The organism is Desulfotomaculum copahuensis (assembly GCF_001655685.1).
GTDB classification, from domain to species: domain Bacteria; phylum Bacillota; class Desulfotomaculia; order Desulfotomaculales; family Desulfovirgulaceae; genus Desulfotomaculum_G; species Desulfotomaculum_G copahuensis.
In genome coordinates, this window is the sequence record NZ_LYVF01000047.1 from 1 (window position 1) to 57,671 (window position 57,671).

The following is a 57,671-nucleotide window of genomic DNA, read 5'->3' on the forward strand; positions in this document are numbered from 1 at the left end:
TCGCCGCTGCAATATTTTTTCAAAGCCTCCGGAGTACTCCGGAGGCTTTTTATGTTCGCCCGGCCCGTTGGAGCCGGAAAAAACGGGAAGGGGCGGTCCTTTGGGGAGTAAAAAACCGGTTGCGGCGGGAAATTGCCTGAAGCGGGTAAAATGTGTTAAAATATAAACGATTGAGATGATGTTCTTGTTATGGGAGGAATCAGGGTTGCATGTGCTGGCGCAAAAATTAACTGACTGGCTACGGGAGCAATTGAAAGAAAGGGATGCCCGTGGTTTTGTGGTGGGTTTGAGTGGCGGTATTGATTCGGCGGTTACGGCGGCGCTGTGCAAGCGTGCCTGCCCCGGCCATGTGCTCGGAGTGATTATGCCCTGTTTCAGCAATCCACGGGATGCGGAGGACGCCATGCTGGTGGCCGGCGCTTTTGATATACCGGTGAAAACGGTGGCGCTGGACAAGCCTTTCCTGCAGATGGTGCAACTATTGACAGGTCAGGATTATGACCCGTCCGATGATGATCTGACCATCGCCAATATTAAACCGCGCTTGCGCATGACCACGCTTTATTTTTTTGCCGCCCGCAACCGTTATCTGGTGGCCGGCACCAATAACCGCACCGAATTAACGGTGGGATACTTTACCAAATACGGTGACGGGGGGGTTGATCTGCTGCCAATCGGCAACTTGACCAAGTGCCGGGTTTGGGAGCTGGCCGGATACCTGGGGGTACCGCGTCCGATTATTGAAAAAGCCCCCTGCGCCGGACTTTATGCCGGACAGGATGACGAGGTGGAACTGGGTGTTACCTACCGGGAAATGGATGAGTATATTCTTACCGGCAAGGCGGATGAGCGTGTACGCAAGGTGGTGGAGAGACTGGCCGCCAATAACGCGCATAAAAACCAGATGCCGGCCCTGCCCCCCTTTTAATTACCAGCATTGTAGTTCCGGCGTAAAATACCCCATACCAATGGCGGCGCTTTGCGCTTTTTTTGTCTTGTGTTACAATATTCATTGTTACGGAAAGGGGATGTAGAAATGTCCGGTCATTCCAAGTGGTCGACCATTAAAAGGAAAAAGGCGAAGGTGGACGCCCAGCGGGGCAAGATATTCACCCGCCTGGCCAGGGAAATAATTATCGCCGCCCGTCAGGGGGGCGGTGATCCGGAGGCCAATGCCAGATTGAAGGCGGCTATTCAGCGGGCCAGAGAGGCCAATATACCCAATGAAAACATTCAGCGGGCCATTATGCGCGGTACCGGTGAATTGGGCGGCGCCAATTATGAGGAAATCATCTATGAGGGTTATGGTCCGGGCGGTGTGGCAGTGATGCTGGAAATCGGCACGGACAACCGGAATCGCACTGCCGGTGAGATCCGGCACTTGTTTTCCAAAAACGGCGGTAACCTGGGCGAGTCTGGTTGTGTTTCCTGGATGTTCGATAAAAAGGGCCTGATTGTTATTGACCGCAATGATACTGAGCTGGACGAGGATGAAGTCATGCTTCTGGCCCTGGAGGCAGGTGCCGAAGATATGAAGAGTGAAGAGGATGTTTTTGAGATTACCACGCTGCCGGAAGAAATAGAGCATGTACGGGATGTCCTGGCGGGCAAGGGGATCCCCCTTGCTATGGCCGACGTAACCATGGTTCCGCAGACCACCATCAGACTGCAGGGCAGGGAGGCGGAGCAAATGACCCGCCTGGTTGACGCCCTGGAAGAACTTGATGACGTGCAGGAAGTATATACAAACTGTGAATTGGAAGATTAAACGTCCTCCGGGGTGCCCCCGGAGGTTTAATTTTTTAAAGGCCGCAGGTGCTTTGATGCAAGGCGTGTTGTCTCCGGGCAACCATTCTGTTCGCTGTTTGGACGAAAAGCGAGTGCCGGAATATGTATAAAAGAAAAAAACGCTGGCAATAATAGGGATGATTATTGCCGGAGCAGGTGTGCACAGTGATTAAAAAAATTTACCTGGCCCTGGGCGGTCTGGCATTGGCGCTGACCGTGGCGGCGGCGGTATATCTGGTGTTGGGAGTGCTGGCGCCGCCTGCCGTCAAGCCGGGCCTGGCCATAAACAAACCGGATGTTACCAACGTCTTTCCCGTTCATGCCGGGGAGGCCGTGCAGGAAGAACGCGAATATTTATGTGGTGATGTTCAAGTTGTCTTTTTGGGACGCGCTCCGGCAGATATGGTCGGATTGGACCGGGAGGCGCTGGAGCGCCGTTATCCTTCCGCTCAGGGGTGGAGCATAGCAGCTCAGGGCAGCCTGCTTGTGCTCAAGCAGCATATAAACGACTTTTGCCCGGAGCATCAGGACTACAGGCATCTGGGCATCTCCCAGGGGATGCTGGCTGTTTATCAAGGTCCCCTGGGATGCAACCAGAAACTGTTGCGGGTGGAGAATAAATTGCCTCTGTCCGGTTTATCCCCGGACCTGCAGGTAAAATTGGAGCAGGCGATGGACTTTGACCGGCAGGATGTACAGACCCAGGGCGCATTGCGTGCCGAACTGGAATTCGTCGGCGATCAGGCGCTGAATGCGATGCTGGATAATCTGGATGAAGCCTCCAGTATGACACAATCAAATTCTTTTTAAAAACCCGGCTGCTTTTCCCGGCCGGGTTTTTTATTTTTGTCCGGATGGAAGGACCCGGCCCCTGTGCTGTGGAATTGAAAGGTGAGAGTAAATGGCGGGGGCGAGGAAGATGCGTGTGCTCGGGGTGGATCCCGGTACGGCCATAACCGGTTACGGTGTCATCGACGTGGTGGGAAACCGGTTAACGGCGGTGGCTTACGACTGTATCAGAACATCCGCCGGGTGGGCCATGCCGCAGCGTTTGCTATACTTGTACAGGGGCCTGCAGGATGTGCTGGAACGTTACCGGCCGCAACATTTTGCCATTGAAGAGCTGTTTTTTAATAAAAATACCCGCACCGCCCTGGCCGTTGGACAGGCACGCGGCGTGGCCCTGCTGGCTGCGGCCCGGTCCGGCCTGCTGGTGGGGGAATACACCCCGCTGCAGGTTAAACAGGCGGTGACCGGTTACGGCCGGGCCGGCAAACAACAGGTGCAATTCATGGTGCGGTCGTTGTTATGCCTGCCCGCAGTACCCCGTCCGGACGATGTGGCCGATGCCCTGGCTGTGGCCATTTGTCACGCCCATTGTGCCCCGGGCGGGAGCCGGAAATGTCTATGATTGCTTTTTTACACGGCGTTCTGGCGGCGGTGCGGGATGATGCCGTAATAATCAATGTCAACGGAGTCGGTTACCTGGTCTATGTGCCGGCTTCCACCTTGCAGGTCCTGCCGGCACATAAAGGGGAAGTGCATTTGCACACTCACCTGCTCTGGCGGGAAGACGGTCCGCACCTGTTTGGTTTTGTCAGCACGGTGGAGTTGGAAACATTCCGCTATCTTCTCAATGTGGCCGGAATTGGCCCCAAAGGCGCGCTGACCGTGCTTTCAGCCATTACCCCGGCGGCCCTTGCCCGGGCTGTGGCGGAGGGTGACATAAATGTGCTGACCCGGGTGCCGGGAGTGGGTAAGAAAACAGCACAGCGCATTATCCTGGAACTTAAAGACAAATTGCCCCGGCAACCGGGTAATGTACCGGACGGCGGTTTGCCGGCCGGAGGGGAAGATGACGCGCTGGCTGCCCTGCTCGCCCTTGGCTACGGTGAAACCGAGGCGCGGCGGGCTATACACCGGGTCAGTCCGGACGGCGGGACAAGTCCGCCCGGCGAACTGGTGCGGGCGGCCCTGCAATGGCTGGGCCGTCAGAAATGAGAAAGTTTGCTCCGGCACGCGTCCGGCGGGCCGGGGATGTCAATATGAATCGCGTGCGATATGGAGCGCTGCCAGGTTTGCTCCGAAGCCGGATGGCAACGGCATTGATTATCATGGAAAATCCAGGGCAATTTTACATGCCGCTGCGGAGAGCAGCTTAGTTATAGTAGATAACTTTTTTCGTCGGACCGGAGCATTGGAGCGACGGGGTGCGGCCACCAGCCACCAGCCTTTTTCATTTGTGGGTTGTGTTCAAAAAATCATGGTCGTTAGTTGGTTTGTTTCGGGTATGGGGGGGATCCGTTTGGAGGAGCGCTTGCTTTCCGCCGCCTTCCGGGAGGAGGACGGGGAACTGGACAACAACTTGCGGCCGCGGCGGCTGACCGAATTTATCGGTCAAGAAAAGCTCAGGGAAAGCCTGGACATTTTTATCCGTGCCGCGCTGGAGCGCAGGGAGGCCCTGGACCATGTGCTTTTGTTCGGCCCGCCGGGGTTGGGCAAAACCACCCTGGCCGGCATTATCGCCAATGAACTGGGGGTGAATATCCGCATTACCTCCGGCCCGGCCATCGAAAGGCCGGGGGATCTGGCCGCTGTTTTGACCAATCTTTCCGCCGGGGACGTCCTGTTTATTGATGAAGTGCACCGTCTGAGCCGGCCGGTGGAGGAAGTGCTTTATCCGGCCATGGAGGACTTTGCCCTGGATATTGTAATCGGCAAGGGACCGGGCGCCCGTTCCATCCGCCTGGATCTGCCGCGGTTTACCCTGATCGGGGCCACCACCCGGGCCGGCCTGCTTACTTCACCGCTTAGGGACCGCTTCGGGGTGATCAGCCGGTTGGATTATTACCGGCAGGAGGACTTGGTGCTCATCGTCAGCCGGGCGGCCGGCATTTTCAAGGTGAGTCTGGAAGAGGACGGAGCGGCCGAAATCGCCCGCCGGGCGCGGGGCACGCCCCGGGTGGCCAACCGCTTGTTGAAACGGGTGCGTGATTACGCCCAGGTGCGCGCCGGCGGAGTGATTACCGGTAATGTGGCGGTCGAGGCGCTGGAGTTTCTGGAGGTGGATCCGCTGGGCCTTGATCAGACCGACCGGCGGCTTTTGTACACAATTATAGAAAAGTTCAACGGCGGGCCGGTCGGTCTGGATACTTTGGCTGCCGCAACCGGCGAAGAGCCCGGCACACTGGAGGATGTTTTTGAGCCCTATCTGTTGCAGACGGGATTGCTGGCCCGCACGCCCCGGGGACGGGTGGCCACCGTGAGGGCCTATCGTCACCTGGGGTTGCCGGTGAACGGGCAGGCGGAACAACAGGCATTATGGAAGTAAAAAATCCTGGAAACGGAGTCTTTCAGATGAAACTGCTCTTGCACACCTGTTGCGGACCGTGCACTATATATCCGCTCGATTACCTGCGGGAACAGGGGCATACGGTTTACGGTTATTTTTTCAATCCGAACATTCATCCCTACACTGAATGGCAGCGGCGGCGCGAGACGCTGGAAAAGTACGCCGCCGCCATGGACTTCAAAGTGATTTTTAATGAAGAATACCGGCTGGAAGAATTTTTACAGATGGTGGTATACCGGGAGTCCCGGCGCTGCCGGTTCTGCTATGCCATGCGCTTGAAGCAGGCGGCCCGGGTGGCTAAAAAGGGCGGGTTTGACGCTTTCAGCACCACCCTTTTGGTCAGCCCCTATCAAAAGCATGATTTAATCAGAGAGATCGGCGAAACAGCCGGGGATGAATGCGGAGTGCCATTTTATTATGTCGATTTCCGGCCGGGATACCGGGAAGCAACCGCCCGTTCCCGGGAGTTGGGCATGTACCGGCAGCAGTACTGCGGGTGCATCTACAGCGAGAAGGAACGTTATTACCGGCCGCGCCAAAAGGGGACGGCGGGACAATGCCCGGTACAGCAAAGTTGACCGGTTACGTCTTGACCATGTCACCGCCTCTGTTCAATGCAGCCGTTGACGCCCGGTGTCTCCGGTGCGGGCCGGGCGGGAAGCGGAACGTCGTTGACAAACCAGCCGGTAAGAAATTCACCTCCCTTCCGGGACGGGTTGAAAGGGATCGCGCCCGGGTGGTGCCGAAAGTGACAAGACAAGGGGGCGAATGGTTTGTACGGTATGGGCAAAATGCTTGCCTTGACGGGCGTATTTCTGCTGCTCATTGGCGGTCTGTTGATGGCTTCGGACAAGCTGTTACATCTGGGACGCCTGCCCGGCGACGTTTATTTTCACCGGGGAAATTTTACCTTTTACTTTCCCGTGGTCACATCAATTATATTGAGCCTGCTGCTGACTCTTGTTTTAAATTTGATTTTCAGGCGCTAATCCAGCCGGTTGCCGGCCGGGGCAGTTGTCTGCAGTCCGGGGAGATCAGCCGTCCGGAAGAAGATCTCCGGAAGCGGCGGTAACTTTTTCATAAGCGGCAGGAGATTGGAACAACTTGTCGAATGTTCCTCAGTATGCCGGTTTTTACAATGGGGGGAATAAGCATGCGGAGGAAAATAAGAATCTCCTGTCTGGCCGGGGTGCTGGCCGGTTTATGTATGTTGTTTCTATTCACCGGCCCGGCGCGGCCGGCACGGGGTGATGTTTTGCCGGTGCCCGGATCCATCCGGGTGGGTCTTGCGCTTCATGTCCCCGAAATAGCATTTTCTGTGAGCGGCAGTTATCAACTGGTTGATCAATCGGACAATAAATCAGCCGGTACCGTTAATGCCGGCGATCAATATACAATCAGCGCCGCTCCCGGTGGTTTGACGGTGACCAAAAACGGCGCGCCGGCCGGTACATTCACCGGTCCCCTGCTGCTGCAGCAAGGCGGATTACAGGTGACCATACTCGGTGACAGCGGCGTGCCTGTCAACCGTAGCGCCGGTGACGGTCTGAACGCCATGGGTGCGGACGGCCGCCCGGTGGCTTTGAACAACCCGGCCGGACTTCTTGTTCTGGGTGCCGGCGGTCAAAAACAACTGCAGCCGGCGGCAGCCGGCGGCGGCCTGGATCTGGTCACTCTTTTCACCGGCGGCGCTTCCCGGCGTTACCGGGGCGCGATGGAATTCCGCCCGGACGGTGCGGGCGTGACGGCTATTAACATTTTACCCGTCGAGCAATATCTTTACGGGGTGGTCCCTTCGGAAATGCCATCCTCCTGGCCCGCCGGGGCGTTGAAGGCGCAGGCGGTGGCCTGCCGCAGTTACGCTCTGGCCCATATGGGCAGCTATGCCAAAGAAGGTTTTGACGTGCTGGCCACTCAAAGCAGTCAGGTTTACCGTGGGTTCGACGGCGAAAGTCCGGCCGCCATCCGGGCGGTGGATGAAACCGGGGGGATGATCATGACTTACCAGGGCCGGCCGGTGGATGCCGTATTCCATAGCAGCGACGGCGGCTGCACTGAAAACAGCGAGGACGTCTGGAACGGCTATGTGCCTTATTTACGTGGCAAACCGGATCCGTATGATCAAAACGATAAGTACTACAACTGGACGGTGACTTATACCGCCGCCCAGCTGCAACAACAGCTGGCCAAAGCGGGATACAAGTTCAGTGCAGTTGATGATTTGAACATTGTTGCATATACCGCCAGCGGCAAGCGGGTCAAGTGCCTGGCTGTTAGCGGACCGGGGCCGGACGGGCAGCCGCTGACTGTCAATATCGGCGGGCCGCCCGACAAAAGCAGGGCCGATGCCGTACGTTTCGCCCTGGGCTTGAAAAGCGCCCTGTTCACCATGCAAAAAATTATGTCCAGTCAAACCGGTACCGGCAGTCCGCCTTCCGGCAACACCGGCGGCAGCCCGCCAGGCAATCCGGCCGGCAATACCGGAACCGCGCCGGGAGCGTCCGGCGGTCAGACACCGGCTGTACCCGGACAACCGGCCGTTGGACAGCCTTCCGGCGGCAGCCAGCCGCCGCCCGCCGGCGGAGCAAAATTGGTCAGCGTCACCTTCACCGGCAGCGGCTGGGGGCACGGGTTGGGCATGTCCCAGTACGGTGCCCGGGGGATGGCCGAACAGGGTTATAACTACCAGCAAATCCTGGAATACTATTATACAGGCATTAATCTGACGCCCAATTACGGGGGAGCAACGAATTGAACCTCAGTGACTTCGACTATCACCTGCCGCCGGAACTGATTGCCCAGGATCCGGCGCCGCAGCGTGACCAGTCCCGTTTAATGGTGCTGCACCGGGAAAACGGGGTGGTTGAGCACCGTTTGTTCCGGGATCTGGTTGAGTACCTGCAACCCGGTGATGTGCTGGTGCTCAACGAAACACGGGTCATTCCGGCCCGCCTGATTGGACATAAGACGGATACCGGCGCACAAATCGAAGTGCTTTTATTGCGCCGTCTGGATCAAGGCCGCTGGGAAACCCTGGTCCGGCCGGGACGCCGGGCCGGCCCGGGGACGCGGCTGGTTTTTGGCGCCGGGGAACTCACCGGTTTGGTGATGGACAGGACAGATGCCGGCGGCCGGGTGGTGGCATTCAACTCCGCCCGGCCGTTTGATGAAGTGCTGACGGCACTGGGCCGGATGCCGCTGCCGCCCTATATTAAAAAATATCCGGACGACCCGCAGCGTTACCAGACAATTTATGCCCGGCAGGAGGGGTCCGCCGCGGCCCCCACCGCCGGGCTGCATTTTACGGCGGAGCTGTTGCGGCGGATTGAAGCCAAAGGCGTGTGCATAGTGCGGGTGCTGCTGCATGTGGGCCTGGGCACTTTCCGGCCGGTACAGGTGGCGGATATTACCAAACATCACATGCACGCCGAGTATTATGAAATTACCCCCGCGGCGGCACAAGCAGTCAATGCCGCCCGGAAACAGGGTGGCCGGGTCTTTGCCGTAGGCACCACCACCACCCGCTGCCTGGAAACGGCGGCGAAAGAAACGGGGGAAATCGTCCCCGGCGCCGGCTGGACGGAAATTTTCATTTATCCCGGTTATTGCTTCCAGGCGATTGACGGTCTGGTAACCAACTTTCACCTGCCCCGCTCCACACTGCTAATGATGATCAGTGCTTTCGCCGGACGGGAAAAGGTGCTGGCGGCCTACCGCACGGCGGTGGAAGCGGGCTACCGCTTTTTCAGCTTCGGCGACGCCATGCTCATTTTATAAGGGAGACAGCCATGGGCTTCAAATTTTCCGTACTGCAAACGGACAACCAAACCCGTGCCCGGTTGGGACTGCTCGAAACTACGCACGGGCCGGTGCAGACCCCTGTTTTCATGCCCGTCGGCACGCAGGCGACGGTCAAGACCATGACCCCGGAAGAAGTGCGGTCCGTGGGCGGGCGCTTGATTTTGAGCAATACCTACCATCTTTACCTGCGCCCGGGCCACGAACTGATCCGCGGGGCCGGCGGACTGCACCGCTTTATGGGTTGGGACGGCCCTATTCTCACCGACAGCGGCGGCTTCCAGGTATTCAGCCTGGGGCCGCTGCGCCGGGTGGAGGAAGACGGGGTCCGGTTCCGTTCTCATATTGACGGCTCGGAGCATTATTTCAGCCCCGAAAAGGCGGTGGCGGTACAGGAGGCGCTGGGCTCGGACATCGCCATGGCCTTTGACGAGTGCGCCCCCTACCCGTGCACCTACGAACAGGCACGGGCGGCCGTGGAACGTACCACCCGCTGGGCCGGGCGCTGCCTTGACGCCCACCGGAGTCCGGAGCAGGCGCTGTTCGGCATCGTGCAGGGAGGCGTGCACCGGGATTTGCGGGAAAAGAGCGCCTGTGAACTGCTGGAGTTGAATTTTCCCGGCTATGGTATCGGCGGCTTAAGCGTGGGGGAACCTAAGGAGATGATGTATGCGGTGCTGGATTTTACCGTGCCGTTGCTGCCCGTGGATAAACCGCGCTACCTGATGGGGGTGGGTTCGCCCGACTGCCTGCTGGAGGGGGTGGCCCGGGGGGTGGACATGTTCGACTGCGTCCTGCCCACCCGCATTGCGCGCAACGGCACAGTTTTTACCCGCCGGGGCAAACTGGTGGTGCGTAATGCCGAATATGCCCGGGATTTCCGTCCCCTGGACGGAGATTGCGGCTGCTATACCTGCCGCCACTTCACCCGCGCCTATGTGCGCCATTTGATTAAAGCCGGCGAGATCCTGGGTATCCGGTTGACCACGATACATAACCTGTATTTTGTATTACGGTTGATGGAAAATATCCGGCAGGCCATCCGGGAAGGAAACTTTGAGCAATTCCGGAAAAAATTCCTGGCCGGCTGGCAGGCATAAATACATTTTTTTCAGCGCCGGGAAAAGGGAATTCACTTTACACCACGAATTAATTATTTTTGGAGAAAGGAGGTTATCCATTGGGTCTCAATCAAACCACCGGTACGTTACTATATGTGGTCGCCCTGTTTGCCCTGCTTTATTTCTTAATGATCAGACCACAGCAACAGCGGCAAAAGAAACATCAACAGATGCTCCGCGACGTCAAGGTTAATGACTCCATCGTTACGGCCGGCGGCATTTATGCCACCGTCGTGAAGATAAAAGAAGACTCCCTGATCGTACGGGTAGCGGACGGCGTGCGCATCGAAATATTAAAAAATGCCATCGCCCAGGTGCGGGAGCGGGAGCCGGAAGAAACCGGCGAAAAAGAATAGTTGTCCGGGGAGTAGGCTTAAGTCTACTCTCTTTCTCCGTACGCGGGCAGTTTCCAATAATGCCGCCGGCAGGGTTAATCTGGTAAGGAGGACCATATTTGGTTACACTGGAGGAGATTAAAAAAAACCCGGTGGTGGACAGTTTCATCCGTAAAGGGAACGAATATCTCGGTGTGCAGGGTTTTACCGAGCACAGTTACCGGCACCTGAACCTGGTCAGCACGATTGCCCGCAACATTCTGGAACGCCTGGGCCATCCCGCGCGGCAGGCGGAGTTGGCGGCCATTGCCGGTTACATGCACGATATCGGTAATGTGCTCAGCCGCAACGATCACGGTATTTCAGGCGCCTCGCTGGCTTTTAATATTTTAAACGGCATGGGCATGCCTCCCGATGAAACAGCCACGGTCATCTCGGCCATCGCCAACCACGAGGAGCAGTACGGTCAACCGGTGAACAATGTGGCGGCCGCCCTGATTGTGGCCGACAAGTCCGATGTGCACCGGTCGCGGGTGCGTAATATGGATTTTGCCACCTTTGACATTCACGACCGGGTGAACTATGCCGTGGAGCATTCTTTTATCTGGGTCAAAAAGGAAAAACGCACTATTACCATGGATCTCTCTATCGACATCAAAATATGCCCAGTCATGGAATACTTTGAAATTTTTCTCACCCGGATGATGCTTTGCCGGCGGGCGGCCAACTTTTTAAACTGTAACTTTGAACTGATGGTTAACGGCTCCAAGCTGCTCTAACGAAGGGAACAAGGGGGAACAAGCTGCAAATGAAGTGGAACAAAATTTTGATTCTGATCGGCATCGTTATTGTGGTTGCGGTGGTCGGTTTTGCCGCCGTAGCGCCGGAAGCCGGTCAAATCTCCGGCGCCGGCAAGTACCTGCCGGTGGTCAAAAATGTGATTTTGGGCCTGGACCTGCAGGGCGGTGTGCATGTGGTGCTGCAGGCGCATGATACGCCGCAGGCCAAGGTAAACCAGGAGACCATGAACCAGCTGAAGGCGGTGATTATGCGCCGGGTCAACGGCCTGGGCGTGGCGGAACCGACCATCCAGCAACAGGGCGCCAACCGGCTGATTGTGGATATCGCCGGGATCAGCAATCCCAGCGAGGCGGTGCGCACCATGATCAAAACTGCCTTCCTGGAGTTCAAAACCCAGGATGGGAAAACCGTGCTTACCGGGGCCGACTTGAAGGATGCCCAGGAGGCGCAGGAGCCGAACTCGAATCAGGTGGTGGTCAACCTGACCTTTAACTCGGACGGGGCACGCAAATTCGCCCAGGTGACCGCGGCCAATGTGGGCAAGCCGATCGGCATTTATCTGGATGGTAAACTGCTGCAAAATCCCACCGTGCAGGAACCGATTCCCAACGGCCGGGCACAGATCACCGGTTACCAGTCCCTGCAGGAAGCGCATAACATCGCTGTGTTGCTGCGTTCCGGCGCGCTGCCGGTGAAGGTGACGGTGGAGGAAATGCGCGCCGTCGGCCCGTCGCTGGGCGCCGATTCCATGGCCGCTTCCAAGCACGCCGGCCTGGTTGGTGTGATTGCCATTTTGATCTTCATGCTCATGTACTACCGGCTGCCCGGACTGGTGGCCGATTTCGCGCTGGTCATCTACAGCCTGGTGGTGCTGCTCATTTACGTCGGCCTGCACGTGACCATGACCCTGCCGGGTATCGCCGCCTTCCTGCTTTCCATGGGTATTGCGGTGGATGCCAATGTGATTATCTTTGAACGTTTGAAGGAGGAACTGGCCACCGGCAAAACGCTGCGCTCGGCCATTGACACAGGTTTTAAGCGTGCTTTTGTGGCCATTTTCGACTCCAACGCCACCACCATGATTTCCGCCATCGTGCTGTATTTCTTTGGCACCGGCCCGATCCGCGGCTTTGCCGTCACACTGGGCATCGGGATCATCGCCAGCATGTTTACCGCGATCACCATGACCCGCTGGCTGCTGCACCTGGTGGCGGCCTGCGGCCTGGGTAAGAACCTGAAACTTTATGGAGCCTAAGGGGGGAAAACAGTGTCTTTACATTTTATCAAAGTACGTAAAATCTGGTACGCCATATCCATTGCCGTTATCCTGCCCGGACTGATTTCCCTCTTTCTGCACGGTTTGAACCTGGGCATTGATTTTAAAGGCGGCAACATTCTGGAAGTGCGTTTCGATCAGCCGGTCACCGCGGATCAGGTGCGCAAAACAGTGGACGGGCTGCATCTGGGGGATAACACCATTCAGCAGAGCGGCGCAAACGATTACATCGTCCGCACCAGGCATTTGACCCAGGATGAAAGTGATGCGTTGCTGGCCGCTTTAAACAAGATCCATAAGGCGACAATGATGCAAAACCAGTCCATCGGGCCGTCCTTCGGGCGTGAGTTGGCTATGAAGGCGGTTTGGGCGCTGCTCATCGCCATTGTACTCAAGTTGATTTACATCGCTTTCCGGTTTGAATTCAAGCAGGGCATCGCGGCCATCATTGCCCTGTTGCACGACACACTGGTGGTGCTCGGTATTTTCTCCCTTTTCCACCTGCAGGTGGACAGTTCGTTCGTGGCCGCCATTTTGACCACCATCGGCTATTCGATCAACGACACGATTGTCATCTTCGACCGGATCAGGGAAAACATGCGGGCGCGGAAAAAGGGCGAGGCTTTGGAAGACGTGGTCAATGTCAGCCTGTGGCAGACGCTGGCCAGATCCATCAACACCGTACTGATGGTCATCTTCGTCCTGGCGGCCCTGTATTTCCTGGGCGGCAGCACCATTCACGATTTCGTACTGGCCCTGCTGGTGGGCGTGATCAGCGGCGCCTATTCCTCCATCTGCAATGCCAGCCCGCTGTGGGTGGACTTCAAGCTGCTGGAGAAAAGGGGCAAAACCGGGACGGCCCGAGCCTGAGCCGTTCCCGGGAAGTAACACGTGCCGGGCTTCCATGCCTTACCGCCTCCGGCCGGGTGGAACGGTGCCAACGGGCGGTAAAAAGTAAATTGAAGACCGGTCCGGAAGGACCGGTCTTTCGGAAAAGGCAGCGCCGGGCGCTGTCTTTTTTTTGCGCTTGTTATTGAGTGCCGGACGTTTTTCCGGGGCAAATTAACTGTAACGCTTTGCTGGAGGCCGGCGAAAGTGGACGAAAGGGAAAGGCACATCCTGGAGGCGCTGCGGGATAAGATTGATGAACTGGCCCTGAACATGGAAAAAATGAAGCTGGCCGAATATGTGGACCTGCTCAACAAGCCCCGGCGGCTGCTCTATATCAACTTTATTTCCGGTTTGGCCCGGGGACTGGGTATGGCTGTGGGTTTCGCCATTTTGGGGGCGATTATGATTCTGGTCCTGCAGCACCTGGTGCGTCTAAACCTGCCGCTGATCGGCGGTTTCATCGCCGAAATCGTGGCCATCGTGCAGAACCGGCTGACACCCTGAAATGAATAAACTAATGAGGTGAGCGCATATGCAAACGGCACAACTGGAGGACTTCCGCCGGCGGCTCAAGGAAGAGAAACAGCAGCAACTGGAGCGGGTGAAGGCAATTAACAGGGACGGTTTAAATACGTCCATGAGCGACTCGCTCGGCGAACTGTCGTTGTACGACAATGAGCCGGCGGACACCGGCTCGGAACTCTTTGAACGAAGCAAGGACTTTTCCCTGCGGGAAGCCGCCAAGATCAAAATCCGGGCCATAGATGAGGCGCTGGACCGGATCGAGCGGGGAACTTACGGCAATTGCGAGATCTGCGGCCGGCCGATCGCTGTGGAAAGGCTGCAGGCTGTCCCGTACACCACCGTTTGCATTCATTGCCGCCGGGACGATGAGCATGAGCCGGTCAGTTCGGTGCGCCCGATTGAGGAGGAGGTGGTGGATGAGCTTTACATGACCGCCTTCGATGAAAGCATGGACGGCGTGGAATACGACTTTGAGGATTCCTGGCAGGATGTGGCCCGCTACTCGGAGCATGCCGGGCACTCGGAGGCGGGCGCTTATTACGGCAATAACGAACTGGATGAAGAGGATCGCGGTTACGTGGAGGAGGTGGAAAACATTCCGTACGAAATCGGTGACGACGGGGTGATCTACCGGAACTACCGCGGCTTAGACGATGAAAGCGCGCCCCGGGAAAGAATCGACACAGGCATTGAACACAGCAAGCGGGAAGCGGACAGCTCGTCTTACTGACCGCCATATTTTTAAACACGATCCACGAATGAAAAGTGGTATGCCGTGGTCGTCAGGATGCCGGTCCGGCGGTGCGAATTTCGCCGGACATAAACTGTTGCCCCGGACAGGCCGGCCATGCTATACTGGCATTATAGTCAGGCCGTGCATGCGGCCGGGCCTTGCCAGGCAGCGGAATGCCCGCGGGACTTCATTCTGGCCGCAGGATGATGGGCCCGCGGGCTTCTTTATACCGCTCAGACGCTGCGACAATACGGCAAACAACGATCTCCCGGCACGTTGCGGTTGAAAACAAGCCGTCAACATGTTCCGGCTGTCCATGGCCGTGCCCTTTAAAGCGAGGTATCACCCGATGGATGAAAAAGTAAAGGTAGCCCGGCTTTCCATTGCTTCGAATACATTGCTCACCGCCGGCAAACTGACCGCCGGAGTGGCCATGAATTCGGTGGGTGTGATTTCCGAGGCCATTCACTCCGGACTGGACCTGGTGGCGGCGCTGATCGCCTATTTTTCCGTGCTTCAGTCCAGTCGCCCGGCCGATGACCGGCATCTTTACGGCCACGGCAAGTTTGAGAATGTGGCGGCGATTGTGGAAGCGCTTCTGATTATCGGGGCCGGAATAATGATCATCGTTGAAGCGCTGCCCCGGCTGACCGACCCGCATCAAGTACATGCCCTGGGGTGGGGGGCACTGGTTATGGGCGTGTCGGCCGCGCTGAACCTGGTGGTTTCCACCGTACTCATGCGTACCGGCCGGCGCACCGGTTCGCCGGCGCTGGAAGCGGATGCCTGGCATTTGCGCACCGATGTTTACACTTCGGCCGGGGTGCTGACCGGCATTGTGATCATTCATTTTACCGGCCTTTATATTCTGGACCCGCTGATTGCCATCGCCGTATCCCTGCTCATTTTCAAGGCGGCCATCGATTTGCTGCGCGGTTCCCTGGGCAGTATCGTGGATGTGCGTCTGTCCGACGATGAAGAGGCTGCCATTCAACGCATCTTGTCATCTTACAGCAGCAACTTCGTTCAGTTTCACGACCTGCGCACGCGGCGGGCCGGGCCGGACCGCTATGTCGACCTGCACCTGGTGGTGCCCCGCTGCCAGTCCATTGCCGCCGTGCACGAATTGTGCGACCGTATCGAAGCGGATTTGCAGGAAAACATGTCCGGCACCAGTGTACTTATTCATACCGAACCCTGCCGGCCGGTCGGGGGGGATTGCCTGGTTTGCACGGTAAACATTGCCGTTTACCGCCGGGAAGAGCCTTCCTGTCACGAATGCGACGGTCACGCCCACGCCGCCGGACAAAAATCGGAAACGGACGGTTGATTGACAAAATTCGTTTTTTTCGACAGGATATATGCGTTTGGTGGCGAAGTATTCTTAATGCGCCGTATACAACCCGGTGCGGGCGCCTGAATTTTTAAAGGTGCTTGCCGGCCGTTGTTCGCAGCGTTTTGAGAGACCGGAAAATTACCCTGTCCGCCACGGGGTGATCGGGTTTTGTCACCGGCCTGAGAAGGGTGAAGAAATTTCTCCACCCTTTTTGCTTTATTTATCACCCTTAAATTCATCACCGGGGACGTAATATAAAACAGCAATCCGATCACAAAAGGGGTGGCGTGCAGGAAAAGGGATGGTGCAGCCGGTGGAGGAAGTGGAAAAAAACCTCGCCCGGGCAAAAAACGGGGATCGACAGGCGCGGGAAGAACTACTGGCCGCCTGCCGCCCCTTTGTTGCCCGGGTGGCTGCGGGCATATGCCACCGGCACGTGGAGTGGGGACATGATGACGAATTGAGCGTGGGTTTGATTGCTCTGGATGAAGCCATCGACCGGTACGAAAAAAGCCGTGAAGTGCCCTTTCTGGCGTTTGCCCGGTTGATCATCCGCAGCCGGATTACCGATTACCTGCGGCGGGAATCCCGCCTGGCGGCACATCAGACCGCTTCCCTGGAAGTAGTACAGGAAGAGACGGGAGTCAGCCGGGCGGAAGCCGATCTGGCCTGGCAGGAATATCTGGCCCGGGAAACGGCCCGGGAACGGATGGAGGAAATTCAAGATTACGCCAGGCTGCTGGCGGACTTTGATATTAAATTTGCCGGTCTGGCCGCCTGTGCGCCCAAGCATCGTGACGCCAGGGCCGTGCTGTTGCATGTGGCCCGGACACTGGCCGGTGACGGGGAGCTTTTCAACCGTTTGATGGCCGGTAAAAAGCTGCCCATTCAAGAGCTGTCCGCTTTGACCGGTGTACACCGCAAAACACTGGAACGGGGACGGCGGTATATCATCGCCATGGCACTGCTCTGGCGGCACTGCCGGGAATTTGTTTACCTTTGTCACTATCTCAAACCCGGAGCTTTCAAGGGGGGGGATTAACATGCCGGCGGTTACCGGAATGATCGTCGAAATCAAGCAACATACCTGTATTGTCCTCACCCCGGACGGTGATTTCCGGGAGCTTTCCCTGCCGGCCGGTGATGATTTGCAGCCGGGCCGGGTGATCACCGGCAACCCGCCGGTGCGCCGGTTTCTCTGGCAACCGTTGCTGATTGCCGCCTCGGTGCTGCTTTTGCTCGGCGGCGGCATGCTGTACCGGGGGTGGATGACCCGTGCAGTGGCTTATATTTCCCTTGATATCAACCCGAGTGTGGAAATGGCTCTGGACCGGCGGGAATTTGTACGCCAGGCCCGGGGTTTGAATAACGGCGGGGCGGTTTTGCTGAATGAGGCGCCGGTTGTGGGTGTCCCTCTGAAAGGCGCGATAAACAGCCTGCTCCAGGTGGCCGTCCGGGAGCATTATTTGCAACCGGAAGCACATAATGTGATTTTGGCCACCGTTACCACTTTGAACAACCAGCCGTCCCCTGATGTACAGGTATTGCAGCAGTACATTAATCAGCCTTTGCAAAAATGCCGGCTTAATGCCGAGATAGTGGTGGATCAGGCGATGCCCGGAGTGCTCCGGCAGGCGCAGCAGGCGGGTTTGTCGGCCGGCCGTTATTTGTTGCTGCAGCGTTTGCAGTCAAAAGGAGTTGACATAAGCAGCGGTGAAATCAACCGCGAGGGCATGGCCCGGTTGGAACAGGAAAAACATATCAATATCGGGGAGCTTATGGCCCGAAAACAGGGTGGGCGGGGAAGAGCCGCTGCTCCCGGCGAAGTGCGGATAACCCCGTCGCCGGAACCGGCGCCGCCGGCAAGAGTAAAGAAGCCGGCAGTACCCATGCAGTCCGGATATCTCCGGGGAGACGTGGATTCCCCCCGGAAGGTTGAACCCCTACGGGTGATGAAACATCCGGAGGGGTGGCTGAACCCGCCCGGGCAACATGAATTGCGGGTCAAAGACCGGGGGGACGACCGTTCCGGTGGAAACAGGGGGGAGAAATTGTTTTGGCGGCGGAACCGCAATACGGGAAAATGAGGCAGGAGTTCAACTCCCGGGTGTCGAATAATAGAGGCATTGTGTCTACGTATTTAGACAACAGCGGGAGTGAAGGCCTTGGGCAAAACTGCACTGATCGGGCAGATTGACGATAGCAGTCAATTGCTGGAAATGATCCTGGAGCTGTCCAGTGACGGTATTGTAGCCATAGATCGCAACTACCGGATTATTATGGCCAATCACAACTTTGCCGGTTTCTGGAATAAAAAGCCGGAGGATATAATCGGCAAAACTGTTTTTGAAGCCTATGGAGACAGCAAGCCTCTTTTCCCCCGGGCCATGGAAACCGGGGAAGCCGAATTCGGCTACCTGGCCAATTTAAACGGCCAGGAGATCATTGCCAACCGGGTGCCGATTATTAAAAACGGTGAAATTGTCGGTGCCCTGGGAACGGTGGTTTTCCGGGATGTGGAAGATCTTTACGCCCTGATGAAAAAAATACGCAACCTAAAAAACCAGCTTGATTATTACCGGGATGAACTGGAGCGGGTGCACCGCACCAGATTTTCTTTTGACCAGATTATCGGCCGCAATGTGCAGTTCGAAGCGGTCAAGGAAACGGCCCGCCGGGTGGCCATGAGCACTTCCACCGTCTTGATCCAGGGCGAGAGCGGCACGGGCAAGGAGCTTTTCGCCCACGCCCTGCATACGGAAAGCATGCGCGGCAAGGGTCCTTTTGTGCGGGTGAACTGTGCCGCCGTACCGGAAAACCTGTTGGAATCAGAACTGTTCGGCTACCAGGAAGGGGCCTTTACCGGCGCCCGCAAGGGCGGCCAGTTGGGCAAGTTTGAACTGGCGCATACAGGCACCATTTTTCTGGATGAAGTGGGGGACATGCCCTTGTCCATGCAGGCCAAATTGTTGCGCGTGCTGCAGGAGAAGGAGATTGAGCGCCTCGGTGACAACCGGCCGCGCCGGATAGATGTGCGGGTGGTGGCCGCCACCAACCGCAACCTGGAAGAGTTGATCAACCGTCACGAATTCCGGGAGGATCTCTACTACCGGATTAATGTGGTTACTTTGAATATCCCCCCCTTGCGTGAACGGTTGGATGATCTGGAACTGCTGCTCGAGTTCTTTGTCCGCCGCTTCAACCGGCAATTCGGCCTGCGGGTGACCGGGGTTTCCCCCGCCGTACTGGAGATCATGCGCTGTCATCAATGGCCGGGCAATGTCCGGGAACTGGAAAATGTAGTCGAACGGGCTTTTAATGTGCTGGACGGAACAGAAATTCAAAAAAGGCACCTGCCCCTCTACCTGCAGAAACTGGGCCTGGCCGGGAACCGGGAAAACAACCGGGCCGGCCTGCCCGTGCTGGTGGAAGAGGCGGAAAAAGAAGCCATTCTGGAAGCACTGGCTTCGTCCGGCGGGAATAAGCGCCAGGCCGCCCGGTTGCTGGGCATTTCCCGTGCCGGCCTGTACAAGAAGATCAAACGCTATCAGATTTCCTGACCGGTTCACCGGAGCCGTTCCGGCCGGGTAACGGGAGGGTGGGCCGTATGCTGTTGGACGAAAACCTGGTCCGGGAACTGGCGCGGCTGGAAGAATCGCTGACGGCAGGCGGGCGCCTGCCCGGCCGGAAGGCCTTGCGCCGGCGTCTGGCGGAGCGGGCGGGCCGTTTGGAGCCGCTGTCACCCATGTCCCCGCCGGAAATCACCGCCTGGTTTGCCGGCGGTTCCCTGGCCGCCGTGGACGGTTCGGTCAATTCACTGGGCGGCGCTTTTCCTTACGTGGTGGAATTTTTCCAGGCGCTCTGCCTGACCAGCCACGGCGAACGGGCCGTGACAGCGGAGGTATTTTCCCCGGCGGTTTCCGGTTCATTGGCCCGGGTGCGGGAACTGGCCGCCGCAGAGGGGCTGCCGGGGGAAATGGCCCTGCGCCTGTTGTGCAACCGCCGGCTGAGCGCCCTGGAACTGCAGGCGGCCCAAAAGGTGGTGCGGGAATACCGGCCCCGCCTGATGCTTTTTGACGGCGGATTCATGCGCTACCTGCGCCATGCGCCGGCGGAGTGGGAGAGCTACTGTGCGCTGGCAGTGGAGCGCGATGTGCTTTCAGTGGGGGTGATTGAGGAGGTGGAGTCCTTCCACCTGGCGCAGGCGGCCGGCCTGGAAGCGGACGATTCGTCTCCGGACGGGGTGCATTCCCGGTCCGGTGTGACCGCTCCCCGGTCGCGGACGGAAATTATGCCGGATGGCAACGGCCGTCCATCCGGGGCCGTTGCCATCCGGCGAAGAACCACCGCCGGTACGGCTGCCGGCCGCCCCGGTATTTACGACCGGGAGTTGCTCTTCGGGCTGCTGGAGCCGGGTGAATGCCTGTTTACCCATCCACAAGTGGAGGTTAAAAACGCCGGTTTGTATACGGTCTTTGCGCGGCTTTCCCGGCACCCGCAGGCCGTGGCGGTGGATTTTTTGTGCGCTCAGGCCGGCGTAGCCAAAGAGGTGATGCGTTATCTTTATACCATCACTCCGGCCGGCAGCCGGGGCATCCCGCTCTTCCTGGATCTGGTGGACGCCGAAGTGCGCCTCAGCCACCGGGATGTGCGGCTGTTGGCCGGTGCCGGCCTGGACCCGGCGGTGCGGGAATGTTTTTTTACCGCCCAGCGGCAGAGACGGGATTATTAAGAAGGGTGACATGTTTGTGCTTGATACACCGGCACCGGGTGCGCGGGCGCTTTTTTAACCCTAACGGGCATGATTTTTTGAACACAACCCACAAATGAAAAAGGTAATGGTCGCACCTCGCCGCTCCAATGCTCCGGTTCGACGAAACATCGGCGCAGCTTCAGGGCGAACCTGGCAGCGCTGCATATCGCGTGCGATTTTTGTTGACTATCAATGACACCCGTATTCTTAGCGCCAGCCCGGGAATTCAGTGCTACCTTCCGACACGCGATTCGCGCTGCCGGTTTCGCTTGCCTCAGCTGCGCCGTGTTTCGTTTCCGGACCTGCGCCATTCGCTCCTCTGGCATGACCATCACCTTGGGAAAATGTCTTTTTCACATTACATTATATGGAATCGGGGGATCCAGCCTTGCAGGTTGTGGGCACCACCACCCAGCAGGAAGTTTGGGTGGCCTCACGGGAGCGCAAGTTTATCATCAATGAAATACTGTTTATTGAGGACCCGGGGCGGCAGTTTCCGCGGGGCGAGGTGGTGGAGACCAACTCCTTCAACCGCTTCATTCCCCTGACCACCGAGCACAACGCCCTGGTGGACGGGCGCGTATTGGCCGGCCTGCAGGCGGTGGGTTTCGACATCCACGGCGAGGAGGTCAACCTGGCCCGGGTGCGGCTGATCGGTGAAATCGCCACTCCGGTGGCTGTGGGCGCACCCGTGCGCCTGCCCGTCTTTGACGAGGTGGCCGGCATACTGGTGCGCCAGTCGCCGGAAAGGGGGCTTACCCTGGGTACCATCCGGGGCACCGGCAACCTGCTGCCCGGACTGCCCGCAAATCTTAAGGATGTGCTTTGCCTGTACGACGGGGAGCGGGGTATCCTGCCCCAGGACGGGGTGCCGTTTGTTTTCGATTACCGGACCATGAACGAATACCCGCACATCGGCATTTTCGGCGGTTCCGGATCCGGGAAATCCTTCGGCCTGCGGGTTCTGCTGGAGGAGTTTATGGCCAGGGAAGTGCCCGGCATAGTGCTGGACCCGCATTATGAAATGGATTTCAGCACCCCCTTTCCCGCCCTGCCGGCATGTTTTCAGCGGGATTACCGCGACCGCTTCCGCATCTTTACCGTGGGCGTGGATGTGGGGGTGGAGTTCACGGATCTTTCCATCCGGGAACTGGTGGCCCTGTTGGGGGAAGGGGAACCGATATCCGAGGGCATGGCCAACGCGGTGAACACCCTGCATGAACGCGGTGATTCGCTGCAGTCCTTCTCCACCCGGCTTTACGGGTTGATCGAGGCCATGGAAAACGAGCGGCCGCTGCGCCGGGACGAGGCGTCAGATCCGCACCTGGCCGGGCGTGACCGGATGCTGCAGGATTTGCTCAAGCGCTACGGAAGCAAGGCCGGCCACGTCTCTTCCCTCAAGGGTGTGGCCTGGCGGCTGAACGCCCTGGAGCGGGAAGGGGTTTTCACCGCCAATACCCGGCCGGTGGAAGAGGCGCTGACGGCCCGGCGCCTGGCCGTGGTGCGCGGTCCGGTACGCCTGCTGCAGGTATACGGCGCCTACCTTTTCGACCGTCTTTATCAAAAGCGCCGCCGCTACCGGGACGCCATGCAAAAGGGGCAGCAGGCCGCTTATTTTCCGCCCTTTATCCTGGCCACCGACGAGGCGCACAATTTTTGTCCCCGGGGGGAACGGGATCCGGCCAGCCGGCGCATAACCCGGCTGATTGCCCAGGAGGGCCGCAAGTACGGCGTCAACCTGGTGCTGGCCAGCCAGCGCATCGCCCTGCTGGACGATACCGTCACCGCCCAGTTGAATACCAAGCTTATCTTCCGCACAGTGCGGGCGATGGATATCGCCACGGTGAAAGAGGAAACCGACCTGGGAACGGAGGAAACGGACCGCCTGCCTTATTTGACTTCCGGCCACTGCTTTATTTCCTCCGCTGTCACCGGCCGGGCGGTGGCCGTGCGCATCCGCTGCGCCGGCACGGCCAGTCCGCATACGGAAAACCCCTTTGATGAACTGGAACGCCATTCCCGTGCCGCCGGGGACAAATTCTGGCAGGTGGTCAGGGAACACCTGCCCTTCGGTGCTTTTGAACTGCATATTCACGGCCCGGCCATTGCCCGGGAGTTGGGTGAACCGTTGTCCAATCAGCAGTTGCTCGACCGGTTGCGCATCCTGGTCCGGGAGGGCAAACTGGCAGTGGAGAAAGGACCGCTGGGGGAAAGGTTCACCGGCCGGGAGTGAACAAGGGGGTGTTCTTTTGCGCTTTTTGTTTGTCACCGATACTCATTTCCGGGGTACCACGCCCCAGCACCGCCGGGACAACCTGCCGGAAACCGAAAAGGAAAAGTGGCGGGAGGTAACCGGCCTGGCGCGTGAGCTGGGCGTTACAGCGGTGCTGCACGGCGGCGACCTGTGGGATGCGCCCAATCCCTCCCTGGCCGTGGGAGCGGAGTTTGCCGCTCTTTTACAGGCGCTGCCGGCGCCGCTGTACATCATTCCCGGCAATCATGACATCTTCGGCCAGAACCCGGCCACCCTGCCCCGCACCATGCTCGGACTGCTGGCCCGGCTGGGCCTGGTGCGCCTGCTCGAGCCCGGGCAACCGGTGTGGCTGAAGGAAAGAGACCTGACTGTGCGCCTGACCGGGCAGGGCTTCCATTACGACCTGGACCGGCGGGACCCGGCACTGGATTATGTTGTGGAGAAAGATGATTGCGACGTGGCCGTACATATGGTACATGGCATGTTGCTGCAGCGCCCCGTCTTTCCCGGTGCTCCGTGCACGCTGATTGAACAGGTGGCGCCGCTCACACGGGCCGATTACACTCTTTGCGGCCACGCCCACCTGGGTTTCCCGGAAACGCAGCTGAACGGCCGCTGGTTTTTAAATCCCGGCGCGCTGATCCGGTTGTCGGCGCTGCCTCAGGAAATGGAACGCACGCCGCAGGTTATTTTGCTTGATTTTGAAGGCGGCCGCCTCCGGCACCGGGCCATTCCCCTGCAGTGCGCCCGGCCGGGGGACGAGGTGCTGGACCGCACGCAGTTGGAGCGGGCCGTCTTCCGGGAAGAGAAACTGGCCCTGTTCGTGCAGGGCATCCGTGCCGGCGGCGAATATCAGGGAACCGGGCTGGAGGAAATCATCGACAGCATCGCCCGGCAGAAAGGCCTGGCGGCGGAAGTGCGGGCGGAAGCCCTGCGCCGTATGGGACAGGTACAGGACATGCTGGCGGGGGGTGGCGGTGCATGCGAATAACCGGGCTGTTACTGGAAAACTTTCAGTCCCATGCCCGCAGCGAGTTGCATTTAAGCCCCGGCCTGACGGTGATTGCGGGCGAATCGGACCGGGGCAAGAGCGCCATTATCCGGGCGCTGCGCTGGCTGTTTTTCAACGAACCGCGGGGTACGGAATTCGTCCGCGCCGGCGAAAGCGAATGCCGGGTGACGGCGGTGTTTGACGACGGTACCCGGTTGATCCGGGAGCGGTCGGTGACCAGAAACCGCAACCGCTATATCATCAGCCGGCCGGGGGAAGAAGAGCGGATTTTTGAGGGGTTCGGCCATGAGATTCCGGCCGAGGTAATTGCTTTGCATGGTGTCCGGCCGGTGGAGTTGGACGCGGATCTGAAGCTGGTGCTGAACCTGGCCGGACAACTGGACCCGCCTTTTTTGCTCGCCGACCCGGGCGGCGTGAAGGCGCGGGCCATCGGCCGTTTACACGGGGTGCATTTGGTGGATGCCGCCTTGCGGGATACGGTGCAGGACATTGCCCGGCAGCAAAAGGAAGCGCAGCGGCTGGAGGAAGAAATCGCCGGTTTGGGCGAACAGCTCAAGGAATATGACGACCTGCCTGTGCTGGCGGAACGGCTGCACCGGGCCAACCGGTTGATGAGCGAAGCAACCGCCGCCGGGGACAGGCAGGCTGCCCTTTCCAGCCTGGCACAGAAACTGACCCGGGTAACGGCCGGCATTAAGCAGGCGGCGGGGGAACTGGACCGGCTGGCCGGTGTGCCGGACAGGCTGGTCCGCTGGTCGCAGCTGGCTTCCCTGGCCCTGCGCTTGAACAGGCTGGCTGAAGCCGCTGCCCGCCGGCGCGACACCCGCCGGCAGCAGGAGGACGTCCTGGCCCGGTGGCGGGCCACCGCCGGCGCGGAGGGGGGAGGCGCATTACTGGCCGCACTGGTGCAACTGGCCCGTCGCCATGGCCGGTTGCGCCAGTTGCAGGAACGTCTGACGGCTGTGCGGACGGAAAAGGTGCGGCATGAGCACGTTTACCGGCATACCGGCCGGACGGCGGAAGGCCGCCGGCAACTGGCGGCACTGGCGCTGCAGGCGTGCCGGCGGCGCGACTTGATGGTATTGTCGGTCCGGTGGCGGCGGTTGCAGGAAGAAAAATCGGTTTACATAAATATGGTGGAGCAGACCGGCCGGTTAATGGAAGGGACGGCCGGGTTGGACCAGCTCACCCGGTTGGCCTCATTGAGTGCAAAGGAAAAGGAACTGGGCGTCCGCCTGGCGGCGGTGCGGTTGGAAAAGGCGCGGCAGCTGGCGGTGGTGGAAAAAACAGCCGGGGTGGAACCGGGGCGGGCGCGGGCTTTTGTGGCCGCCCGGCTGGCCGGGAAATTGGCGGAACTGAAAGCATATGCCGGCCGCCTGTCCCCCCTGCGGGTCGAGCAGTACCGTCAGGAAATGGCTTATACCGCCACCGGGATGCTGGACCGGGTAAATGCCGCCTTGAGCCGCCTTGCGGATTGCCGGCGGCGGGCTGCGGCGCTGGCCGGCCTGGCCGGGCGGCTGGCCCCCCTTGCCCGCGAGCAGGCACTGCTGTCCGGGGAGTTGGCGCGGACCGGCGCCGTGCCGGCGGGGCGGCGCAAACTGAATGAGCTGGCCGCCCTGCCGGCACGGTTGGAGTTGCTGCGCGGCCTGGCCCGGCGCCTGGCGGACGCCCGGGAGCGGCAGGAACGGGGCCTGGTGTTTCTGGCTGGGCGGGAAGAGGAAGTGGCGGTCAAAACCAGCCGCTATATCCACTGCCTGAAGGAAATGGGGCGCTGTCCCACCTGCCTGGCACCGGTGGATGCGGCCACCATTGAGCGAATTGCATCCGGTTTTCGCAAATCCCGCGTAAAGGAGAGTATGTGATGGCACGGGTTAATTCCGGGGGATCTGAGGACTATGAAGCAAAAATAAACGAATTGAAAGCGGGCCTGGACAAGGCTAACGATTTGCGCATCCAGGCCAAGACCCGCCTGGAGGAACTGGCCAAACAGGAGCAGGAAATAATTTCCCAACTGGCCGAACTGGGGGTCAAGCCGGAGGAACTGGACCGCGAGATTGCTTCCCTGGACGAGCAGATCAAAAACCTGGTGGCGGAAATAGAATCCCTGATTCCCTGGGATCTGATCGGTACCGCGCCGGAAAAACGGGAGAAATAGCCCGGGGAAACCGGCATCCGGCCGGAAACTCACAGTGACGGTACTGGCAAGGGGAAATATTCTCCTGGCCCTGTCTTTGGGCCGGGCAAAAAGTTGATCAGCGCAGTCCGGCGGGCGGGGATGGCCCGGTAGCGGGGACCGGCGATCAATGCCCGTTTTCTATGCCGGGTTAATGAAATCAAATGTGTAACCGGCCGGGCGGTCAAAAGCGGGCCGGCTGTTGGGGGTGTGGGTTGGATGGAACATTTGAGCACCGGTTTACAGGAGTTTGCGCGCTATTATCACAGCCGCCTGGGCCAGGCGCAGATTCTGCGCCAAAGGCGTGCGCAGGCGGTCCAAAAACAACGTGCATTGATCAGCGCCTCCGATCTGCTGGAAAAAGTACGCCTGCTCCTGCAGGAGGCCTCGGACTATGCCCGGGAGCAGGCGCGCCAGCAGGTGGAGTACATGGTCACTCAAGCGCTGCAACTGGTCTTCGGGCCGGAGTTGGAATTCAAGGTGGAACTGTTGCAGCGCCGCGGCCATCCGGAGGCGGAATTTTACGTGGTCAGCCGGTACGGCGGGGTGGAGGTGAAGACAAGGCCGCAGGACGCCCGGGGCGGCGGGGTGGTAGACGTGATTTCCCTCGCCCTGCGGGTGGCCCTGCTGGAAACGGCCCGCCCGGCCCTGGCCGGGCCACTGCTCCTGGATGAGCCCGGCAAGCACGTTTCCGATGAATTTGCTCCCAATGTGGCCGTTTTTTTGAAAACACTGTCCGAATCATTCCACCGCCAGGTGATCATGGTCACCCATAACCAGCACCTGGCCGAATCGGCCGACCTGGCCTATACGGTGGAATTGCGCGAGGGGTGCAGCGTTTTGCGCCGGGTGTAGGCAATGGAGCAGGCCCGCCGGTTTGGGGTCCGCAAAAGTTTTCCCCGTCCGGGCGGGTTATGTTATAATATGCTTAATGCATTTAATTGTAAGGGGGACGCGGCATTCCAGGACCGCCGCGGCAAATGGGATGACTGATCAAGAAACCAAACAAAAATTGCTCTATGACTTGCAGGAAAATCCGCCGGCCGCCCGCACGCTGGTTTACGCCCTGCAATGGCTTGTTTTCACTCTGGCCAACCTGGCCGTGGTGCCTCTGGTATTGGGCCGGGCACTGCAGCTTGATGCGGCGGGTATCGCCTCACTGGCCCAGCGCACTTTGTTTTTCACCGGTCTGGCCTCCCTTTTGCAAATTCTTTTCGGACACCGCCTGCCGATTATGGAAAGCCCTTCCGGCATGTGGTGGGGCGTCTTTATCACTCTGGCCGCGCTGGCCCCCGGTTTGGGCCAGTCAATGGCCCTTTTGCGCACCGATCTGGAGATGGGCCTGATCCTGGCCGGCGTGGTGCTGGTGCTGATCGGCTCCAGCCGTTTAATCGGGAGTGCGCTCAAACTTTTTACACCGCCGGTCACCGGCTCGGTGCTCATTTTGTTAAGCCTGCAATTAAGCGGTACGCTGGTCAAGGGAATGCTCGGGGCGGGTCCCGGTTCGCCGGACGTAGACTTGCGGGCCATGTTCCTCTCCGCTGTCGTGGTGGCGGTGGTCTTTTGGGCCAGCCTGAAAGGCCGCCCCTTTGTGCGCAGTGTGGCGGTGCTGGTGGGCATTGCCGCAGGCTGGCTGCTGGCCCTGCCTTTGCAGATGGCCCCCCCGGCGCCCTGGGCCGGTATGGGGCTGATCCAGTGGCCAAGTCTGTTTGCCTGGGGCCGGCCCACCTTTGACGCCGGCATAGTGGTAACCTGCGTGCTCACCGGCCTGCTGGTGTTGAGCAACCTGGTGGCCAGTGTGCTGGCCATGGAAAGGACGATCGGCCGGGAGGCCTCCCGCCGGGTCTATGACCGGGGCGTTGCCTTCAACGGTTTGGCCGATATCCTGGCCGGGGCCGGGGCCACCGTGGGGGTTGTTCCCGTTTCCGCCGGGGCGGCCATGGTCGGTATGACCCGGGTGGCTTCCCGGCTGCCCTTTATGGTGTTTACCGTGCTGATGATGATACTCGGCCTGCTGCCTCCGGTCGGCGCCTTCCTGTCGTCCATTCCCGTCCCGGTGGGTTATTCGGTGCTGCTGGTTTCTTTCTGCCAGATGGTGGGCTTCGGTTTGCGGGATTACCTGCGGCTCAAGCTGGACAACCGGGATTTCTACGTGGTTGGATTTACCCTGCTTTTCGGCACCGGCGCCATGTTTATGCCGCCGGCCGCCCTGGCCGGCCTGCCGGCGCTCTTCCGTTATATTCTGGGCAACGGTTTTATTGCCGGGATGTTAATCTGCATATTACTCGAGCACGTTTTCCTGCCCGCCAGGCGTTTTGCTGCCCGTCCGGCGGAAAGCAGCGCTGAAAAGAAGGCTGCTTCCGGAAATTAAAGCCTGCCGTCAAAAAGTATTTTTTACGGGCAGGATAATCTGTTGACAGGTCGAATAATAAGAGATAGAATCTTCTTTAAAGGAAAACGGGCCGCTTTTTTAACCATGGACGTCAGGAAGGCGTCCCGGGCGGCCGGTTGACCCGGACATTAGAAAATAAGTGAAACCAAACGACCACGAAGGTCTGGCCTGCAGGACGCGGGTGGACTGGCGTGGTCTTTTTTCTACACTTTCCGGGAGTGCGGAAATGATCGACCACACGGCTTTTCAGTTAATCCGCAGTGCAACCCGCGGCCGGGTACGGCGGCAAAAGTGCGGGTGTCCGGTGGAGCGGAGTTGATATCTGTTGAAACAAAGGAGGCATTCATAATGCATATACCCGACGGTTACCTCAGCCCCCAGACCTGTGCCGTGATGGGGGCGGCCATGCTGCCCGTCTGGGCCACGGCGGTCAAGAAAGTCAAGCAGACCCTGAAAACCCGCTATGTGCCCTTGATGGCCATCGGCGCGGCCTTTTCCTTCGTTATCATGATGTATAACGTGCCCATTCCCGACGGAACAACCGCGCACGCCGTAGGCGGGGCGCTGCTGGCCGTGATTCTGGGGCCCTGGGCGGCCAGCATCAGCATCACCGTGGCTCTGGCCATCCAGGCGCTGCTTTTCGGCGACGGCGGCATCCTGGCCTTCGGGGCCAATGCTTTCAATATGGTTTTTGTGCTGCCCTTTTCGGCATACTATATTTACCGGCTGATTGCCGGCCGCTCGGAAGTATCTTCAGCCCGGCGCTGGATTGGCGGTCTGGCGGGCGGTTACATCGGCATCGTGCTGGCCGCTGTCTGTGCGGGCACGGAGTTCGGCCTGCAGCCCTTGCTTTTCCACGCCGCGAACGGATCAGCGTTATACTGCCCCTACCCTTTGAGCATGGCCTTGCCGGCCATGGCACTGGCCCACCTGGCCGTCGCCGGACCGATTGAAGGGGTAATCACCGCCCTGGTCATCCGTTATCTGCAGGTCAACAACCCCGCCCTGCTTTCTATTGAAAGCGTGCAGGCGCCGGTGGAATCCCGCGGCTACAAAAAGCTGTGGTGGGGGTTGGCTATTTTGGTCCTTTTTACGCCGCTGGGCCTGCTGGCCCTGGGGACGGCCTGGGGTGAGTGGGGAGTCGGCGAGTTGAAGGATAAACTGGGCTACATTCCGGCCGGCATGCAGCAAATGGCCGACCGCTGGCACGCTTTGATGCCGGACTATGGTTTGCCCGGATTTGATCATAGTTTTCTGCAGTCGGCCACAGGATACATTCTGGCCGCTGTAGTGGGTGTGGCCGTCATCGCCGGGATCACTTACCTTTTCAGCCGGGCGCAAAAGAATGCCGGCCGGGATGTTTTCCCGCCGGACAAAAAAGCAAAAGGGACGGAAATCAAGTAATGGATAAGGTGGAAATACCGGCATGGCTCCTGGAAAATCAGGAGCCATTTTCCCCTCCGGAGCGTCCGCGGCAAAATGGGGAGGAGCGTAACCGTGGCAAAAACAATGGGGAAGGCAGTCCGGTGGCAGTTGATCCGGTTGCCGGTCAAGTTTCCGGGGCTTGCCGCCATGCCGCCGGCCGGCTGTCAACTGCCGGCCGGACCACCGGGCCGGCCGTTGACAGCCGTGAGCCGGCCGGCGAGGCCGGCGGTTGCAACTGTTTGCGCGGCAAACTGAGCCGCGCCGGCTTTGTGGAGAAAACGATCGATGAAATGGCCCGGGTGATGCGGGAAGAGTTTTTCGCCGGGCAAATCGCCGCCCGGCCGGGGCTGCTGCAGGGCATTGATCCCCGGGTCAAGGTGCTCACCACCCTGTTTTTAATTATCGTGGCCGGGTTAATGCATCATCCGGCCGCCCTGATCGTCTTCAATCTCTGGATTATATGGCTGGCCCTGGTTTCCCGCGTGCCGCTGCGTTCCTTTTTGAAACGGGTGTGGCTGGTGGTACCTCTATTTACCGGCATCATTGTGCTGCCCTCCATCTTCAATCTTGTTCGCCCCGGCGATCCCCTGCTCACCCTGTTTCACTTCGGCCGGCAGTTTCATCTGGGACCCTGGGTGATGCCGGAAACATTCGCTATTACCCGTCAGGGCGCCCTGGGGGCGCTGGTGCTTGTCATCCGGGTGGGGGCGTCCGTCTCCCTGGCGGTGTTACTTACGTTGACCACCCGCTGGCCGGTATTGTTAAAGACATTAAACATAATTTTTGTGCCGCAGATTTTTATCACCGTGCTGGAAATGACCTACCGCTATATATACCTTTTTTTACAGACTGCCAGCGACATGTTTGTGGCCCGGAAAAGCCGCACTGTGGGCCGTACTTCCAGCAAAGAACAGCGGCGCTTCGTTTCCGGGGCGATGGGCGCCCTGTGGAACAAGGCCTACGCTGTAAGCGAGGAAGTGCACGCGGCGATGGTTTCCCGCGGTTATACCGGCCGTCCCCGGGCCCTGGCCGTCTTTCAGATGCGTATGCTGGACTGGCTGTGGGCCGGGTTTATGATCGCGGCCGGCGTATTTTTCCTGGGAGGTGACCGCATTCTTGGCTGGTGAAATATTATTTCAACTGAAAAACGTCAGTTATCAATACCCGGGCGGGGAGGAAGCGCTGACCGGCATCGACCTGTCCATTTACCGGGGGGAAAAGGTGGTTCTGCTGGGGGCCAACGGCTGCGGCAAGTCCACCCTGCTCAAGGTGCTGGACGGGCTGCAGTTTCCCGGCCGGGGAAGTATTTACGCCTTCGGGGAAATATTAAACGAAGCAAACCTGGCGCGGGAGGAATTTTCCTTCGCCTTCCGCCGGCGGGTGAGCTTTGTGTTTCAAAACTCCGAGGCGCAGTTGTTCAATCCCAGTGTATGGGAAGAAATCGCTTTCGGGCCGGTGCAGATGGGTCTGGAGCCCGGAGAGGTGCGCCGGCGGGTGGAAGGGGTGATTGCCATGCTGGGCCTGGAGCATGTTCAGGACCGGCCGCCCTTTAAACTGAGCGGCGGGGAAAAGAAAAAGGTGGCCATCGCTTCGGTGCTTTCGATCAACCCGGAAATGCTGCTACTGGACGAGCCCACCAACGGACTGGATCCACGCACCAGGCGCTGGCTGATCAACCTGCTCCGGCAGCTCAACGCGGCCGGCAAGACACTGGTCACCGCCACCCATGACCTGGACATGGTGGATGAAATCGCCGACCGGGTGCTGGTTTTCAGCGAGGACCACCGGTTGGTGGCCACCGGCACACCGGAGGAAGTTTTGAGCGACCGGGAACTGCTGCTGCGGGTGAACCTGGTGGACGAACAGTTTCACCGTCATGTGCACGAGGGCGGCCACCGGCATTACCACGCCCACGGTTAGTGCCGGCCGGGACTGGGCAAGGGGATGGTGCCGGGGCGTCCGTACAGTTTCATTTTTCTGAACAGGCAATTATCCTGATTGGAGGTATTTTTTGATGCATACAGACATTGTACGTGGCCATGAGGTGTGGCTGGAGCCCACCCACCTGCATTTTCACACCGGCGGGGAAATTGAGGTGAAGGCCCTCTGGGGGCATATGATGCGCCGGGACGGCATGGGCCGGGCCGAACACTGGCGCTGTTACGCCCTGGCGCCGGACGGCGTCCGGCACGAATTGGAACCGCTGCCCGGGGAAGGCCTGTATCACATGCTTTACCTGCCGGCCGGTGCGGAAGGTCTGTACACCGTGGTGGTGGAAAACGACGCCGGCGTGTTCTGTACATTGCCCGGCGGGACGGTAAAGGAAGGTTCGCGCCGGGAGCACCCGCAGGCGCTGAAATGCGCCCGCTATTACCAGTGGGCGCGGGTAACCGTGCCGGTGGGACACGATGTGCACGGCCACGGTGTGAACCTGGCCGGCGCACACCACCATGACCCGGGGCGCCGCGATGATGCCGGGGAACACGGCCACCGGCACGGCGTCGCGCATGCCGGGCGCCATGAACATGTGTCCTGCTGTCACGGGCACGGGGATGAGCATGCGCATGCGCACGATTCCGGGCATGAACACGGGCACGGCGTTGCTTTGGCGGGCGGCCTGGACATTGTCCCGGCGGCAGTGCGGCCGTTTCATCCGGGAGACAGCCTTGATTTGCAGGTGCTCTACCGGGGGCGGCCGCTGGCCGGCGCAACCGTCAGGGCGACCTATCATCTCTTTGAGGGCGCGGATTATCCCCGGGCCGGCCTGACCGGACCGGATGGAAAAGTAGCTTTTACCTTTGAGCAAAAAGGTCATTGGATGTTCATTGTCAATCATACCGATGCTTCCGGGGCGGTGGCCGGTGAGTATGACGGCCTGGAGTTGACCGCCACACTGGTCGTTCCGGGTGTGCGGTAACATTGCCGTTATTGGATTTGGTGACCGGTTGTAATATTCAGTCTGTGATGGTATAATTTTTGCGTGCCGGTAAACCAGTAAGATTATGGCGGCCCCGCTGTTTCCCGTCGGAAACAGCGGGGCTAAAGCTGTGTTTTTGAACAGGGGGGATGCCCATTGTTACCCGTACACCGCATTGTTGTGCCCACGCCTTATCCGGTGGGTCCGGTCAATGCCTATCTGATTACCGCCCGGCCTTATACCCTGGTGGATCCCGGCCCGGATACGGAGCAGGCGCGGGAAGTGCTGCGGGAAGGAGTGGTCCGGCAGGGACTGCAACTGGAGCAAATTGAACGGGTGATGCTCACCCATTACCATTCGGACCACAGCGGTCTGGCCCAGTGGGTGCATGAACTGTCCGGTGCGCCTGTCTACCTGCACCCTTATGAGTTGCCCAAGTTGAGCGGGAATTACGATTTCGTTTCCGACCGGCTGCCGTTTGTACTGGAGGCCGGAGTGCCGGAGGAAGTAATCCGCCTGGTCACCGCCGACCGGGACAGGCTACCCAAGCCGTTTGTCTGCGGGGAAAATGTGGTCACGCTGCTGGATGGCGAAGAACTGCCCTTTGAGGGGGGCAGTTGGCAGGTACTGCACCTGCCCGGTCATGCCCCGGGACACCTCTGTTTTTACGACCGGCAGGGCGGAGTGCTGCTTTCCGGCGACTTCCTGCTGCCGCACATCACCCCCAACCCGATGCTCGAGCCGGATCCGGAAAACCCGCTGCGGCGCAACCCCAGCCTCACCCAGTACCTGGCCGGTCTGGAAAGAATCAAGGCCATGGACATTGAACGGGTATGGCCCGGGCACGGGGAGTCCATGGCAGATTATCGTCCGGTGGTGGCGGCGTCACAACAGCATCACCGGGAGCGCTGCGATGAACTGACCGGCCTGCTGCGGCAAAACGGGGAGATGACCGCTTTTCAGTTGAGCCGCCGGCTTTATCCGGACCTGAAAGGTTTCAATAACTTCCTCGGTCTTTCAGAGGTGCAGGCGCACCTTGACGTGCTGGAAAGCCGGGGCCGGGTGCGGGGGCAAAAGAAGGCGGGTGTGGTTTATTACCGGACGGCCGGGGACGCTTGAGACACGCTGTTGCCCGGCGGAAGCGGCGGGCCGGCTGGGGAGCATACTTTTAAAACGGGATTCCGGTTTTAGCCAGGGGGGATCCGGCAGTGGTGCAGGACTGGTGAAAGTAGATTTTGACTATAATATGGTTAAGAAATATGGCCGCATTGTTCCCGCCGGCATCGTCACCCCATTTATTTTGCAGCTTTGCCGGTGGGATCAACAGGCGTGCCCCGGTATGCCGGCCGCCGGCGACCGGCTTTTATTTCCGGCGCGGCTTTTTGATTTGGAGGGAAAATAATTGCGTTTCTTGATCGCCCTGTGGGCCGGCAAGTTGGTGATGTGGCTGGTGCGGGTGCTGGGACGGGGCAAGGGTTCGTCCCTGCCCGGAATGGTGGCGCTGAAATTAGACCCGCAAATACTGCGCCGCCTGGCCCGGCAACCCCGCCGGGGCGTGCTCATGACCACCGGCACCAACGGCAAGACCACCACCAACAATATGATTGCCCGGGTGGTGTCGGCCGCCGGTTATTCCACGGTGGTGAACACCGAGGGTGCCAATCTGATCACCGGGGTGACCGCGGCTTTCCTCAAACGGGCCACCGTTACCGGGCGGGTGGACTGCGACTATGCCCTGCTGGAAGTGGATGAAGCTTCCTTTCCCCGGGTTACCCGCCAGGTAAGGCCGGGTATAGTGGTGATCACCAACTTTTTCCGTGATCAGCTGGACCGGTATGGTGAGCTGGATAAAACCATCACCCTGATCAAAGACGCCCTGCAGGACATGCCGGGGGACGGGAGTTATCCCGGACAACTGGATCAATCGTCCCTTGCCGGAAACGGCCTCTTTGCGGATGGGCCGCTTTCCGGGCAGCCCGGCCCCGCCGTGACAGATGCGTCCGGCAATGCAACCCGCACCGGCAAAGACGGGCCGGGCGCCGCCCTCCCGGCGGCCGGCGCCGGGACTGACGAGCCGTCCGGCGCGGTGCACCGGGACGGACGGGAATCTACCGTTCCGGTGGAAGGCATACCTTGTCCGGCGGCTACCCGGCTGGTGCTCAATGCCGACGACCCGTTGGTGGCCCAGTTTGCCCAAACAACTGGCCTGACGGCCGTTTATTACGGTTTGGGGGCGCACGCCGGTGTTTCCCGGCAGGCCGCCGCCGCCCGGGAAGCCAAGTTTTGCCCCCGCTGCGGCAGCGAACTGGTTTATGCCTATTATCACTACAGTCAACTGGGCAATTATCATTGCCCCGGCTGCGGTTTTACGCGGCCGGAGGCGGCTGTGGAGGGACTGGAGGCACATGCGGCGGGCACGGCCGGCGCCTGCCGCATCCGTTTTCCGGGGGGCGGCCGGTCGCTGGTCATCCCCGTGCACGGCCTGTACAATCTCTACAACGGTTTGGCCGCCTTCACCGCCGGACTGCTGCTGGGCATTGATCCTGACACCATTATTGCCGCCCTTGGAGCCTACACCCCGGCCACCGGGCGGATGGAGCGTTTCAATTACCGGGGTAAAAAAACCGTGCTGTTGAACCTGGTCAAGAACCCCACCGGCTTCAACGAGGGTCTGGCCGCCCTGCTGGCCATGGACGGGCCGGTGGATGTGCTCATTGCCATCAACGATAATGATGCCGACGGCCGGGACATTTCCTGGCTGTGGGATGTGGATTTCGAGGTGCTGGAGGAAGGCCACCGCCCGGTTGCCCAGTTCGTTTGCACCGGATTACGGGGCGCGGAGATGGGCGTGCGCCTCAAATACGCCGGGGTGCCGGTGGACAAGATCCGGGTTTGCGACAGCCTGACGGACGCCGTGCGCCTGGTGCTGGACGGTCCGGGGCGGGCGGCCTGCCTGCTGGCCACCTATACCGCCCTCTGGCCGGTGGAACGGATTTTGAGCGGCTACGCGGAAAGGGAGCAGAAACATGTTGCAAATCTGCCATCTGTATCCTGACCTGCTCAACCTTTATGGAGACCGGGGCAATGTGATTGCCTTCACCCGGCGCTGCCGCTGGCGCGGTTTGGAGGTAACGGTGCGCCCGGTCAATTTGGGCGAAAAAGTGGATTTCAAGGAAATGGACTTTCTTTTCCTGGGCGGCGGTTCCGACCGGGAACAGAACCTGATGGCGGAAGATTTGATGGAGCGGGCCGGTTCCCTGCAGGCGGCCGTTGAAGACGGGTTGGTGGTGCTGGCCATCTGCGGCGGCTATCAGTTGCTGGGCCGTTACTACCGCACGCTGGAGGGCCGGACCATTCCCGGGCTGGGCCTGCTTGACTTTTACACCGAAGCGGGCCGGAAAAGGTTGATCGGCAACGTGGCGGTGGAAGTTGAACTGGCCGGTGAAAAAGTGCGCATCGTAGGCTTTGAAAACCATTCCGGCCAGACCGTACTGGGAAGCACCGCCCCCCTGGGCCGGGTGCTGGCCGGTAACGGCAACAACGGCCGGGACGGCGGCGAGGGAGCCCGGTATAAAAACACTTTCTGCTCCTACCTGCACGGTCCGTTATTACCGAAAAACCCGCGTCTGACCGATCACCTGATCCGCCTCGCCATGCAGCGCCGGGGACTGCCCGGCGGGCTGGCACCCCTGGACGATGCTTTGGAACAGGCCGCCGGGGATGTGATGCTTCACCGGCTGTTACGGTAATCCAAAGGCAGTGTTTCATCCGGCTGGACGGGGTTATCCGGAAGAGTGCAATCACCGTGCTCCGGGCGGCCGGAATGCAAGGGGGGGTTTTGATGCAGGACTGTCTTGCTGCAAGAGCGGTCCGGCTGTTTTTGCGCCGTCCGGCGGTGGTGGCGTTAACCGGCGGCGGAGGCAAGACCACCTTGCTTTACACACTGGGGCGTTACCTGCACCGGCAGGGGTGGCGGGTGCTTCTAAGCACCACCACCAGGGTCTATCCACCGGCGCCGGAGGAGGCCGCTTTATGGCTTGGTTCGCCTCCGCCCGTTTCCCCGCCGGGCCGTGTTCCTTATTTGTGGGGGGCGGGAATTGACCCGGCGGGAAAGGTGGCCGGCGTTGATCCGGCTCTTTTCCCGCTCCTGTCCGGCAATTATGATTACCTGCTGGTGGAGGCCGACGGCAGCCGGGGGTTGCCTCTTAAATTTTGGCGTCCGGGTGAGCCGGTGTTACCCCGCGGGGTAACGGACGTAATCTGCCTGGCTTCCACCCGTGCCCTGGGCAGGCCGGTGGCGGAAGTGCTGCACGCAAAAGACGCGGCGGCAGAACTGATCAATTTGCCCCGGCGGGTGGATTCGGCCCTCTGGTCCGCCCTGCGCCTGTACCAGCGGCAATATCTGCAGCGGCTGATCCCCGGAAATGCCCGTTTGCTGATGGTGAACCGCGGGCCGCACCGGCTGTTGGAAAAAATGTCCCGCTACTGCCCGGGCTGGTGGTGGACTGAAAATGACTGGGTTTCTTCGCCGCCTGCTTCACCCGTGGCCGCGGTGGTGCTGGCGGCCGGCGCCGCCAGCCGTTTCGGCGGGGGAAAATTGCTGGCCCCTTGCGGGGGGCGGACGGTATTGGGCCGGGTGCTGGCATTGATCAATTCCACGCCGCTTTACCCGCGTTTGGTGATTGCCGGGGCTGACAAAGGAGTGGCGGAAATAGCTGAAAAGCACGGTTTTCAGACGGTGGAACACCCCGGTTGGGCGGCGGGGATGGGATCATCGCTGGCCCGGGGCATTGCCGCCCTGAGTAAAAAGAACGGCGGGGGGGAAGACATGCGCGGGGCGCTGATCTTCCTGGGCGATATGCCCCTGCTGCGCCGCCGCACGCTGCTTTCCCTGCTGGCAGCCGTACAGCGGGGAAATCACCGGGTGGCTTACCCCGTGCATAACGGAAGGCGCGGGCATCCGGTATATTTCAGCCGGGAATGCTTTCCGGCCCTGCTCTCCCTGCGGGGTGAAGCGGGAGGCCGGGAGGTGATTAACGGGTTTGAACGCCGCCTGACCGTGCCGGTGGACGACCGGGGTGTGCTTCAAGACATAGACACCGGTGCGGATCTGGCGTTGATAAAACAGTATTTGCGTGGATGTAAAGAGCGGCTTTGAGCATATTCACGTTATTTTTTGCCCGGCGTAAGGCGGAAATATCGTTGTTCATGGCATGGGCAGCCGTACGGACCTCTGAGCAAAAATATTTTTTGAAAAACTTCGCTCGCCCCCTTGCCGGGGTGGTTTTTTTCTGTTAATATTGTGTTAAATATATTGTATACAAAGAGCAGGGGGGTCAGGAAATGACAAACACGGCCTACCTGGTTACCTGGATTGAGGGTAACGAAGTTTTTTACCGGTTCGTCAACGAAGATGAGTTGAATGCGCTCTGGGAAACGGAAAAGCATTTCATCGTCGCCGACCTGGGTGCCGCCCTGCCGGCATAACATGCGCAAAGTAGAATTGTCCGGCGCCGCTTGATAAGGAATTTAAGGTACGGCGTTTTGGGCGGCGCCGCATCAGCGGCTGTGGGTTTTTATTTGCAGTTTGAATTTTCACCGGGGTGTCATTGGAGGCACCTTTTTTTTTCAGGTATTTTCCGGTGAAGCAGCTTTTGAAGGGAAAAATCCTTCCTGCTTGTACCGGCAAGAGTTTCGCATTATCAAGAGAAAACCGGATGGACTTCATTTTTACCGGAAACGGCCGTTGTATTTTGTACTCTTTGCCCCGCCCCGCTTTGCCCGTTTACAAGTATGGTGCTAAAATATATAAAATTAAAAATATCTTTAACCTGGGTGGATTATGACCAAGATGAGATTAAATCTTGCTAAAGAACATTTGCGCCGGCTTTATCCGGGTCATTTTACACTGGTGCTTGCCACTACTGTTTTATCGCTGGGTACTTTTGATCTGGGATTGTTCTTTATTTCCAATCTTTTTTGGTATCTGGCTGTTCTATTTTTCCTGGTGTTGGTCGTTCTTTATTTATTCCGGTTGCTGTTAAACCGGAAAGGGCTGCTTCTGGAAGCCACCGATCCGGTGCTCATGTTTAATTTTTTTTGTTTTGTCACGGCATGTAACATTTTAGGGATACGGGCGGCTTCGGGGTGTCTGTTCGGGCTTTCGCTTTTATTATTGGTCACAGGTGCCTTAAGCTGGATATTCTTCCTTTTCATTACCATTGCCGCGCTCATTATGTACAATCAGCAACCACTGCCGAAAGCAGTTAACGGCAGTTGGCTGATGCTTGTGGTGGGCACACAATCGCTGGTTATTCTGAGTACGCTTGTTTTAGCAAAAATTGGTTTTAAAAGAACCTTCTGTTTTTTATCAACTTCTTTATGGCTGGCTGGTATTTTCTTTTACTTGATTATTATTCTTTTTATCCTGATCAAATTTTTTTTCAGCCGGATCAATCCGGAAAACATGGCCCCTTCTTATTGGGTCGGCATGGGGGCGGCGTCAATTTCGGCAGTTGCCGGAATGACCATCCTGAATACCGGCGGTTCGATATCCCTTGTTATTTTTCTGCGCCCGTTCATAATGGGCATGGTATTGCTATTATGGGCCTGGGCAACCTGGTGGATTCCCCTTCTTCTGCTGATCGGCTTTTGGCGGCATGTTTGCAAGAGGTATTCATTTAAACCGGACCCCGCCTTTTGGAGCATAGTGTTCCCGGTTGGTATGTATGCGTTGGCCTGTTTGTCCATGGGTACCTATTTCCAAATGGAATGGTTGAGAAATATGGGACGGATTGCTGTTTGGACGGGGTTGCTGGCCTGGGTGGCTGTTTGGTTGAATATACTCTTTCATCCCGGGCGGGAGTAAATATGGAGGGGAATCCGTGTTATTGATGATCTGTTTCTAACCGGCTACAAATCTCCCGGCGGGGAATGCCCGCCGGAACGTTTTATTTTTCCGCCTCGCCAGCCTGGCATACTTTGGGCTCAAGCTGGGATATCTTTTCCGCCGGGCCGAAGACGATGAGCAGATCCCCGGGGCGGAACACCTCGGTACCTTTCGGGTTGACCAGCGTTTCCTCACCCCGCACAATGGCCAGCAACTGGGTGTCGTAATCCTCCTTCAGCCGCGAATGGCGCAGTTCCTCCCCATCCATGGGTGCGCCGGCGCAGACCAGCATTTCCTCCAGTTCCAGGCTCACCCCCGGTTTTTCAATCAAAGTCTGCACCAGGGCCACACTGGCCGGTTTCAAGGCGGCCAGGGCCATACGGTTTCCGGCGATGGCGGCCGGCGAGATCACACAGTCCGCTCCCGCTCTTTTCAAGCGTGGAATGCCCTCCGGCCGGTTGGCCCGGGCGATGATCCGCGCTGACGGGTTGAAGTCCCGGCAGGCTATGGTAATCAAGAGATTACCGGCGTCTTCGGGCAGGGTGGTGATTACCGCCCGCGCCCGGTTTGCTCCGGCTTCCAGCAGGACACGATCCTCCGTGGCGTCGCCGGCGATGTGCAACACCCCCTCCGCCTGCAGCATTTCCAAAAAAGCCGGGTCCCTTTCGATCACCACAAAGGGCGAACCGTCATATTTTAGCTGGGTCAGCACCTCCCGGCCCACCCGTCCGGCGCCGCAGAGTACAATGTGGTCTTGCAGGTTGTTTATGGCCTGTTTCATTTTTTTCCTCCCCCAGAGGTTACCGAGGCGCCCCTCCACCAAACCCACCACCAGAGTTCCCAGCACGTAGGTAAACAACCCCAGGCCGGCCACCATCAGCACCATATCGATAATTTTTCCCGGCACCGTGTGCGGCACCATGTCTCCGAAACCCACACCGGTAATGCTGGCTACGGTCATCCAAAGGGCGTTTAAAAAAGATTTTTCTTCAAGAAGAATAAAACCGGCCACCCCGACGGACACCAGCAAAGTCAGACTGAGCAGGGCAAAGAAAAAAGACCGCCTGGACAAGCAATTTCACTTCCCGCCCAAAATTATCAACCGCCGTCGGCATGAATGCAAAACCGTCCGTTTTAGCGGCGAGTTGTCAAAGAATGTCTAAAATTCAATTTTGCATCAGGCTTAACGGATACTGCTTCCGGTTACCCGTGCATATAATGTACTATTCACCGCGGGTTCAGAAATATCCTACCCTGAAGACCAGATGCATAATGAAATTTACGCCGCAAAGGAGTGAGCACATGGACTTCTTGAAACGACTGGAGGATCACCGGTCGCTGGAAAAACAACTGGCCTGGGAAGGCGCCTTTCAGGAATACCTGGAAATTGTCAAGGAGCGTCCCTGGGTGAGTCAGCTTGCCCATGCCCGTATCTATAACATGATCAAGGATGCCGGGGTTGAAGAAATAGACGGAGTGAAGAAATATCAATTTTTTGCCAGCGAGCTCTTCGGCCTGGACAAAACTCTGGATAAGCTGGTCGAGGAATACTTTCACCCGGCGGCGCGGCGCCTTGATGTGCGCAAACGGATTTTGCTGCTGATGGGACCGGTGAGCGGCGGTAAGTCCACACTGGTGGCCATGCTGAAAAGGGGCCTGGAAAAATATACACGTACCGGGCAGGGCGCATTGTATGCCATTAAAGGATGTCCCATGCACGAAGAACCATTGCATCTGATTCCCCGGGATCTGCGCGCTGAATTTGAAAAAGTGTACGGCATTTTTGTGGAGGGGGAACTGTGCCCGTCCTGCCGGCAAATGCTCGCCTCGGAATACGGAGGCAAGATCGAACATGTGATGGTGGAGCGTATTTTTTTATCGGAAGAGCACCGGGTGGGGATTGGCACCTTTACCCCTTCGGACCCGAAATCCCAGGATATTGCCGACCTGACCGGCAGTGTGGATTTTTCCACCATTGCCGAGTATGGTTCGGAGTCGGACCCGCGGGCCTACCGCTTTGACGGTGAATTGAACATCGCCAACCGTGGTTTGATGGAGTTCCAGGAAATGCTCAAATGTGACGAGAAGTTTCTCTGGAACCTGCTCTCCCTCTCCCAGGAAGGGAATTTCAAAGCGGGCCGTTTTGCCCTGATTTATGCCGACGAGATGATTGTCGCCCATACCAACGAAAATGAATACAAGGCTTTTATCAGCAACAAGAAAAACGAAGCCCTGCAGTCCCGCATTATTGTGATGAAAATTCCTTATAACCTGCGAGTTTCCGATGAAATCAAAATTTATGAAAAGCTAATCCGGCAGGGTGACTTGAGGGATGTACACATTGCGCCTCACGCCCTGAAAGTGGCCAGCATTTTTTCCGTGCTCTCAAGATTGAAGGAAAGTAAAAAACAAGGCATGGACGTGGTCAAAAAAATGAAGCTGTACGACGGCGAGGATGTGGAAGGGTTCAAGCAAAAGGACGTTGCCGAACTGCATAACGAGGCCATCGATGAAGGCATGAGCGGCGTGGATCCGCGCTATGTGATCAACCGCCTGTCCTCGGCGTTGATCCGCACCTCCACCAAATGCATCAACCCGCTGGATGTACTGCGGGCCTTAAAGGAAGGTCTGGATCAGCATCCCTCGATTACCAAGGAGGAAAAGGACCGGCTGTTGAACTTTATTTCCGTTGCCCGCAAGGAATATGACGAACTGGCCAAAAAAGAGGTCCAGAAGGCCTTCGTTTATTCCTATGAAGAATCGGCACGCATTTTGTTTGATAACTACCTGGATAATGTGGAGGCTTTTTGTAACGGTGTCAAACTGAAAGATCCGATTACAGACGAAGAGATTGACCCGGACGAAAAATTGATGCGCTCCATTGAGGAACAGATCGGCGTTTCGGAAAACGCCAAGAAGAGCTTCCGGGAGGAGATCCTGATCCGTCTGTCCAGTTACGCCCGCAAGGGCAGGAAGTTCGACTACTCCTCTCACGAACGGCTGCGTGAGGCGGTGGAGAAAAAGTTGTTTGCCGATTTGAAAGATGTGGTTAAAATCACCACCTCCACCAAGACTCCCGATGCCGAGCAGCTGAAGCGTATCAACCAGGTCAGCGCCAAACTGATCGCCGAGTACGGTTACTGCGCCATCTGCGCCAACGAACTGTTGAAGTATGTGGGCAGTTTGTTGAACCGTTAGGGAAAACGTCCGGTATCCGCCAGAGATGCGTTTTCCCGCGGCGGGCTGAAATATTGTAGTGCGGACGGGTGAGTGGACGGCCGAAACACCGGTTGAAGCGAAAGGTAAACAACCAAAGCTAGGCTGGTGTGATCTGTAAAAAAGTGATCACACACAGGCCAAACGCAGAGCAAGGCCCGGGAAAATTCGGCTTTTCCGGGCCTTGCTGCACTTATGCAAGAGACTTAAAAACCGGGCGGGCTGTACTGATGCCGGACGGGGCGCAGCGGCGGCCTTTTTTGCGACGGCGGTTTTGGCTTTGAGTCCGCAATCACGCTTTCCGGGAGGATTCGCGCCGGCTTTCCGGTCCGGCATGAAAGCGCGGTGGGCTGCGGATTATTTAAGCCGTAGTTTGCAGCTACATAAAAGCTTTCTTTCCGGGAAAAAATAAATTGAGTCCGGTTTGCTGCAGATAACATCTTTTGGTCATGCTTGACAGCAAAAACGACGGTGATAAAATAATTCGTAAAGTAAAATATGTGGTGAGCAATCAGTCCGCACATTAAACATGAGGGGTGATCCAGATGAGTAATGAAGGGCTGCAGTCGGTGAAAAGAATTTTTTCGACCAAGGCGATGAACTGGGTGGTTGCCTATGCCTCCCGGGAACCGGACCGGAATTTCCCACGGGTGCTTGGTTTCCTGCGCACACTGGCCCGGCAGGACGAGCACCGGGAGATGTTGGATCAGATCACCGGCTATTATCAGAACAATCCGGCCATCCATCAGTTTATCAACCGCCTGTTGACCGGAACGAATCCCAATGTGAAGCGCAGGCTGGTATACAACTGGTTCGTGGATCCGATCGTGCGCGGGGCGGACCGGGAAACGCTGTCCGCAAAGTTCGGCGTACACATCCCCAGCGCCATTCTGGTGGACCCCACCAGCGCCTGCAACCTGCACTGCGCCGGGTGCTGGGCGGGCAAATACGCCAAAGCCGACTCCATAAGCCCCGCCCGGCTGGACCGGCTTTTTGAGGAGGCCAAAGAACTGGGTGTTTATTGGATTGTGCTCTCCGGCGGCGAACCGCTGATTTACCCGCAACTCTTTGACCTGATTGAAAAGCACCCGGAAATAACTTTTATGGCCTATACCAACGGCACGCTGATTGATGAGCAAATGGCCGGCCGGATGGCGGCGGCGGGCAATTTCAGCCCGGCTATCAGCCTGGAAGGCTGGCGTGAGGGCACGGACGCCCGCCGGGGGAAAGGCGTTTTCGACCGGGTGATGCGCTCCATGGATCTATTGCGGGAACGGGGGGTCATCTTCGGCGTCTCGATCACCATTACCCGCCACAATGTGATGGAAGTGACCGGGGATGACTTCATCGACTTCCTGGTGGAGAAGGGGGCGACTTACGGCTGGACCTTCCATTATGTGCCGATCGGGCGCAACCCCGACGTGAATTTGATGGTCACACCGGAGCAGCGGGCTTATCTGGCGGAAAGGATCCCCTATATCCGCACCCACAAGCCAATCCAGATCGGCGATTTCTGGAACGACGGCGAGATCACCCGGGGATGCATCGCCGGCGGGCGGGAATACTTTCACATCAACGCCGCCGGGGAAGTGGAGCCCTGTGCATTCGTACATTTCGCCGTGGATAATATTAATCAAAAAAGCCTGCGTGAGGTGCTGGCTTCGCCCTTATTTGAAGCCTATCAAAAACGGCAGCCATTTCACGGCAACTACCTGCGTCCCTGTCCGATCATCGACGTACCGCAGGCGCTGCGCGAGATTGTGGCCGAATCGGGCGCCCACCCCACCCATGCCGGGGCGGAAACGGTGTTGGCGGGAACCGTCGCCTGCCATCTGGACGAGCGTGCCGCGGCCTGGGGCAAAGTGGCCGATGCCGTCTGGCAGGAAAAACACGCGGCCAGAAAGGCAGGTGGCATGTAGCGGGCAATTGCGGGGGAGTGAACAACGCGCTGTTGAAAGGAGGACAAAATGATGAAAATGCGTGCGGATACTTATCTGGCGGGAAAAACGCTGGAGCAGGGCATCAAGTTTATCCTTCGCCAACCGGAAAAAAACATTGCCGCGCTGGTGAATGTGGCCGAAAAACTGGTCCGGGACGACAACCACCGAAAAATGGTGGCCAATGTGAAAAGAGTGTTGGGCGATAAGGAAGGGAACTGGTACCGGTTCGCGCGGGACCTTTTGACGCGTACACACCCGCAGATTCGCCGGCGCATGGCGGTAAATTTCTTTGTCAACGCTTCCTTTGTCGGAGTGCCCCGGCAGAAAGAGTGGGCACAAAAAATCGGCGCCGCCGTTCCCTGGGCCATCCTGATGGATCCGACCGAAAAGTGCAACCTGCATTGCCTCGGTTGCTGGGCCGGCAATTATCAACATGGCAATGAACTGGGCCTTGAGCTCATGGACCGGGTGGCTGCGGAAGCGGAAGAACTGGGTATTTACTTTATCGTTCTTTCCGGCGGCGAACCGATGCTGCGCAAAGACGATATTTTGACCCTGGCTGAACGCCATCCGGAACAGGTTTTTCACCTTTTTACCAACGGTACGCTGGTGGATGAAAAGTTTGTCGCTGAAATGGTCCGGCTGGGAAATATCACTCTGGCCCTGAGCCTGGAGGGGTTTGAGCAAACCACCGACGCCCGCCGCGGCCGGGGCGTGTTCCGGAAAGTGATGCGGGCAATGGACTTGCTGCGGGAGGCCGGGACGGTTTTCGGTGTCTCGGTCACCTATGCCCGGAACAACATTGATGAACTGGGCAGTGAGGAGTTTATTGATTTGTTGGTTGAAAAAGGTGTATCATATGGTTGGTATTTCACCTACATCCCCATCGGCAAGGATGTGGATTTGGAAATGATGGCCACGCCGGAGCAGCGGGCGGCCATGTTTGACCGCATTCAATATTTCCGGCAAACCAGGCCCATTTTCCTGGTCGACTTCTGGAACGACGGCGAGGCCAGCTGCGGCTGCATCGCCGGCGGGCGGCGCTATTTTCATATCAATGCCGCCGGTGAGGTGGAGCCCTGCGCCTTCGTCCATTACAGCACCTGCAACATCAAGCAGTTGACTTTGCGCGAAGCCCTGCAAAATCCTCTCTTCCGCGCCTACCAGAAGCGTCAGCCTTTTGACTTCAACTTGCGCCGTCCCTGTCCGATTATCGATCATCCGGAAATGCTCCGGGAAATGGTGCATGAATCCGGCGCCCACCCGACCGAACTGGGTCCTTGCCACGGTGAAACGGTGGACGAGTTTGCGGGCAAGATGGAGGCCTACGCCTGTAACTGGGGGCGGTTGGCCGACAGTATCTGGCGCCGGAAACCGTTTGAACAAAGAGAAGAAACCGGCCGGGCGGGATGATTGGGTAAAGTGCGGGGGAGTCCGGCGTGGCGCCGGTCGCGAGAGTGGAGTCCGTTTCCTGTCCGCCGGCGCTCGCCGGGCTACCGCCCGGGCCGCTTCACCCGCAACGCCGCCCCGGGAAAAACGGCCGCCTTTCGGCCGTCGGCGGCGTGACCGGGTTGATTGCCTGTGTTAATCCGGTACACCTGCCTGGCGGGGCGTGAATACAAGGAGATGGGGGGCGGGACGGTGGAAGAGCAGCAATATGCCGGCCGGTGGCGCGTTTTGACGGCGGTTCTGCTTGGTTCCATTATGGGACCCATAGATGCCAGCATTGTGTATATAGCACTGCCGGCGATAGCCAAAGTTTTCGGCGTCGATCCGTCAATGATCGGTTGGGTGTCCATGGCCTACCTGCTGGTCCTGGGCAGTTTTTTGCTTTCCTTCGGCCGGTTGGGGGATATGTTCGGTTTCAAACGCATGTTTTTGGCCGGCCTGTTGGTTTTTGTCGTTACCTCGGCTTTGTGCGGACTGTCTCCCGGTCTGGGTGCGCTGATCTTCCTGCGCGCGCTGCAGGCCACCGGGGCCGGCATGACCATGGCCATGTCCCCGGCTATCATTACCGCCGCCTTCCCGCCCCGGGAGCGGGGGCGTGCCCTGGGTATGAACGGGATGGCCGTGGCCCTCGGCCTGGCCCTGGGGCCGAGTCTGGGCGGCATGCTGGTGGATACATTAAGCTGGCGGGCAATTTTTTACGTGAATGTGCCGATCGGAATTGTTGCCTATCTGTGGTGCCGGCGTATCCTGCCCGACGTGCGCAGTGAAAAACGTCAGTCATTTGACTGGCCCGGATCGCTGCTGGCCTTTTGCGGGCTGGGCACGCTGCTTTTGTTTGCCAGCCGGGGCGGGGACGCCGGCTGGTCCCGCCCCATCTTTTTGCTGGGTATGGCAGCCGTTGTTTTGTTGGTTTTATTCATTCTGCTGGAAAAACGGGCGCCCGAGCCGATGCTGGATTTAAAACTTTTCCGGAGCCGTGTTTTTTCCGCCGGTAACGGCGCCGCCCTGCTGAATTTCATGACCCAGTACGTGATCGTGTTTTTAACCCCCTTTTTCCTGCAGCAGGTAATGGGCTATTCCGCCGGGCGGGCGGGAGCGGCCATGACCGCTTTCCCGCTTACCGTGCTGGTGATTGCCCCGCTTTCCGGTGCGTTGTCCGATAAGACCGGTCAGCGCGGGTTGGCCTTTCTGGGGTCGCTAATCTGTACCATTGCCGCGCTGGCCATGGCCGGCCTGAACCAGTCGGCCGGGCCGCTGGATATAGCCTGGCGGCTGAGCTTGTTCGGCCTCGGTACCGGGTTGTTTCAATCCCCGAACAACAGTGCTGTGATGGGTGCGGTGCCCCGCTTCCGCCTGGGAGTCGCCGGGGGGGTGCTGGCCACCACCCGCAATGTGGGCATGGTGTTGGGCATTGCCCTGGGCGGGGCGGTGCTGGCCGCCCGCCGGACCGCCCACCTGTCCGCCGGTCCGTCCGGCGCCTTTTTATCCGGCCTGCATGATGCCTATCTGGCGGCGGCGCTTGTTTCCCTGCTGGGCACACTGGTTTGTTTGCTGGCCGGAACGGCCGGATCCGGCGGTATGCAGTTGGGAGAGCGCAGCGCCGGTACTTGATCCTTTCCATGGCTTTTCCACCGGGGCGTGACGGCTTCAGCCTTAACCGCCCCGGTATTTTTTCCAGCCCTTGGGTTGGATAAACATGAAAAACGCTGCCGTGCACGGCAGGAATTGCCGTTTGCACAGGGAATAATTGTTTTAATTATGATAATACCTTGAGGTGAATGCCCGTGCCAAGGCTGTGTTATTTTAACGGTTCTGTCATGCCGGTTGAAAAGGCGTCCGTCAATATAGAAGACCGCGGTTATCAGTTTGGGGACGGAGTATATGAAGTGATTCGTGTCTATCATGGTAAACCGTTTGCCATGCGGCGTCACCTGATGCGGTTATCCCGCAGCTTGAAAGCGATTCGGATGGATTTCCCGGATCTGGAACAGAGCCTGCACAAGGTGGCGGAACAATTGATCCGGGACGGCAAAATAGAACATGGCTATGTTTACCTGCAGGTAACCAGGGGAGCGGCTCCCCGTGATCATCTTTTTCCGCTCGCTCCATTGCCGCCGGTGTTGAGCGCAACCATTACTCCCTGCCCGTTGCGCACGCCGGAGCAATTTGAGCAGGGGGGAAAGGCGGTAATCCTTTCCGATGACCGCTGGCTGCATTGTAACATTAAGAGCTTGAACTTGTTGCCAAACGTTTTGGCCAAGGATGAAGCGAGAAGACGCGGCGCCGATGAGGCGGTTTTGGCCCGGGATCTGCATACTGTCACTGAAGGCGCTTCAAGCAACGTTTTTATCGTCCGGGACGGGATTGTCTTTACTCATCCGGATGGACCGCTTATCCTGCCGGGGATCACCAAGGAGATAGTATTGGAGATTGCCGGGGAGCTCAATATAACGGTTTGCCAGCAACCGTTTACTGTCGGACAGTTACGGCAGGCGGACGAGGTTTTCATCACCGATACCATTCACGAAGTGCATCCAATTGTTGCTATGGATGGAATTAAAATTGGCGACGGCGCGGCGGGGCCGGTTGCCCGCGCTTTACAAAACGCCTTTACGGAGTATTGGCATGATACTATTGCCGGCGAATAAACCGTTATAAGCTGGATGCCGGGCCGGCCGGTTAAAATTATCCGGACAACTCATCGCACGGGTAGTTCGAATAACGAAAAATGTTCAAAGTTAACCAAAGGGGGTGGCGGACGGTTTAAACCTTGACAAGAAACTTGCGCTTCAGAAGATGAATGTATTACCTAAATTTTCACAAAGGGGTGAATAGTTTGATAAAAAAACCCGTCAATATTAATGGCGCCAAAATGAAACTGGTTGTTGACCCGGAAGCCACCCTGGCGGATGTCATCCGCGGGCAGCTCCACCTGACCGGCACCAAAACCGGCTGCGGCAAGGCGCAGTGCGGCGCCTGCTCAGTGATCATGAACGGCAAGGTGATCATGTCTTGCGCCACCAGGATGAAGCGGGTTCCCGACGATGCCCTGATCACCACGATCGAAGGAATCGGCACCCCCACCAGCCTGCATGCCCTCCAAATGGCCTGGGTTAAACACGGCGCCGCCCAGTGCGGATTTTGTGCCCCTGGCTTCATCGTTTCAGCCAAAGGCCTGCTGGATGAAAACCCCAACCCGGCCAGGGAAGAGGTGCGCGACTGGTTCCAGAAACACAGGAACGTATGCCGCTGCACGGGGTACAAGCCCCTGGTGGATGCGGTGATGGACGCCGCCCGCCTGATGCGCGGTGAAATTACAGCTGACGCTCTTGGTTTCATAATGCCGGCCGATGGCAAAATCCTGGGCACCGACTATCCGCGTCCGTCGGCTATTGGCAAAGTCACCGGCACCATTGATTACGGCGCCGATTTCGGCCTCAAGATGCCGCCCGGCACACTGCAGCTCAAGCTGGTCCAGGCGCAGGTTTCCCACGCCAGGATCCTGTCTATTGATACCTCCGAAGCGGAAAAAATGCCCGGCGTTTATAAAGTTGTCACTAATAAAGACATTAAAGGGAAAAACCGCATTACCGGCCTGATTACCTTTCCCACCAACAAGGGGGATGGTTGGGACAGGCCAATCCTGTGCGATGAAAAGGTCTTTCAGTTCGGCGACGCCATTGCCATTGTCTGCGCCGACACGGAAGCACATGCCCGGGCCGCGGTGGAAAAGGTCGATGTCGAGCTGGAAATGCTGCCGGCTTACATGAGCGCACCGGCTGCCATGGCGCCCGACGCCATTGAGATTCACCCCGGTACGCCCAACGTTTATTTTAAACAGCCAATTGTAAAAGGCGAGGACACCGCGCCGCTGATGGAAAAAGCAGATCTGGTGGTTTCCATGGAGGATTTTTATGTCGGCCGCCAGCCCCACCTGCCTGTTGAGCCTGACGTGGTTGTGGCTTACCATGATGAAAACGGCAGCCTGCAAATTTTGTCCAAGAGTATCGGGTTGGACCTGCATGCGCACATGATTGCCGAAGGGCTGGGCCTGGAGGCCGGCAAGAACCTGTTCCTGTCTCAATTCCCCGGTGTCGGCGGTACTTTCGGCTATAAATTCAGCCCGACCACTGAAGCGCTGGCCGGCGCGGCGGCCATAGCCACCGGCAGGCCCGTTTTCCTTAATTTCGATTACTACCAGCAGATTACCTATACCGGCAAGCGTTCGCCTTTCTTCATCGACCTGAAATACGGGGCCGATAAAGATGGCAAAATTGTCGCCATGGAGAGCAACTGGGCGGTGGATCACGGTCCGTACTCCGAGTTCGGCGATCTGCTGACCCTGCGTGGCGCCCAGTTCATCGGCGCCGGCTACGGCATTCCGAATATTAGGGGCGCCGGCTACACGGTTTGTACCAATCACGCCTGGGGCTCGGCCTTCCGGGCCTATGGGTCACCGCAGAGCTTTTTTGCCTCCGAGACCTTGATGGACGTGCTGGCCGAAAAATTGGGCATCGATCCGCTGGAACTGCGTTACATTAACGCTTACCGGCCCGGCGACACCACCCCGACCGGCCAGGGGCCAGAAGTATACAGTCTGACTCAACTGATTGACGTGATCCGGCCGAAGTACAAGGCCGCCCTGGATGAGGCCGAAAGGCTCTCCACGCCGGAGAAGAAGCGTGGTGTGGGAGTGTCCGTTGGTATCTACGGCTGCGGCCTGGACGGTGTGGACGGGGCCGAAGTATGGGTTGAACTGCTGCCCGACGGCAATGTCCGGGTGAGCACCAGTTGGCAGGATCACGGCCAGGGCGCGGACATCGGTCTTTTGACCACAGCGCACGAAGTATTGCGTCAGATGGGCATCAAGCCGGAGCAAATCAAGCTGGTGATGAACGACATGAACCTGGCGCCGAACGGCGGCCCGTCCGGCGGGAGCCGCTCCCAGGTGGTTATTGGCAACGCTGTCGTCAACGGTTGCGAGCAACTGGTGAATGCCCTGAAGAAGGCCGACGGGACCGGCATGACTTATGACGAGGCGGTGGCCGGTAATATCCCGGTCAAATATAGCGGCAAGTGGAGCACGGCTGCAGACAACTGTACCAACTGCGATGCCGAAACAGCCCAGGGCAGGCCTTTTGCTGTTTACATGTACGGCGTCTTCCTGGCGGAGGTGGAGGTTGATACCGGAACCGGCAAGGTTCAAGTGGTGAAGATGACCCTGGCAGCCGACGTCGGAAAAGTGATCAACAAGACCACTCTCGACGGGCAGATCTATGGCGGTCTGGCGCAGGGCATCGGCCTGGCGCTCAGTGAAAATTTCGAAGATCTGAAAAAGCACACCAGCATGGCGGCCTGCGGCATCCCGTACATCAAGGATATTCCGGACAATCTGGAAATCATTTATGTGAATACACCACGCAAGATGGGACCGTACGGCGCCTCCGGCGTGGGGGAACTGCCGCTGACATCACCGCATGCCGCCATATGTAACGCCATTTACAATGCCTGCGGCGTACGCATCACCCAACTCCCGGCGCTGCCGGAGAAGGTGCTGGCCGGTCTGCAGGGGAAAGAAATCCCGGTCGTGAAACGGCCGGTTAAAAATCCTTATTAGACCGGGGAATACCATTCGGATTGAACTCTTGTTAAAGCGACGGTTTGCCTGAAACGGGCGGATTTATCAGTGAGTTGTTGGTGGTTGGCCGTTGGATTGTTTGTTGGAATTAGCTTTTTGGCGGTTCCTTCTATTCCAACCACCAACCACCAAATTATTCGTATGAAAATGACGTTCTAAAAGGTGGTTGTCGGACCGAGGCATTGGAGCGACGAGGTACGACCACCAGCCTGAGCTCAAAGCGAAATGGTGTGATCAAATGGATCATAAACAATGGCGTGAGTATGAAGAAAGATGTACCCAGGAACGTCCTCCCGCCTGCACTGCCGCCTGTCCCGTTCATGTGGATGTAAGAAGTTTCACGGCGGAAATGAAGGCCGGAAACTTCAACCGGGCATTGGATATTTTCAGGAAAACGGTTCCCTTCGCCGGGATTATCGGCCGCATTTGTGACCACCCCTGCCAGGCTGCCTGCCGGCGGGGGGAGGCGGGAGACCCCGTGTCCATCGCCGCTCTGGAAAAAGCCTGCGTTGAGATGACATCCGCCCCGCCGGCCAAAATTACCCTTCCGCCCAAAAAAGACAGGCGGGTGGCCGTGGCCGGCGGAGGGTTGAGCGGTCTGGCGGCTGCCTTTGACCTGGCCGGGAAAGGCTACCCGGTGGTTCTTTTCGAGGCTACGGACCGATTGGGTGGCGGACTGTGGGAAATGCCGGCAGAGGTTTTACCGCGGCAAATTATCTTGACCGAAACGGCTGTACTGGAGCAAATGGGTGTGGAGATCCGCTATCAAGCCACCGTCGGGCAGGTGATTTCCCTTCCGGAATTGTGCAGTGAATATGATGCCGTTTACCTGGGTACCGGAGAAAATTTCAAGCCTGTTCCCGGCCCGGAAATTGATCAGGCGGGGCGGTGCCGGCTTGACCCGGTTACCTTGGCCACCGGTCTGAATGGAGTTTTTGCCGGGGGCGGGCTGCGCACCGGCCCGGACTATTCTCCCATCAACTCCCTTTCCGACGGCAGGCGGGCCGCCATATCCATCGACCGTTTTCTGCAAAAGGTCTCTCTAACTGCCGTGCGGGAAAATGAAGGGCCTTATCAGACCAGGCTTTTCACCAGTACAAAAGGGGTTGAGCCGCTCCCCGCCGTTGCGCCGGGCAATCCCGCACAGGGGTACACCCGGGAGGAAGCCGTCCTGGAAGCCGGGCGCTGCCTCGCATGCCAGTGCCTGGAATGTGTTAAGGTATGTGAATACCTCGCTCATTTTAAGTCTTATCCGAAAAAATATGCCCGTGATATTAACCAGAATCTTAAAATAGTCATGGGCGTGCACGGGGCCAACAACTTGATCAACTCCTGCAGCCTGTGCGGCCTCTGCCGGGAGGTTTGCCCGGAAAATTTCGATATGGCGGAACTGTGCCGGGTGGCCCGGGCGGAAATGTTCAAAAAAGGGAAGATGCCGCCTTCCGCCCATGATTTTCCCCTCCGGGACATGGCCTTCAGCAACGGCGAACAGTGTGCTTTGACCCGCCACCAGTCGGGGCATGCGTCCAGCAGCCATCTCTTCTTCCCGGGCTGCCAGTTGAGTGCTTCCGCGCCGGGCCATGTGGAGAGGGCTTATGCTTACCTGACCGGGCGGTTTGCCGGAGGGGTCGGCCTGATGTTGCGCTGCTGCGGTGCGCCGGCGGAATGGTCCGGGCGGACCGGGCTGTTTGCAGCGGAACTGCAGGAAATCAGGAAACAGTGGCGGGAAATGGGCGGGCCGCGCCTGATCCTGGCCTGTTCGACCTGCTACCGGATGTTTAAGAGCCACCTGCCGGAAATAGAAATTGTCTCCCTGTGGGAAATATACGATCAATTGGGGCTGCCGGAAGCCGCCGGGACACAAAAGCCCGGTTTGGTGGCCATACAGGACGCCTGCACCACCAGACATGAGAAGCAAATTCACCAAAGCGTCCGGAGCATACTGCAAAAGCTCGGTTTTAAGATTGAAGAATTGCCGGCCAGCCGTGAAACAACAGAATGCTGCGGCTACGGCGGGTTGATGCTGTTTGCCAACCGGAAGCTGGCGGACGACGTGATCAACAGGCGGATCAGGGAAAGCGCCGCCGGCTATGTTGCCTACTGCGCCATGTGCCGGGACAATTTTTCCGCCCGGGGCAAAAAGACATACCATCTTCTGGATTTGATTTACGGACTGGCTGATTTTGCTTTACCGCCCCAAAAAGGGCCTGGTTACTCCCAAAGGCGTGAAAACAGGGCCAGGTTGAAAAATAAGCTACTCAAAGAAATCTGGAGGGATCAGGTGGTGCAACATGAGAGCGCTTTTGAAAATATTAAATTGATTATGCCAGCTGCCGTTAGCGGGGTCATGGAGGAGCGCCTGATTCTGAAGGAAGATGTCCAGAAAGTGATCGAATATGCCGAGCGGACGGGCAATAAAATAATCAACCGCAATAACGGCCATATTATGGCTTGTCACAGGCCGGTAAGTGTTACTTACTGGGTGGAGTATACTCCGCAGGCGGACGGTTTTGTCGTCCACAATGCTTATTCGCACCGGATGGAAGTTGAGGGCAATAATTAAGGATGTGAAAAAGGTGGCCGGCAAAGATTTGGGTGCGGAAAATATTTTTGAGTGTTTTAAATGCGGCCTGCCAATGGAACCGGGCAAAGTTACGGTTTCCTATCTGGGCAGCAGCTTTCCGGTTGAACTTTTAAAATGCAGGCAGTGCGGGTTGGTCTTGATCACTGAGGAACTGGCGTTGGGCAAGATGCTGGAAGTGGAAAAAACTTTGGAGGATAAATAGGGGTGGTCGTAAATGCATTCCGCCGGACGGTGCCGGGTTTATGAAAGCGACGGACTACGCCGGGTGACCGGTGATTCCATCCGGCCGGGTGGTTTTACTTTAACCGGCCGTGCCCTGGCCCTTTGTTCTTTTCCCCCGGGAGCCAGAGTGCTGGATGTGGGTTGCGGCGCCGGCGCTACGGTGGAACATTTGATCACAAACCATAATCTTGTTGCCACCGGCGTGGACCCTTCCCCGGTGTTGCTGGAGCGCGGCCGCCAAAGAAGACCGGATTTGCCGCTCCGGGAGGCAAGCGGGGAGAATCTGCCCTTTGCTGACGGAGAAATGGACGGTATATTTGCGGAATGCACCTTGTCGGTGATGGAAAATCCAGACCGGGCTCTGGTGGAGTTCTGCCGGGTGCTGAAAGTCGGCGGGCGGTTGGTGGTGACCGATGTCTATGCCCGCTGCCCGGACTTCGTTCCGGCCCTGCGCCGGTTGCCGCTGACCAGTTGTTTGACCGGAGCCATGTCCAGACGTGAGTTGAATGATAAAATAAAGTCAGCCGGCTTTGAAACAATTTTATGGGAGGATCATTCCAAACTGCTGGCGGAGTTGACCGCCCGGTTAATCTTGACGCACGGTTCTTTGGATGCTTTTTGGGGCAAATTTGCCTGCGGACCGGTGAGTTGCCGGGAAATCAAGGAAACAGTTAAAAAGTCCCGGCCGGGGTATTTCCTCCTGGTGGCCGGGAAAAATGGTTGAATGGCATTGTTTACCGGAAAGGAGCACATAGAACTGGATGAACGATGAATTACTGCGTATGCTGGAATTATACCGGCAGGGGTTTAACTGCAGTCAAATCCTGCTCATCCTGGGGTTGGAAGCCCTGGGTAAAAGCAACCCGGACCTGGTCAGGACGATGACCGGCCTGGGCGGCGGCCTGGGGTTTTCCGGGAAAACCTGCGGCGCGCTGACCGGCGGGGTTTGTTTACTGGGTCTGTACGCCGGCCGGGGGACGCCGGAGGAAGCGGAGCACGACCGGTTTCTCTTAATGGTGGAGGAACTGGTGCAGTGGTTCGAGGCTGAAAACTGCCGCGACTACGGCGGGATCAATTGCGCGCAGATTTTGGGCGACGAACTGGCTAATAAAACGGTTACTCCCCGCTGCGGTAATATTGTCATCAGCACTTACGGCAAGGTGAAAGAAATATTGATGGCCAACGGGATCGATCCGGCCGGTGAACAAAATGAGTGAACCGGCCGGCGTTCTCTCTGAAACGGAAAGTCTCTGCCCCGTCTGCCTGAAAAGAATACCGGCTCAAAGAGTAGCCCGGGGGGAGCAGGTGTTTATCGAGAAAACCTGCCCGGAGCACGGCGTTTGCCGGACGGTGATCTGGCGGGGGCGGCCCTCTTTTCAGTCCTGGACCAGGCCCAAAATACCGGCAACGATTAAAGTCCCCTTTACAGCGGTCAGCCGGGGCTGTCCCTTTGATTGCGGTCTTTGCCCCGCTCACCGCCAGCACACCTGTACGGCGGTGCTGGAGGTCACCGGCCGCTGCAATTTAAAATGCACCTATTGTTTTGCCGGTGCCGGGGGCGGTGACGCCGATCCGGACAAAGAGACAGTCAGAGGCTGGTATCAAAGCCTGCTGGATGCCGGCGGCCCGTATAACATCCAGCTTTCCGGCGGGGAGCCCACACTGCGGGACGACCTGCCCGCACTGGTCGCTTTGGGCCGCTCCATGGGTTTTGACTTCATCCAGCTGAATACCAACGGGCTGCGGTTGAGCCGGGAACCGAAATTCCTGGCATCATTGCAGCAGGCCGGGCTGGCTTCGGTTTTCCTGCAGTTCGACGGGACGGAGCCGGAAATCCACCGCCACATGCGGGGCGGCGACTTTTTGGCAGAAAAGCTGGAGGCCGTACGGCTCTGCGGGGAAATGGGGATTGGGGTGGTTTTCGTGCCCACGGTGGTTCCCGGCATTAACGACCATAATTTGGGCCGGATCATCGATCTGGCCATGGAGTATCTACCGGTGGTACGGGGTGTGCACTTTCAGCCGGTGAGCTATTTCGGGCGCTATCCCCGGCCGCCGGCGGACCGGATGCGCATCACCCTGCCGGAGGTGATCACTAAAATAGAACAACAAACAAACGGCCGGATCAAAGCGGAACATTTCCGGCCCCCGGGTTGTGAAAACGCCCTTTGTTCTTTTCACGGCAACTTCGTTTTAATGCCGGACGGGGCATTGATGGCTACCACCGGGCATGCCCGGGATCGGGAAAAAGGATGCTGCGGCCCTCCGGAGCGGGCGAGCGAGGGGGCCGGGAAAACGAGGAGTTTTGTCTCCAACCGCTGGTCGGCTCCCCAGCCGGTCCGGCGACAACAAAAATGCAGTTGTACTGAACAAAAAACACAGCCGGACAGTATGGATCTGTTCCTGGAAAGGGCAAAATCCCATCGCCTTTGTATCTCCGGCATGGCATTTCAGGACGTCTGGAATATCGACCTGGAGCGGCTGAAGGATTGCTGCATCCACACCGTGGCCCCCGATGGAAAAATCATACCCTTTTGTGCCTATAACCTGACCGGCAGTCAGGGCAGAACAATTTACAGGGGGCGGTAGGCGGCTTGTACAAAAAAACACCATTAGAACAATGGATTCTTAAAAAAATAACGGGTTCCGCCGGGGAGACGGGGCAGTTGACCCGTACCCTGATCGAAAACTATCAGTTGATGAAACTGAAGGAAACAATAGCCCTGGCCGCAGGAAAAAGCCCTTTTTACCGGGGCGCGTCTTTAGGCCGCTTCCCGCTGGATAAGTTCCGCACGTTGACTGACTTGCGGGACCTCCCCTTGACCACGGCAGACGATCTAAAACAAAATCC

General features: G+C 58.2%; 51 protein-coding genes (1 of these 51 running past the window's edge). 50 read left to right on the forward strand and 1 reads right to left on the reverse strand.

The window, feature by feature from the left end; genetic code table 11:
* Window positions 1-211 precede the first annotated feature (211 nt).
* The 38 genes from nadE (at window position 212) to A6M21_RS03480 (ending at window position 39,750) form a co-directional block, all read left to right on the forward strand.
* A complete protein-coding gene (gene nadE, locus A6M21_RS03290) occupies window positions 212-928 on the forward strand; it encodes an NAD(+) synthase (protein WP_427854597.1) in 717 nt (238 codons plus the stop codon).
* 108 nt (window positions 929-1,036) lie between these two features.
* On the forward strand, window positions 1,037-1,768 hold the full coding sequence (locus A6M21_RS03295) for a YebC/PmpR family DNA-binding transcriptional regulator (protein WP_066666472.1): 732 nt from the start codon (window positions 1,037-1,039) through the stop codon (window positions 1,766-1,768).
* Between the two features lie 185 nt (window positions 1,769-1,953).
* Complete coding sequence (locus A6M21_RS03300; RefSeq protein WP_066666473.1) at window positions 1,954-2,598, forward strand: hypothetical protein; 645 nt, start codon at window positions 1,954-1,956, stop codon at window positions 2,596-2,598.
* A gap of 109 nt (window positions 2,599-2,707) precedes the next feature.
* Window positions 2,708-3,199: a crossover junction endodeoxyribonuclease RuvC gene (gene ruvC, locus A6M21_RS03305; RefSeq protein WP_066666474.1), complete on the forward strand. Its 492-nt coding sequence runs from the start codon at window positions 2,708-2,710 to the stop codon at window positions 3,197-3,199.
* Complete coding sequence (gene ruvA / locus A6M21_RS03310) at window positions 3,190-3,789, forward strand: Holliday junction branch migration protein RuvA (protein WP_161485988.1); 600 nt, start codon at window positions 3,190-3,192, stop codon at window positions 3,787-3,789. The genes ruvC and ruvA overlap by 10 nt, the downstream gene beginning before the upstream one ends.
* Window positions 3,790-4,093: 304 nt before the next feature.
* Window positions 4,094-5,119, forward strand: a complete 1,026-nt coding sequence (gene ruvB, locus A6M21_RS03315; RefSeq protein WP_066666476.1) for a Holliday junction branch migration DNA helicase RuvB — start codon at window positions 4,094-4,096, stop codon at window positions 5,117-5,119.
* A gap of 26 nt (window positions 5,120-5,145) precedes the next feature.
* Window positions 5,146-5,718, forward strand: coding sequence for an epoxyqueuosine reductase QueH (locus A6M21_RS03320; RefSeq protein ID WP_066666640.1), 573 nt, complete (start codon window positions 5,146-5,148; stop codon window positions 5,716-5,718).
* 204 nt (window positions 5,719-5,922) lie between these two features.
* Window positions 5,923-6,129 (forward strand): DUF2905 domain-containing protein, encoded by a 207-nt coding sequence (locus tag A6M21_RS03325; protein WP_066666641.1) that lies wholly within the window; start codon window positions 5,923-5,925, stop codon window positions 6,127-6,129.
* A gap of 164 nt (window positions 6,130-6,293) precedes the next feature.
* Window positions 6,294-7,895, forward strand: a complete 1,602-nt coding sequence (locus tag A6M21_RS03330) for a SpoIID/LytB domain-containing protein (protein WP_161485989.1) — start codon at window positions 6,294-6,296, stop codon at window positions 7,893-7,895.
* The gene (gene queA / locus A6M21_RS03335) at window positions 7,892-8,917 is read left to right on the forward strand and encodes a tRNA preQ1(34) S-adenosylmethionine ribosyltransferase-isomerase QueA (RefSeq protein WP_066666478.1); all 1,026 of its coding nucleotides are present in this window, start codon (window positions 7,892-7,894) and stop codon (window positions 8,915-8,917) included. Before A6M21_RS03330 ends, queA begins: the two co-directional genes overlap by 4 nt.
* 11 nt (window positions 8,918-8,928) lie before the next feature.
* Window positions 8,929-10,038, forward strand: a complete 1,110-nt coding sequence (gene tgt, locus A6M21_RS03340; protein WP_066666479.1) for a tRNA guanosine(34) transglycosylase Tgt — start codon at window positions 8,929-8,931, stop codon at window positions 10,036-10,038.
* A gap of 80 nt (window positions 10,039-10,118) precedes the next feature.
* Complete coding sequence (gene yajC, locus A6M21_RS03345; protein ID WP_066666480.1) at window positions 10,119-10,415, forward strand: preprotein translocase subunit YajC; 297 nt, start codon at window positions 10,119-10,121, stop codon at window positions 10,413-10,415.
* A gap of 98 nt (window positions 10,416-10,513) precedes the next feature.
* Window positions 10,514-11,173, forward strand: a complete 660-nt coding sequence (locus tag A6M21_RS03350; protein WP_066666481.1) for an HD domain-containing protein — start codon at window positions 10,514-10,516, stop codon at window positions 11,171-11,173.
* A gap of 29 nt (window positions 11,174-11,202) precedes the next feature.
* Window positions 11,203-12,450 carry a protein translocase subunit SecD gene (gene secD / locus A6M21_RS03355; RefSeq protein WP_066666482.1) on the forward strand — a complete coding sequence of 416 codons (1,248 nt, stop codon included), beginning with the start codon at window positions 11,203-11,205 and terminating at the stop codon, window positions 12,448-12,450.
* Window positions 12,451-12,462: 12 nt separating this feature from the next.
* The gene (secF, locus tag A6M21_RS03360; protein WP_066666483.1) at window positions 12,463-13,341 is read left to right on the forward strand and encodes a protein translocase subunit SecF; all 879 of its coding nucleotides are present in this window, start codon (window positions 12,463-12,465) and stop codon (window positions 13,339-13,341) included.
* 225 nt (window positions 13,342-13,566) lie between these two features.
* Complete coding sequence (locus A6M21_RS03365) at window positions 13,567-13,866, forward strand: DUF5665 domain-containing protein (RefSeq protein WP_066666484.1); 300 nt, start codon at window positions 13,567-13,569, stop codon at window positions 13,864-13,866.
* Window positions 13,867-13,894: 28 nt separating this feature from the next.
* A complete protein-coding gene (locus A6M21_RS03370) occupies window positions 13,895-14,617 on the forward strand; it encodes a TraR/DksA C4-type zinc finger protein (protein ID WP_066666485.1) in 723 nt (240 codons plus the stop codon).
* A 352-nt stretch (window positions 14,618-14,969) separates the two neighbouring features.
* Window positions 14,970-15,950 carry a cation diffusion facilitator family transporter gene (locus A6M21_RS03375; protein ID WP_066666486.1) on the forward strand — a complete coding sequence of 327 codons (981 nt, stop codon included), beginning with the start codon at window positions 14,970-14,972 and terminating at the stop codon, window positions 15,948-15,950.
* A 307-nt stretch (window positions 15,951-16,257) separates the two neighbouring features.
* Window positions 16,258-16,998 carry a sigma-70 family RNA polymerase sigma factor gene (locus tag A6M21_RS03380; RefSeq protein ID WP_066666487.1) on the forward strand — a complete coding sequence of 247 codons (741 nt, stop codon included), beginning with the start codon at window positions 16,258-16,260 and terminating at the stop codon, window positions 16,996-16,998.
* A 1-nt stretch (window position 16,999) separates the two neighbouring features.
* The gene (locus A6M21_RS03385) at window positions 17,000-18,043 is read left to right on the forward strand and encodes an anti-sigma factor domain-containing protein (RefSeq protein WP_066666488.1); all 1,044 of its coding nucleotides are present in this window, start codon (window positions 17,000-17,002) and stop codon (window positions 18,041-18,043) included.
* Between the two features lie 78 nt (window positions 18,044-18,121).
* A complete protein-coding gene (locus A6M21_RS03390) occupies window positions 18,122-19,516 on the forward strand; it encodes a sigma-54 interaction domain-containing protein (RefSeq protein WP_242868747.1) in 1,395 nt (464 codons plus the stop codon).
* A gap of 47 nt (window positions 19,517-19,563) precedes the next feature.
* Complete coding sequence (locus A6M21_RS03395; protein ID WP_066666489.1) at window positions 19,564-20,688, forward strand: DNA double-strand break repair nuclease NurA; 1,125 nt, start codon at window positions 19,564-19,566, stop codon at window positions 20,686-20,688.
* Window positions 20,689-21,106: 418 nt separating this feature from the next.
* Window positions 21,107-22,942: an ATP-binding protein gene (locus A6M21_RS03400; RefSeq protein ID WP_242868759.1), complete on the forward strand. Its 1,836-nt coding sequence runs from the start codon at window positions 21,107-21,109 to the stop codon at window positions 22,940-22,942.
* A 16-nt stretch (window positions 22,943-22,958) separates the two neighbouring features.
* The gene (locus A6M21_RS03405; protein ID WP_066666491.1) at window positions 22,959-23,954 is read left to right on the forward strand and encodes a metallophosphoesterase family protein; all 996 of its coding nucleotides are present in this window, start codon (window positions 22,959-22,961) and stop codon (window positions 23,952-23,954) included.
* On the forward strand, window positions 23,945-25,837 hold the full coding sequence (locus A6M21_RS03410) for an ATP-binding protein (RefSeq protein WP_066666492.1): 1,893 nt from the start codon (window positions 23,945-23,947) through the stop codon (window positions 25,835-25,837). The genes A6M21_RS03405 and A6M21_RS03410 overlap by 10 nt, the downstream gene beginning before the upstream one ends.
* Window positions 25,837-26,130: a hypothetical protein gene (locus A6M21_RS03415; protein WP_066666493.1), complete on the forward strand. Its 294-nt coding sequence runs from the start codon at window positions 25,837-25,839 to the stop codon at window positions 26,128-26,130. The genes A6M21_RS03410 and A6M21_RS03415 overlap by 1 nt, the downstream gene beginning before the upstream one ends.
* Before the next feature lie 237 nt (window positions 26,131-26,367).
* On the forward strand, window positions 26,368-27,003 hold the full coding sequence (locus A6M21_RS03420; RefSeq protein WP_066666494.1) for an ATPase: 636 nt from the start codon (window positions 26,368-26,370) through the stop codon (window positions 27,001-27,003).
* Window positions 27,004-27,133: 130 nt separating this feature from the next.
* Entirely contained in the window at window positions 27,134-28,519 is a 1,386-nt protein-coding gene (locus tag A6M21_RS03425) for a purine/pyrimidine permease (protein WP_078060360.1), read from the forward strand.
* 369 nt (window positions 28,520-28,888) lie between these two features.
* A complete protein-coding gene (cbiM, locus tag A6M21_RS03430) occupies window positions 28,889-29,944 on the forward strand; it encodes a cobalt transporter CbiM (protein WP_066666495.1) in 1,056 nt (351 codons plus the stop codon).
* A 122-nt stretch (window positions 29,945-30,066) separates the two neighbouring features.
* Window positions 30,067-31,092 (forward strand): cobalt ECF transporter T component CbiQ, encoded by a 1,026-nt coding sequence (gene cbiQ, locus A6M21_RS03435; RefSeq protein ID WP_161485990.1) that lies wholly within the window; start codon window positions 30,067-30,069, stop codon window positions 31,090-31,092.
* Window positions 31,082-31,885 (forward strand): energy-coupling factor ABC transporter ATP-binding protein, encoded by an 804-nt coding sequence (locus A6M21_RS03440; RefSeq protein WP_066666497.1) that lies wholly within the window; start codon window positions 31,082-31,084, stop codon window positions 31,883-31,885. Before cbiQ ends, A6M21_RS03440 begins: the two co-directional genes overlap by 11 nt.
* 94 nt (window positions 31,886-31,979) lie before the next feature.
* Window positions 31,980-32,882 (forward strand): DUF4198 domain-containing protein, encoded by a 903-nt coding sequence (locus A6M21_RS03445; protein ID WP_066666498.1) that lies wholly within the window; start codon window positions 31,980-31,982, stop codon window positions 32,880-32,882.
* 156 nt (window positions 32,883-33,038) lie between these two features.
* Entirely contained in the window at window positions 33,039-34,001 is a 963-nt protein-coding gene (locus A6M21_RS03450; RefSeq protein ID WP_066666499.1) for an MBL fold metallo-hydrolase, read from the forward strand.
* 322 nt (window positions 34,002-34,323) lie between these two features.
* The gene (locus A6M21_RS17750) at window positions 34,324-35,937 is read left to right on the forward strand and encodes a Mur ligase family protein (protein WP_242868760.1); all 1,614 of its coding nucleotides are present in this window, start codon (window positions 34,324-34,326) and stop codon (window positions 35,935-35,937) included.
* Window positions 35,909-36,631: a type 1 glutamine amidotransferase gene (locus A6M21_RS03465; protein ID WP_066666501.1), complete on the forward strand. Its 723-nt coding sequence runs from the start codon at window positions 35,909-35,911 to the stop codon at window positions 36,629-36,631. Before A6M21_RS17750 ends, A6M21_RS03465 begins: the two co-directional genes overlap by 29 nt.
* Window positions 36,632-36,723: 92 nt before the next feature.
* On the forward strand, window positions 36,724-38,040 hold the full coding sequence (gene yqeC / locus A6M21_RS17755) for a selenium cofactor biosynthesis protein YqeC (RefSeq protein WP_161485991.1): 1,317 nt from the start codon (window positions 36,724-36,726) through the stop codon (window positions 38,038-38,040).
* A gap of 185 nt (window positions 38,041-38,225) precedes the next feature.
* The gene (locus A6M21_RS18890) at window positions 38,226-38,369 is read left to right on the forward strand and encodes a hypothetical protein (protein ID WP_201721825.1); all 144 of its coding nucleotides are present in this window, start codon (window positions 38,226-38,228) and stop codon (window positions 38,367-38,369) included.
* A 364-nt stretch (window positions 38,370-38,733) separates the two neighbouring features.
* Window positions 38,734-39,750, forward strand: coding sequence for a tellurite resistance/C4-dicarboxylate transporter family protein (locus tag A6M21_RS03480; protein WP_161485992.1), 1,017 nt, complete (start codon window positions 38,734-38,736; stop codon window positions 39,748-39,750).
* A gap of 82 nt (window positions 39,751-39,832) precedes the next feature.
* Here the strand turns inward: A6M21_RS03480 and A6M21_RS03485 are convergent, their stop codons facing one another.
* Window positions 39,833-40,843, reverse strand: coding sequence for a potassium channel family protein (locus A6M21_RS03485; RefSeq protein ID WP_066666504.1), 1,011 nt, complete (start codon window positions 40,841-40,843; stop codon window positions 39,833-39,835).
* A 230-nt stretch (window positions 40,844-41,073) separates the two neighbouring features.
* Here A6M21_RS03485 and A6M21_RS03490 point away from each other — a divergent pair, with 230 nt between their 5' ends.
* The 12 genes from A6M21_RS03490 to A6M21_RS03550 all read left to right on the forward strand — a co-directional run.
* Complete coding sequence (locus tag A6M21_RS03490) at window positions 41,074-42,969, forward strand: PrkA family serine protein kinase (RefSeq protein WP_066666505.1); 1,896 nt, start codon at window positions 41,074-41,076, stop codon at window positions 42,967-42,969.
* 563 nt (window positions 42,970-43,532) lie between these two features.
* Window positions 43,533-44,906 carry a radical SAM/SPASM domain-containing protein gene (locus tag A6M21_RS03500; protein ID WP_066666507.1) on the forward strand — a complete coding sequence of 458 codons (1,374 nt, stop codon included), beginning with the start codon at window positions 43,533-43,535 and terminating at the stop codon, window positions 44,904-44,906.
* Between the two features lie 51 nt (window positions 44,907-44,957).
* Window positions 44,958-46,340: a radical SAM/SPASM domain-containing protein gene (locus tag A6M21_RS03505; RefSeq protein ID WP_066666508.1), complete on the forward strand. Its 1,383-nt coding sequence runs from the start codon at window positions 44,958-44,960 to the stop codon at window positions 46,338-46,340.
* Between the two features lie 168 nt (window positions 46,341-46,508).
* On the forward strand, window positions 46,509-47,987 hold the full coding sequence (locus A6M21_RS03510) for an MFS transporter (RefSeq protein WP_242868748.1): 1,479 nt from the start codon (window positions 46,509-46,511) through the stop codon (window positions 47,985-47,987).
* A gap of 167 nt (window positions 47,988-48,154) precedes the next feature.
* Window positions 48,155-49,024 carry a D-amino-acid transaminase gene (gene dat / locus A6M21_RS03515; RefSeq protein WP_066666509.1) on the forward strand — a complete coding sequence of 290 codons (870 nt, stop codon included), beginning with the start codon at window positions 48,155-48,157 and terminating at the stop codon, window positions 49,022-49,024.
* 188 nt (window positions 49,025-49,212) lie between these two features.
* Window positions 49,213-51,993 carry a molybdopterin-dependent aldehyde oxidoreductase gene (locus A6M21_RS03520; RefSeq protein ID WP_066666510.1) on the forward strand — a complete coding sequence of 927 codons (2,781 nt, stop codon included), beginning with the start codon at window positions 49,213-49,215 and terminating at the stop codon, window positions 51,991-51,993.
* A 259-nt stretch (window positions 51,994-52,252) separates the two neighbouring features.
* A complete protein-coding gene (locus A6M21_RS03525; protein ID WP_066666511.1) occupies window positions 52,253-54,577 on the forward strand; it encodes a pyridine nucleotide-disulfide oxidoreductase/dicluster-binding protein in 2,325 nt (774 codons plus the stop codon).
* 43 nt (window positions 54,578-54,620) lie between these two features.
* Window positions 54,621-54,800, forward strand: coding sequence for a DVU_1557 family redox protein (locus tag A6M21_RS03530; RefSeq protein ID WP_427854598.1), 180 nt, complete (start codon window positions 54,621-54,623; stop codon window positions 54,798-54,800).
* Window positions 54,801-54,812: 12 nt separating this feature from the next.
* Window positions 54,813-55,544 (forward strand): DVU_1556 family methyltransferase, encoded by a 732-nt coding sequence (trsM, locus tag A6M21_RS03535; protein WP_066666512.1) that lies wholly within the window; start codon window positions 54,813-54,815, stop codon window positions 55,542-55,544.
* Between the two features lie 37 nt (window positions 55,545-55,581).
* Window positions 55,582-56,037 carry a DVU_1555 family C-GCAxxG-C-C protein gene (locus A6M21_RS03540; RefSeq protein WP_066666513.1) on the forward strand — a complete coding sequence of 152 codons (456 nt, stop codon included), beginning with the start codon at window positions 55,582-55,584 and terminating at the stop codon, window positions 56,035-56,037.
* Window positions 56,030-57,409, forward strand: coding sequence for a radical SAM (seleno)protein TrsS (gene trsS / locus A6M21_RS03545; protein ID WP_066666514.1), 1,380 nt, complete (start codon window positions 56,030-56,032; stop codon window positions 57,407-57,409). Before A6M21_RS03540 ends, trsS begins: the two co-directional genes overlap by 8 nt.
* Window positions 57,410-57,414: 5 nt before the next feature.
* Window positions 57,415-57,671: the 5' portion of a DVU_1553 family AMP-dependent CoA ligase gene (locus A6M21_RS03550; RefSeq protein ID WP_066666515.1), read on the forward strand. Its footprint extends 1,114 nt past the window's final position; only the first 257 of its 1,371 coding nucleotides appear in the window; its start codon is at window positions 57,415-57,417; its stop codon lies off the right edge, out of view.

Excerpts from the sequence above, each read along its gene's own strand:
- A6M21_RS03465 (WP_066666501.1), top strand. The coding sequence starts at position 35,909 with ATGTTGCAAATCTGCCATCTGTATCCTGACCTGCTCAACCTTTATGGA.
- secD (WP_066666482.1), top strand. The coding sequence starts at position 11,203 with ATGAAGTGGAACAAAATTTTGATTCTGATCGGCATCGTTATTGTGGTT.
- A6M21_RS03370 (WP_066666485.1), top strand. The coding sequence starts at position 13,895 with ATGCAAACGGCACAACTGGAGGACTTCCGCCGGCGGCTCAAGGAAGAG.
- A6M21_RS03500 (WP_066666507.1), top strand. The coding sequence starts at position 43,533 with ATGAGTAATGAAGGGCTGCAGTCGGTGAAAAGAATTTTTTCGACCAAG.
- A6M21_RS03375 (WP_066666486.1), top strand. The coding sequence starts at position 14,970 with ATGGATGAAAAAGTAAAGGTAGCCCGGCTTTCCATTGCTTCGAATACA.
- A6M21_RS03505 (WP_066666508.1), top strand. The coding sequence starts at position 44,958 with ATGAAAATGCGTGCGGATACTTATCTGGCGGGAAAAACGCTGGAGCAG.
- yqeC (WP_161485991.1), top strand. The coding sequence starts at position 36,724 with ATGCAGGACTGTCTTGCTGCAAGAGCGGTCCGGCTGTTTTTGCGCCGT.
- A6M21_RS03540 (WP_066666513.1), top strand. The coding sequence starts at position 55,582 with ATGAACGATGAATTACTGCGTATGCTGGAATTATACCGGCAGGGGTTT.
- A6M21_RS03385 (WP_066666488.1), top strand. The coding sequence starts at position 17,000 with ATGCCGGCGGTTACCGGAATGATCGTCGAAATCAAGCAACATACCTGT.
- A6M21_RS17750 (WP_242868760.1), top strand. The coding sequence starts at position 34,324 with ATGTGGCTGGTGCGGGTGCTGGGACGGGGCAAGGGTTCGTCCCTGCCC.
- A6M21_RS03480 (WP_161485992.1), top strand. The coding sequence starts at position 38,734 with ATGAGATTAAATCTTGCTAAAGAACATTTGCGCCGGCTTTATCCGGGT.
- A6M21_RS03525 (WP_066666511.1), top strand. The coding sequence starts at position 52,253 with ATGGATCATAAACAATGGCGTGAGTATGAAGAAAGATGTACCCAGGAA.
- A6M21_RS03445 (WP_066666498.1), top strand. The coding sequence starts at position 31,980 with ATGCATACAGACATTGTACGTGGCCATGAGGTGTGGCTGGAGCCCACC.
- A6M21_RS03490 (WP_066666505.1), top strand. The coding sequence starts at position 41,074 with ATGGACTTCTTGAAACGACTGGAGGATCACCGGTCGCTGGAAAAACAA.
- A6M21_RS18890 (WP_201721825.1), top strand. The coding sequence starts at position 38,226 with ATGACAAACACGGCCTACCTGGTTACCTGGATTGAGGGTAACGAAGTT.
- tgt (WP_066666479.1), top strand. The coding sequence starts at position 8,929 with ATGGGCTTCAAATTTTCCGTACTGCAAACGGACAACCAAACCCGTGCC.
- dat (WP_066666509.1), top strand. The coding sequence starts at position 48,155 with ATGCCCGTGCCAAGGCTGTGTTATTTTAACGGTTCTGTCATGCCGGTT.
- A6M21_RS03395 (WP_066666489.1), top strand. The coding sequence starts at position 19,564 with ATGCTGTTGGACGAAAACCTGGTCCGGGAACTGGCGCGGCTGGAAGAA.
- ruvA (WP_161485988.1), top strand. The coding sequence starts at position 3,190 with ATGTCTATGATTGCTTTTTTACACGGCGTTCTGGCGGCGGTGCGGGAT.
- cbiM (WP_066666495.1), top strand. The coding sequence starts at position 28,889 with ATGCATATACCCGACGGTTACCTCAGCCCCCAGACCTGTGCCGTGATG.
- A6M21_RS03420 (WP_066666494.1), top strand. The coding sequence starts at position 26,368 with ATGGAACATTTGAGCACCGGTTTACAGGAGTTTGCGCGCTATTATCAC.
- trsS (WP_066666514.1), top strand. The coding sequence starts at position 56,030 with ATGAGTGAACCGGCCGGCGTTCTCTCTGAAACGGAAAGTCTCTGCCCC.
- A6M21_RS03330 (WP_161485989.1), top strand. The coding sequence starts at position 6,294 with ATGCGGAGGAAAATAAGAATCTCCTGTCTGGCCGGGGTGCTGGCCGGT.
- trsM (WP_066666512.1), top strand. The coding sequence starts at position 54,813 with ATGCATTCCGCCGGACGGTGCCGGGTTTATGAAAGCGACGGACTACGC.
- A6M21_RS03325 (WP_066666641.1), top strand. The coding sequence starts at position 5,923 with ATGGGCAAAATGCTTGCCTTGACGGGCGTATTTCTGCTGCTCATTGGC.
- ruvC (WP_066666474.1), top strand. The coding sequence starts at position 2,708 with ATGCGTGTGCTCGGGGTGGATCCCGGTACGGCCATAACCGGTTACGGT.
- A6M21_RS03320 (WP_066666640.1), top strand. The coding sequence starts at position 5,146 with ATGAAACTGCTCTTGCACACCTGTTGCGGACCGTGCACTATATATCCG.
- A6M21_RS03415 (WP_066666493.1), top strand. The coding sequence starts at position 25,837 with ATGGCACGGGTTAATTCCGGGGGATCTGAGGACTATGAAGCAAAAATA.
- A6M21_RS03295 (WP_066666472.1), top strand. The coding sequence starts at position 1,037 with ATGTCCGGTCATTCCAAGTGGTCGACCATTAAAAGGAAAAAGGCGAAG.
- A6M21_RS03410 (WP_066666492.1), top strand. The coding sequence starts at position 23,945 with ATGCGAATAACCGGGCTGTTACTGGAAAACTTTCAGTCCCATGCCCGC.
- A6M21_RS03380 (WP_066666487.1), top strand. The coding sequence starts at position 16,258 with ATGGTGCAGCCGGTGGAGGAAGTGGAAAAAAACCTCGCCCGGGCAAAA.
- A6M21_RS03425 (WP_078060360.1), top strand. The coding sequence starts at position 27,134 with ATGACTGATCAAGAAACCAAACAAAAATTGCTCTATGACTTGCAGGAA.